Here is a 57,671-nt window from a genome sequence, read left to right as displayed (position 1 = left end):
TGTCGGGGCTCGGCACGGTCGCCCTGTACTGCCTGATCTACATCCCGCTGATGGTGATCGGCGCCCTCGCGCTGGCCCTGCTGCTCGACTCCGGTGTGGTCCGTCTGCGGTCGTGGGCACAGCTCGGTCTGTTCCTGCCGCACGCGGTGCCGGGCATCATCGCCGCGCTGATCTGGCTGTATCTGTACACCCCCGGCATCAGCCCGGTGATCGAACTGCTCGGCAAGGCCGACATCACCATCGACTTCCTCGGCGTGCACACCGTGCTGCCGTCCATCGTGAACATCGCGCTGTGGAGCAACCTCGGCTACAACATGGTGGTCTTCTACGCCGCGTTGCAGGCCGTCCCCCGCGAGGTCATCGAGGCCTCGGTGGTCGACGGCGCGGGCCCGGTCCGCACGGCGGTGCTGGTCAAGACGCCGCTGGTGCGCTCGTCGATCGTGATGGTCGCAATGTTCACCCTCATCTGGGCGCTGCAGCTGTTCACCGAGCCGATGCTGCTCAGCCAGTCCTCACCGATGATCAACTCGCGCTTCTCGCCGAGCATGTACATCTACGACGCCGCTTTCACACGCAACAACTACAGCCTGGCCGCGGCCGCCTCCGTCGTGCTCCTGATATGCACGATCGCGCTCTCCTACGGGGTCACCCGCTGGACCAACCGCGCAGGCTCTTCCGAGGAGGCCGCCCGATGAGCGCATCCCACACCACCGCGCTGCGCCCCCGCCTGCTGGGCCGCTCCACCGTCAACGTCGTGGTCGCCCTCTCCGTCCTCTACACACTCCTGCCAGTCCTCTGGCTGGTGCTGGCCGCATCCAAGAACCGCGACGCGCTCTTCGGCAGCGATCTGCTGTCGCTGAGCGACTTCTCCTTCGTGCAGAATCTGCGCGACCTGTTCGCGATGGACGGCGGGCTGTACGGGCGCTGGTACGTCAACAGCCTGCTGTACGCCGTCCTGGGTGCCGCGCTCGGCGCGCTGGTGAGCGTGGCCTGCGGCTACGCCTTCGACAAGTACCGCTTCCGGCACAAGGAGAAGCTGTTCGGGCTGGTCCTCGCCGCGGTGATGGTGCCGCAGACCGTGCTGGCGCTTCCGCTCTATCTGATGGCCTCGGGCACCGGCCTGGTGAACACCTTCTGGGCGGTCTTCATCCCCGTCCTGTTCAACCCCTTCGGCGTCTACCTCGGGCGGATCTTCAGCCAGGGCTACGTACCGGACGAGGTGCTGGAGGCCGCGCGCGTCGACGGCGCGGGCGAACTGACGACGTACCTGCGGGTGTCGCTGCGCATGCTTGGGCCCGGGCTGGTCACCGTCTTCCTCTTCCAGCTCACCGCCATCTGGAACAACTTCTTCCTGCCGATGGTGATGCTCTCCGACCAGGACCTGTATCCGGTGAGTCTGGGCCTCTACCAGTGGAACAGCTCAGCCTCCGTGTCGCCCGAGTACTACCCCGTCGTCATCATGGGCTCGCTGCTCGCCGTCGTGCCGCTGATCGTCGCCTTCGTCCTGCTCCAGCGGTACTGGCGGTCGGGGCTCACGGCGGGGTCCGTCAAATGACCGCAGAATGCGGTGAGTTCCGTACGGCAGTTCCAGGAGATGGGAGTTCCAGGAGTCAGATGCCCAACTCAAGCCCAGGCACAAGTGCCCGGCCGCGTCCGCGTGCCGCCCTCGCCATGTCGCAGGCCGCCGCGGCAGCTGTCCTCGATCCGCCGTCCCTGGCCGCGCTCGACGAGGTGTGCGACCTCGCTCCGCTGCCCGTACTCGACGACTTCACCACCGATCGCGCCCGTACCGTCCTTGCCGAGGTCGAGCTCCTCGTCACCGGCTGGGGCTGCCCGCGCCTCGACGAGACCGTGCTCGATGCCGCGCCCCGGCTGCGTGCCGTCGTGCACACCGCCGGTTCGGTCCGGCCGCACATCACCGATGCCTGCTGGGAGCGCGGCATCGAGGTGTCGTCGGCGGCCTCGGCCAACGCCCTCCCGGTGGCGGAGTACACGGTCGCGATGATCCTGCTGGCCGGAAAGCGGGTTCTGGAGCGGGCCCGCGACTTCCGCGCGACCCGGCGGCGCGACGACTGGCTGCGCACGCCCGCCGGCGTGGGCAACTACCAGAGCACCGTCGGCATCCTCTCCGCCTCGCTCGTCGGCCGCCGCGTGATCGACCTGCTGCGCCCGTACGATCTGCGGATCCTGCTGCACGACCCGTACGTCCCCGACGACGAGGTGACCGCGCTGGGCGCCCGTCCGGCCGGTCTGGACGAACTCTTCGCGCAGAGCGACGCCGTGAGCGTCCACACCCCACTGCTGCCCGCCACCCGAGGCCTCGTCAGCCGCGAGCTGCTCCACTCCATGCGACCTGAGAGCATTCTCATCAACACAGCCCGCGGCGCCGTCGTCGACCAGGACGCGCTCACGGACATCCTGCTGGAGGGCAGGATCCGTGCGGTCCTGGACGTCACCGACCCCGAGGTGCTGCCCCCGGACCACCCGCTGTGGGACTGCGAGAACGCTCTCATCACCCCGCACCTCGCCGGCTCGCAGGGCAACGAGTGGCGGCGGCTCGCCGAGCTGGCCGTCAGCGAGGCCAGCCGCTGGGCCGCGGGCGACGGCTTCGCCCATCCCGTACGACGCGAAAGGCTGGCGTTCCTGGCATGAGCTCGCCGCTGCAACTCCCGGAAGAAGACCGCGACCTGAGTCCGTACACCGGCTACACCCGGGCCCACTGGGAAGCCGCGGCCGACGGACTGCTGCGCGCCGCATGGCAGTGGGCCACGCCCGGCGGCGCCCTGCTCGACCTGCCGGGACGGCCGTCACGCTCCGGTGTGCGATCGGACGGCCTGGAGGGATACGCCCGCACCTTCCTCGCTGCCGCGTTCCGCGTGGCAGGCGCGGACGGCAAGGACCCGCACGGATGGCTCGACCGGTACGCGGACGGCATCTCCGCGGGAACACGCACGCCCGGCCGGGACGACGCCGAGTCCTGGCCGCTGATCCTCGACCACGACGTGCAGGGCCAGCCGATGGTCGAGTCCGCGTCCGTGGCCCTCGGGCTGCGGCTGACCCGGCCGTGGCTCTGGGACCGGCTCGAACCGGACGTACAGGACCGGGCCGAGGAGTGGCTGCGCGGCGCACTCCGCCACGTCCCCGCGCCGAACAACTGGTACCTGTTCCCCTTCACCGTGGCCGGTTTCCTCGAGTCGGTCGGCCGCGGCGACGCGGAGACGGCCCGCGCGCACGAGCGGGCCCTGGACCTGATGGAGACCTGGTACCGCGGCCAGGGCTGGTACGCGGACGGCGACGGCCGCGCCTTCGACCACTACAACGGGTGGGCGCTGCACCTTTATCCCGTGCTCCACGCGCACCTCGCGCAGGACACGGAGATGTCGCTGCTCTACGGCGGCCGGCTGCGCGAGCATCTGGAGGGTTTCGCGCTGTTCTTCGGCGGCGACGGCGCACCGCTCCACTTCGGGCGCTCCCTGTCGTACCGCTTCGCCGCCGGCGCGGCGGTGGCGCTGGGAGCGCTCACGGGCCACACCCCGCTCACACCAGGGACGTCGCGGCGACTGGTGAGCGGATCTCTGCGCTACTTCCTCGACCGCGGCGCGGTCGACGAGGACGGCCTGCTCAGCCTCGGCTGGCACGGCCCGCACGAGGCGACGCTGCAGACCTATTCGGGCCCCGCATCGCCGTACTGGGCGTCGAAGGCCTTCGTGTCGCTGCTCGCCCCCGCGGACCATCCGCTGTGGACGGCGACCGAAGAGAGCGCTCCCAGCGAGGACGCCGACCGCGTACTGGCACTGCCCGCTCCCGGCCTGCTCGTGCAGAGCACGCGCGCGGACGGAATCGTGCGGCTGCACAACCACGGCAGCGACCATGTCCGGCCGCACGAGGGCGAGTCGGCCGCCGAGGACGACCCTCACTACAGCCGCCAGACGTACTCGACACGGACCGGACCCACGGCGAAGGCCAACGTCCCCGACAACCACCTCTCCGTGGAGGTCGCCGGGGTCCGCAGCGTGCGCCGCCGCATCCGTCCGCTGGGCGCCGGAGACGGTGATGGCTGGGGCTGGGCGGCCTCCTGGCACCATCCCGTGTTCGTCTCGGGTCCGCCGATGGTGCCGGGGCTGCGGGTGGAGAGCGTCACGGTGGTGCGGGGACGGTACGAGCTACGGGTGCACCGCGTGGTCGGCGCCCCGCCGGGGGCCCGCGTCACACAGACGGGTTGGGCCACCGGGCCCGACGAGCCGCTCGTGTCCGCTCTCCACCCGCTGCACGGCTGGCGGGACCTGGACGAGGTCCGGGCGCCGCAGGGCACGGCCTTCACGCGCTGGGCGCGCGTTCCGCGCCTGACGGCCGGTGCGGAGGGCACGGGGCTGTACGCCGCGCTGGCCACGCTCTCGGCGGAGCCCGATCCGGCGCCGCTGTCCGCCGCCGTGACCGCGGTGACGGTGGAGATGGACAGGATCGAGGTGCGGTGGGCGGACGACGGGTCCCTCACCCGTATCTGCTTCGAGCCGCTGGAGGTCGACCACCGGGACGCCTAGCGTCTCTGATTGGCTTAGTGATCTTCCGTGTTGCTCAGGGATGTGAGCCAATCGCCTTCGTGCCCTGGTGCTGAACAGCTGGAGCCGTCGGCCCTCGTGGCACGTCCCTCCGGACGCTGGTCGGTGAGGTCTCGCGACCTCGCCGAGGAGGGTGCCCGACGTCGCCTGGGCGCCGGGCGTGTGCGTGACAGTCTGCCACAGGGTCGCTACGGATTGCTGATCCGACTAGTGAGCCTTCGGGTGGCATGGCGGGGGCGCGATGGGGCGGACGCGAGCGTGGGCGCGGGTAGGGGCGCAGGTGCCGGGCAATCCGTCTGCCTCGTCGCCTGTTGGCGGTACGTGCCGCCCAGAGCCCGTGTCGGCAGCGGCCCTGGAGCCGCTGCCGACCTCACCCGTGTCCTCGGCAACGCGGTCGGCCGCGGCCCTGAGTTCGTCGCGGACGCGAGCGGCGTCCCGGTCCTCGATGTCCGCGCTGCCGTGAAGCCGGGGCCTCGGGTGGGGCCGGCGGCGATGGCTGCGCTCCAGACCGCAGACGAGGAGCGCCAGCAGGGCGAGGGCGATGAGTACGTCGGTCATGACGGGCGTCCTGTTCCCGGGTTCACCGCGACGGCTTTGAAGAACGTGTAGTGGAACGTGCCGCCGTCGGCCGCGGTCCGGTGCAGGTCGGCGATGCCGCGGTCCCAGTCGGCCCGGGTGGTGAGACCCGCGGCGAGTGCCTCGTCACGGACGGATTCGATCATGGCGATGAAGGTGTTCCGGGTGAAGCCCTCGACCAGCGCGGGCCTGGTCCCGTCGACGTACATCGTCCGCGGGCCGACGACCACGTCCGCGTATCCGGCGCCGGTGAGCAGTGGCTGCAACTGGCGACCCAGCAGCGCGTTGCCGCCGGCGGTGGACTGCAGGCGCACCTGGTGGCCGATCGCGGCGTGGGCGTAGGAGCTGTCGGGGTGGAAGAGGGCCGAGCCGTGGTCGCCCTCGATCACGGTGACGGTGCCGCCGGGGCGCAGGACGCGCCGGAGCCCGGCCAGTGCCCGCGTCGGGTCCGGCAGGTGTTCCAGGACGAAGCACACGAATACGTGGTCGAATTCGGCGTCGGCGAACGGCAGGTCGTGCAAGTCCGTGCGCACCCAGTCCACCCGCGCCCACGGGGCCCGGGCCGCCAAGCGGGCGCGGGCCTGTGCCAGTGAGGCCTCGGAGACGTCGAGCGCGACGAAGTGCGCTTCCGGGCTGCCCGCCACCAGGTGCACCGTCTGGGCGCCCGTACCGCAGCCGGCCTCCAGTACCCGGCTGCCCGCCGGATACGCGGTGCCGTAATGGAGCAACTGCGCGAGCGTGTCCGCCTGATCGCCCAGGCGGCGCGTCTCGTGCGCCGAGTAACCGTGCACGTATCCGACTGTGGTCACCGTTCGCGCCCCGCTTTCGTCATCGCCGCCTGCGGCAGGCCGTCCGGTGCCAGGACGTCCAACTGCCACGGAATGCTCCGCCGTCGTGTTCATGCCTTCACCCTGCTGCCACAATGGCTCTGTGGACAGGTCCAAAGATGACGCTCTCAACGGGACCAAAATGTCGGGGGCCGACTTCCTGCAGCTGAACATCGGTGACGCTCCGGTGGGCGGGCGCTCCGAGTGGCTGGCCGGGCAGTTGCGGCACGCGATCGCGGACGGCCGTCTGCCGGTGGGCAGCAGGCTGCCCGCGACCCGGGTCCTCGCCGGCGATCTGCGTGTCTCGCGGGGCGTGGTCACGGAGGCCTACCAGCGGCTGGTCGAGGACGGGCACATCGCCGGGCGCGGACGCAACGGAACGGTCGTGGTGGCCGCCCCCGTCGGGACGACGACCCCCGCGCCGGCCTCGGCCCCCGCTCCTCCCCCGGCGCCAGGCACTCCGTTCGCCGCCGCACCCGGCCCCGACGTGTTCGAGGCACTGCGGGCGATGCCCGCCAGGATCGACCTGTCGCCGGGTGTCCCGGACCTCACCGCGTTCCCGCGGGCGGCGTGGCTGCGCGCCGAACGCGCCGTCCTGAAGGATCTGTCGGCGTCCGACTTCGGCTACGGCGACCCTCGCGGCACACCGGCGCTGCGGCTCGCCGTCGCCAACTGGCTCGCCCGCAACCGCGGTATCAAGGCCGACCCCGCCGAGGTGCTCGTCGTCGCCGGCACGTCCCAGGCGTTCGGGCTCGTCGCGCGCGTGCTCCGGCGCGACGGCATCGAGGCCGTGGCGGTGGAGGACCCGGGTTCGCTCGGCGCCCGCCAGCAGCTGGGCAGCGAGGGGATGCGCACTCCACCGGTACGGGTGGACTCCGCGGGCGTCCGCGTCGACGAACTCCGCGCCACGGGCGTACGCGCCGTACTGCTGACGCCGGCCCACCAGTTCCCGACCGGGGTGGTGCTCACCGGCGAACGACGACGCGAACTGATCGACTGGGCCAGGTCGGGCGGCCTCGTCCTCGAGGACGACTACGACTCCGAGCACCGCTACGACCGCCCTCCGGTCCCCGCACTGCAGCCCATGCTCCCCGAGCACGTCTGCTACGCCGGGAGCGTTTCCAAGCTGCTCGCTCCGGCCCTGCGTACGGGATGGGTGGTCGCGCCGGCCCGGTACCGGGAGGCCCTGGTGAGCGCCAAGCGCTTCACGGACCTCGGCAATGCGGCGCTGCCGCAGCTGGTCCTGGCGCGGCTGATGGAGTCGGGCGAGCTGGAGAGCCATCTCCGCCTGCTCCGCAAGCGCCACCGCAGGCGCCGTGACGCGATGATCGAGGCGATCGGGAGGCACCTCCCGCAGGCGATCGTGCACGGCGCCGCGGCGGGCCTGCATCTGACGGTCACGTTCGACACCGAGTTCGACGACACCGACCTCGCCGCGGCGTCCCTCGCGCGTGGCGTGAAGGTGCAACCGCTCTCATGGCACACCCAACTCCCCCATCAGCCCGGGCTCGTTCTCGGCTATGCCGCGACCACGACGACCCTCATCGGTGAGGGTGTGGCGGCCATCGGAGACGGGCTGCGCGGTCTGTCCGGATCCGGTCCTCGTATGCAGGCATGATCAGCCGGCCACCGGGAAGCCGCCCATGAGCCCCGCCGCGTTCCCCCCGTCGCGGCGGGGCCCTGCGGGGACCTTCCTCCGCCCCGGAACAAGAGGCAGCCGACCTCACGGGGCGCCGTGAAAGCGGCGGTGCAGTGCCCGTACCTCCTCCGCGAGGTCCGGAACCGGGCCCTCCACCGGCACACCAGGGGCGATGTCGCGGATCGGCAGCGTCCGCACGGGAGGCGCGGGTACTCCCAACTCGGCGAGCCACGAAGCAAGCTGCTCGGACGAGCTCACGTACACGATGCGGCCCAGCCCCACCCAGGCGTGCGCGGCCGCACACATCGGGCAGTGCTCGCCGGAGGTGTAGACGGTGGCGGCCGCGCGTTCGTCCGGCGTCATGTGCGCCGCCGCCCAACGGGCGAGCTCGAACTCCGGATGCCGCGTACGGTCGCCCGACGCGACGCGGTTGTGGTCCTCGCCGAGTACGGTTCCGTCCCCGCCGACCAGCACGGAACCGAAGGGTTCGTCGCCCTCGTCCAGAGCCTCGGCAGCCAGCTCCACACAGCGGCGCAGGTGCCGCACGTCGTCGTCTGTCACCATCACAGCCTCCCCTGTGCGTAGATCGGCAGAACATCGCGGATCCCGGCCGCAACCGGGGGCGAGGCCTCGGCCGCAGCACCGGCGGAACGGCGGCGATCCGTTCCTCTGCCTGGGAGTCCCAGCACCAGGATGCTCAACACCAGGAAAGGCAGGGAGTGGCTGCGGCGCGACCCCTGGCCGATCATCGCATTATGAGCAACCAAGCCCCACTCGAGACCATGAGGACGAAGGACGCGCAGGGCGAGCAGAACGCGAAAAGCAGAGTGACCCCCCTCCGCTCGCTCAACGGACGCCTCCACACACCGTTGGGCGACAGCCGCCGCCCTGGCGGCCCGGGGCGGAGCGACGCGGGCTGCGCGGGCTGACAACGACAGCGGATCGGCCGGCGGATACTCGGACGGCCGGATGTGCGGACGGGCCCGGGGACGCAGGTGGGCGGGGACGCGGAGGGATGCGGCGACGCGGGGGCGGACGTGACGTGCGCCCCCGGGCTCCATGGGCGCCTGGGGCGTGGGTGAGGGGCGGCGCCCATGGGCCGGGCCTCGTACTGTCTGAGGACTTCCCCTCGGGGCGGCGTTTCAGGCGCAAAGGTTCGGGTGCAGACCCTCCCCCGGGCGGTATGGCGTCGGTATGGTGTCGATATGGCGAAGAAGAAGGTGACCATCACCATCGACAGCGACCGCCTCGCCGCGATCGAGGAAATCGCCGGCAAGGGGCAGGTCTCGGGCTGGATCGACGAGGCCGTGAAGGCGAAGCTCGAACAGGCCGAGCGTGCCCAGCGCGCGATCGACTGGTTCGCCGGGCGCGCCCGCACCGAGCACCCCGGCCAGTGGGACACGGCCCTCGAGGCCGTGCGTGAGGCCGACGCCCGCCGCGGCTACCCCGCCGCCCAGGGGCAGAGCGCCGCGTGAGCACGGGATACGTTCTCGACCACACCGCGGTCAGCGCCCTCGCGCACGGCAGCATCTACATGGCCGCGCGCGTCCACCACTCCGCCGAGATCGCCCAGCCGCTGTATGTGCCGGCCGGTTCCTTCGCCCAGGGACTGGCTGAGAGCGCTCTCGGCGAGGTCGCCCAGATGTTGCAGGACGCGCTCGCCTCGCCCTGCTTCGTCTTCCGTCCCCTCGACGAGCCGTCCTGCTGGGCGGTGGCACAGATCGCCCGGGAGCGGGCCACGGACCTGCCGACCGCCCATGCCGCCCATCTCGCTCTCGGGCTCGGCCTGCCGGTGCTGACCCGGACCCCCGCCGCGTACAAGCAGATAGACGCCCGCATCGACACGGAGAACATCGAGTAGCCCGGACGGAGTCGAGCCGTGCGGCCAGGGTCCGCAAAACGCGGCCGCGCAGACGGTCGGCCGGAGCCGCGCTGGTGGCTTCGTCCCCAGACCCCCGTATCGCCCAACCTCCGGAGCGAAGCCACCAACGCGGCACTGTGCGGGGCCGTTCACGCAGGAGCGGCCGTACCGCCCGACGATTCGAGCTCCCTCACCGTGGTGTGCAGCGCTGCGCAGTACGCCTCGTCGGGGTCGAGTCGGCGCAGCTCCTCCGCGATCAGTTCCGCGGTCGTACGCACCTTCAGTGCGAGGACGCGGCTCGGCTGACCGGGAATGGACAACCGGGCCACTGGGCCTGCCGGGCGGTCGATGTGGATCTCGCCGTCGGCGGTCCGCAGCCGGACCGCGGTGATGACGGGGCCGTCGGTGACGACCTTCTCGACGGGTACGCCGAGCCGGTTCGCGAACCAGCGGGCCAGCAGTTCGGCGCTCGGGTTCTCCGCCTCGCTCTCCACCACGGCGGAGACGACCTCCGCACGCGCCTGGTCGAGCGCGGCGGCGAGCATGGAACGCCACGGGGTGAGCCTGGTCCACGCCAGGTCGGTGTCCCCGGGCGCGTATCCGGCGGAGCGCGCCTCCAGTTCCTGCAGCGGCCGCTCGACCGCGTACGCGTCGGTGATGCGCCGCTGCGCGAGCGCGCCGAGCGGGTCCTTGGCGGGCACGGCCGGGGCGTCCACGGGCCACCACACGACCACGGGCGCGTCGGGCAGCAGCAGGGGCAGGACCACCGAGTCCGCGCGGTCGGTGAGCTCGCCGTGCAGGCGCAGCAGGACCGTCTCGCCGGCGCCCGCGTCGGTGCCGACCCGCACGTCGGCGTCCAGGCGCGTGCCGTGGCGATCGCGGGCGGAGCGGGCGTGGCGCTTGATGACGACGAGGGTGCGCGAGGGGTGCTCGCGGGAGGCGTCGGTGGCGGCCTTCAGGGAGTCGTAGGCGTTCTCCTCGTCCGTGACGATGACGAGTGTGAGCACCATGCCCACAGCGGGGGTACCGATCGCGCGGCGGCCTTCGATCAGCGCCTTGTTGATCTTGCTGGCCGTGGTGTTCGTAAGGTCGATCTTCATGGCCTGCGCCAGCTCCGTCCGTCTCGTGCGAGCATCTCGTCCGCCTCCTTGGGGCCCCAGGTGCCTGCCGGGTACTGCGCGGGCTTGCCGTGTGCGGCCCAGTAGTCCTCGATCGGGTCGAGAATCCGCCACGACTCCTCGACCTCCTCCGTGCGCGGGAAGAGGTTGGCGTCGCCGAGCAGGACGTCGAGGATCAGCCGTTCGTACGCCTCCGGGCTGGATTCCGTGAACGACTCGCCGTATGCGAAGTCCATCGTCACGTCGCGGAGCTCCATCGAGGTGCCAGGCACCTTGGAGCCGAACCGCACGGTCACGCCCTCGTCCGGCTGCACCCGGATGACCAGCGCGTTCTCCCCGAGTTCCGCGGTGGCGGAGGAGTCGAAGGGCGAGTGCGGGGCGCGCTGGAAGACGACGGCGATCTCGGTGACGCGGCGGCCGAGGCGCTTGCCGGTGCGGAGGTAGAACGGCACCCCGGCCCAGCGGCGGTTGTTGACCTCCAGCTTGATCGCCGCGTAAGTGTCGGTCTTCGACCGCGAGTGGATGCCGTCCTCCTGCAGATAGCCGATGACCTTCTCGCCACCCTGCCAGCCCGCCGCGTACTGTCCGCGCACGGTGTACGCGGCCAGGTCCTCCGGCAGGTCCACAGCCTTGAACACCTTCATCTTCTCGGTGACGAGCGAGGAGGCGTCGAAGCCCGACGGTTCCTCCATCGCCGTCAGCGCGAGCAGCTGGAGCAGGTGGTTCTGGATGACGTCGCGGGCGGCTCCGATGCCGTCGTAGTAGCCGGCGCGGCCGCCGATGCCGATGTCCTCGGCCATGGTGATCTGGACATGGTCGACGTACGACCGGTTCCAGATCGGCTCGAACATGGTGTTGGCGAAGCGCAGCGCCAGGATGTTCTGGACGGTCTCCTTACCCAGGTAGTGGTCGATCCGGAAGACCTCGTCGGGCGCGAACACCTCGTGCACGATCGCGTTGAGCTCCTTGGCGGAGGCCAGATCGTGCCCGAACGGCTTCTCGATCACCGCACGGCGCCAGGAGCCCGCGGGAGCGTCCGACAGCCCGTGCTGCTTCAGCTGCTCGACGACCGTGGGGAAGAACTTCGGCGGTACGGAGAGGTAGAAGGCGAAGTTGCCGCCCGTCCCCTGCGCCTTGTCCAGCTCCTCGATCGTGGCGCGCAACCGTTCGAAGGCGGCGTCGTCGGAGAAGTCGCCGGGGATGAAGCGCATCCCTTCGGCCAGCTGCTGCCACACCTCCTCGCGGAACGGGGTACGGGAGTGCTCTTCGACCGCGTCGTGCACGATCTGGGCGAAGTCCTCGTCCGCCCAGTCCCGGCGGGCGAAGCCGACCAGGGAGAAGCCCGGGGGCAGCAGACCCCGGTTGGCAAGGTCGTAGATGGCGGGCATCAGCTTCTTGCGGGACAGATCGCCCGTGACACCGAAGATCACGAGGCCGGACGGTCCCGCGATGCGCGGAAGCCGCCGGTCCAGCGGATCGCGCAGAGGGTTCTCCCAGCCGCTGGTCTCTGACATGAGGTCAGGCCTCCTTGGGGCGAGATGTTCGAGTGCCGTGGCCGGCGCCGCCGTGTGCTCGTGCCGGTCGTGGCGGGGCGGGCCGCCACGGCCGGGATCGATCGCCGGGGCGTGCGTTCCCGACGTTCCTGACTTCCAGGTTGCGCCCCGGCGGAAGGATCGGCGTCACGTTCACCCTGATTACCCTCGCCGATCGTCTCGGGGATCGCCTGCGGACCCACTCTGGTGGGGTGGCCGGGTTCGGCTCCGGCACCCCCGGGGCCGGTCGTCCGGCCCGTACGTCTCCCATGAGGGATCCCCCATCCTCTGCTCGACCCTGTGCCGGGTCGGGCGGATCTCCGATGCCTCGGCCTCCGGGAAGGCGAACCATGGACTACACGTGACTGTTCCCGGTGAGACGCGGTGCGTCACGCTCTCACCGGTCAGCGGATCTTCCGTGTCACCGGATTCTTCCGTACTCGGGACGGCGCCGGTGTCATGCCGTGTCCCCGGAGCGGCAGGCCGCCACATAGCGGCGGGCGCGGTGGCGCAGTGCCCCGAGGTCGCCGCCGTGGGCGGCGTCACCGACGAGGGGCGGGCCCACGCCCACGGCGACGGCTCCTGCGGTGAAGTACTCCTCGGCGGCACCGACGTCGACTCCGCCGGCCGGGACGAACGGAACGTCCGGCAGCGGCTCGCGCACGGCGGCGAGGTAGTGGGGGCCGCCGAGCAGGGCAGGGAACAGCTGCACGGCGCCGGCGCCGAGCCGGATCGCATGGACGGCCTCCGTCGGGGTCAGCGCGCCCGCGACGACCGGCACTCCGGCCAGCGCGGACGCCGCCACCGCCTCGGTGACGGCCGGGGTGACCACCCAGCCGGCTCCGGCGTCCCGGGCACGGCTCATGTCGTCGGCCGTGAGGACCGCGCCCGCGCCGACCACGATGTCGGGGCCGAGGCGGGCGGCGGCACGCTCGATGACGTCGAGGGCGTCAGCGGTGTGGAGCGAGATCTCGATGAGCGCCACGCCCTCGTCGGCGAGGGCCAGCACGGTGTTCAGCGACGCCTCGGCGTCCCTGCCGCGCACGATCGCGACAAGGCGTTCGGCGAGCAGGACCGAGCGGAAGCGAGCGGTGTCCATGACGCTCCGGGGAGACGGTGGGGGGCGGGGGCGGTGGGCAGGTCTGCGGTGCCAGGCGGACGGCCCCGGGCTGGACCGCGGGGAACCGGCCCGGAGGAGTGCGCAGGCGGCAGGAGTGCGCGGGCAAGCTGAGCCGATCACGTCATACGCCACCGCCGTCGTGGCCCGCTGGAGCGAGCTCGCCGTCGGGCCACAGACCGACGTCGTGCCGCCGAGCACCGAGCCAGTCAACCCGTCAGCCGGCAGACGGGCCGGTCGGCACCCACGCGCGCGTGCCGATCGACACGTCCCTTCCCGTGCTGCCCAGGCCGGAGCAACGGGAGACGAACAGCCGCCCTCAGACCGCGAGGCGGCCGCCCACCCAGCGGATGACCGCGTGCACCGTCTCGTCGTCCAGGCCCGCCAGCACATGGATCGCGGCGGTGTCGCCCGCCTCGGGCGGAACGCCTGCCGCGGTGAGTGCCGTGTGGAGGTCCACCACGCGCTGGTCCTGCGCTGGGAGACGCTGATCCCTGGCCACTAGTCGCGGGTCCTCCGTCTCGAGAAGAGGATCCGTCTCGCGGGGAGGGTCCTCGATGGAAGAGGCGGCCTCCTCGAGTGGAGAGGCCGCCGCGCAACTGCACGGATCGGGCGCGGCGAGCAGGTATTCACTCGCCGCGCCCGCGCCCTCGGCGGGGGCAGGGCGGGAGTCGGCGTCGCCCGCGCACGCCTCCAGCGTCGTCGAGCGCGAATCGGCCAGCTGACCAAGAGACATGACGCCTCCAGAGGGGGAGGAAGGACTGCATCGGACTGTGCCGGGGAGGAGTGCCACATTAAATGTCCCGGTTGCGCATTCGGCGCCCAAGACACCCGAACACCCCAATAGACGTTTCGTCAGACCAATGCCGACTTAACGGAATCGGTCCACAGGTCGCGCGCATGGCCCTCGCGGGGCCCTCACGGAAGAGAAACCTTTCGGTAACCATTCGTGAGCGATGCGGGGTTAAGGTACTAATCCTCCAAAGGAGTTACAGCACTCGCGCACGCCAACATCGCCGTTGCGGCCGGTGCAGTTGCAGGCCCGACCGGGAGCTGAGCGGATGTCACGAGGTACGGCGTTCCGTGCCCTGTTCAGCGTGCTCGCGGGCGTCCTCTTCGCTCTTCAGCTGTTCACTCCCACGACGCCGGCGGCCACCGGTCACGAAAGGCACATCGCCTCCACCGACGCCGAAGTCGTCAGGGCCGCCAACTGCGGTGACGCCCACCCGGTGGAGACGGTCGCACATCCCGTGTACGCCCGCGACCGGCAGCGCGCCGAGCAGCCCTCGACGCAGGGCCCTCCGCACGGCGTGGAGTCGCGCGATCCCGCCGCCTCGGCCGTGTCGGCTTCCCGTGCCCCCGTCGGCGCCTCCCACCGTCTGCCGAGACCGGCGACGGACAGAACTCCCGCCGTACTCCAGGTCTTCCGCTGCTGACAGGGCCACGGTCAGGAGCGCGCCAGGGACGGTTCCCGCTGTACGTCCGGCACCACACCATGCCGCTCTCACCCCCGTGCGCCCATGTGCGTCGCGCGGGGGCATCCGCTCCTGCCCGCCGCCAGTGACACCCCGTACTCGTACGACGACGCGCCTTCGGGCGCGCTGGAGGCATACCACATGCAGCCCCTCATCGATCACGCACGCTCCTTCCGGCAGCGGTCCGCTGCCCGCTCGGAGGAGTTCGCGCGCCTGGCGCAAGGCCAGTCGCCGCAGGCACTGTTCATCACCTGCTCCGACTCCCGGGTCGTCCCGGCACTGATCACCGGGGCCCGCCCCGGCGAGCTCTTCGAGCTGCGCACCGCGGGCAACATCGTTCCCCCCTACGCGTCCGCGCAGCCGACCGGCGAGGCCGCCACCATCGAGTACGCCGTGGAGGTGCTCGGCGTCTCGGACGTGGTCGTGTGCGGTCACTCGCACTGCGGCGCCGTCGGCGCACTGGTGCGCGGCGACGACCTGACGTCCGTGCCCGCGGTGCGCGACTGGCTCACCCAGGCCGCACCCCGCCCGGACGGCACCCAGGACGACCCGGCCGTGGCACAGGCCGTGCAGAACCACGTGCTGGCCCAGATCCTCCGGCTGCGGGCCTACCCGGGCATCGCCCGGCGGCTGGAGGACGGCCGACTGCGGCTGCACGCCTGGTTCTACGAAGTCCACACCGGAACCGTGCTCGCACACGATCCGGACACCGACGCCTTCACGGCCCTGTGAGCGCGCCCATGGACTCCTCGCACAAGAACACCCCGCACACGGGCACCTCTCACACGGCATCCACCGGCCGCCTGCGGGGCCGCCTCGCCGCGCCCGGCTCCTCCTGGCGGCAGGACTTCACCGCCTCGCTCGTCGTGTTCCTGGTCGCGCTCCCGCTGTGCGTCGGCGTGGCCGTCGCCTCCGGTGTACCGGCCGAACTCGGCCTGGTCACCGGCATCGTGGGCGGCCTGGTCACCGGACTGTTGCCCGGTAGCAGCCTGCAGGTCAGCGGGCCGGCCGCCGGACTGACCGTGCTCGTCTACGAGGCGGTGCAGGCATACGGACTGCCCGTCCTCGGCGTCATCGTCCTCATCGCGGGACTGCTCCAGCTGCTCATGGGCGGCCTGCGGCTGGGCCGCTGGTTCCGGGCGATCTCCGTCTCCGTCGTCGAGGGCATGCTGGCGGGCATCGGCCTCGTCCTGATCGCCGGGCAGCTGTACTCGCTGGCGGACACCGAAGCCCCGTCGTCGGGCCTGGCGAAGATCACCGGGCTGCCGGGGATGTTCGCCGACGTGGTCGCGTCGCCGCAGGCGCGGACCGCGCTGTGCCTCGGCGCCGGCACCATCGCGGTGCTGGTGCTGTGGAAGAAGCTGCCCAAGCCGGTGCAGGTCGTCCCTGCGCCGCTGGCCGCCGTCGGGCTGGCCACGCTCGCCTCGGCGCTGTTCGGCCTGCCCGTCGCCAAGGTCGAGGTGCAGGGGCTGGTCGAGTCCGTTCAGCCACCCGGCCTCGGCGAGTTCGGGGAACTGGCGAGCATCGGCGTGATCGGCACGGTGCTCGCCTTCACCCTGATCGCCTCCGCCGAGAGCCTTTTCAGCGCCGCCGCAGTGGACCGCCTGCACGACGGTCCGCGCACCCAGTACGACAAGGAACTGATGGCGCAGGGCGCGGGCAACGCGCTGTGCGGCCTGCTCGGTGCGCTGCCCATGACGGCAGTCATCGTGCGCAGCGCGGCCAACGTCCAGGCGGGCGCGCGAACCAAGGCGTCCCGTGTGCTGCACGGCGTATGGCTGCTGCTGTTCGCCGCCCTGCTGCCGGCCGCGCTCGGCGTCATCCCCGTCGCGGCACTCGCCGGCGTCCTGATCCATGCGGGCTTCAAGCTGATTCCGGCCCGGGAACTGGCGGGTCTGTGGCGTGAGCACCGCGGCGAAGCGCTGATCCTTGTCGCCACTGCCGTGTCGATCGTCGCGGTCAGCATGTTCGAGGGCGTGCTCATCGGCCTTGCCCTTGCGATCGTCAAGACGGCCTGGGAGGCCTCTCACGTACGGCTCGAGGTCGTCGACAAGGGCGCCGGGCCCATCCAGGCGTACCTGACGGGCAACGCCACGTTCCTGCGGCTGCCCAGGATCCTGGACACCCTGGAGTCCCTGCCGCAGGACCGCCCGGTCGAGCTGCATCTGACCGGGCTGCACCACCTCGACCACGCCTGCCGCACGGCTCTGGAGAACTGGGCCGAACGGCACAGCGGGGCCGGCACGGAGCCGGTGAAGGTGACCTCACCGAGCTGACGCACGCATCGGGCCAACGGGCCGGGCGGTACGCAACTGCGCGTGCTGCCCGGCCCGTTGGGCGGCCAGAACTTCCTATGTGCCGCCCGGCCCGTCCGGTGCCGGACCGCGCGCGAGTTCCCGGGCATCGGCGATCTGCGTCGCATCGGTCCGGGCCCTTGGCCGTTCATCGGCGACGAGTTCCGACCCTCGGCGTACGCTTTGTGCGGCCCATGGAGGTCTCTGCCGGAGAAAGCGCTTTCGCACCCCTTCTCCAGCCGGGCCGCGGCTCGTACGGTGTGATCATCCCGCTCACCTAGCAGCAAAGGCGACCCGCATGGCCCTGTTCGACCTGCCCCTCGACGAGCTTCGCAGCTATCGCACCGCGTCGGTCGAACCCGACGACTTCGACGCCTTCTGGGCGAAGACCCTGGAAGAGGCACGTGTCCACGATCTGGACGCCCGCTTCGAGCCGGTCGAGACCGGTCTCAAGAACGTCGAGGTGTTCGATGTGACGTTCGCCGGGTTCGGCGGGCATCCCGTCAAGGGCTGGCTGACGCTGCCCGCCGGGACGACGGAGCCGCTGCCGGCGGTCGTCGAGTTCATCGGCTATGGCGGCGGCCGCGGGTTGCCCCACACGCATCTGCTGTGGGCCTCGGCCGGTTTCGCGCACTTCGTGATGGACACCCGGGGCCAGGGCAGCGGCTGGTCCGGCGGCGACACCCCCGATCCGGCGGGCAGCGGCCCCGCGCACCCGGGCTTCATGACGCGCGGTATCGAGGCCCCCGAGAGCTACTACTACCGGCGGGTGTTCACCGACGCCGTACGGGCGGTCGAGGCCGCGCGGTCCCATCCGCTCATCGACGCCTCCCGCACCGCGGCCGTGGGCGCCAGCCAGGGCGGCGGCATCACCCTGGCCGTCGGCGGACTGGTGCCGGACCTCGCCGCGATCGCTCCGGACGTGCCGTTCCTGTGCGACTTCCCCCGCGCGACGACGATCACCGACCGCGATCCGTACCGGGAAGTGGGCCGGTACCTCAAGGTCCACCGCGGCCGTACCGAGCAGGTGATGCGCACGCTCGCCTACTTCGACGGCGTCCACTTCGCCGCGCGGGGCCGGAGCCCTGCCCTGTTCTCCGTCGCCCTGGAGGACCAGACCTGCCCGCCGTCCACCGTGTTCGGGGCCTTCAACGCCTGGGCCCACTCCGACAAGGAGATAGCGGTGTACGACTTCAACGACCATGAAGGGGGCGGCCCGTTCCAGCAGGCGGAGCAGCTGCGGTGGCTGCCGGCGCGTCTCTGACACGATCTCCCGGCGCGGCGGGGTGCCGCGCCGGGGCCGCGACGCCACGGGGTGGAAAGCGGAGGAGTCAGGCATGGGCCGCGGGAGGCTGGGTACGCGACGGTCGCTCCCTGCACCGCGACACGCTGTGGTCGCCGCGACGATGAGGACAGAACGTGACCGACTTCCCTTCCCCGAACCCGGAACAAGCTCAGCAGGCCCTGAAGGTCCTGGTCCACAACACCGATGACGAGTCGCAGATACAGACCGCCATGGACACGCTGGCCGGTTCCGAGGTCCTCGTACCGGTGCCCGCCCCGGCCGACGACGAGCCGCAGGGGGACGACGGGCTGACCCTGACCTTGCCGGTCGTCGAGCAGTCCGACGGCGCGCAGGTCGTGCCCGTCTTCACCTCGGAGCCCCGGATGACCAGGACGCTGCCTGATATCCCGGCGTACCGCCGGGTGCCGCTCGGTGTGATCGCCGCGCGTTGGCCGGAGGAGGAGCTGTCGCTGGTCGTGGACGCCGGGGACCCTGATGCGTTGGCGCTCAACGCCGAGTCGGTCCGTACGCTGCTTGCCCGGCCCTGAGGAACCAGGCGCTGGAGGCGTCGACGAACTCGAAGCAGGACGGATCCGCGGCCGCGCGGTACTCGTTCCCGACGCCGCCGACCCCGACACCGACACCGGGGTCTGATCCGCCCGGCCTGGAAGACCCCGCGCGCCCGCCGGACCAGCTGCGCGCGGGGTTTCGCCACGTCACCTCCGAGAAACAACGTCGCAGCGGTTTTCAACCGCGCTATAGGGTCGGCACCGTGACGGTTCAACTGTGTGTGCTGTTGTGGGCCCGGGCGGGTGCCGCGGAGGCATTGGTCGCGTATGAGGACAAGGTCCTGGCTCTGCTCGGCGAGCACGGCGGCCGGGTACTGCAGCGGGCCCGTACCAACGGCGCGGAAGGTGCGCCCACCGAGGTCCAGTTGATCGAATTCGCCTCCCAGGCCGGATACGACGGCTTCATGGCCGACGAGCGTCGTACCGCCCTGGCCGGCGAGCGGGACGCGGCGATCGCCCGCACCGACATCCACCCCGTCGAGCTCGTCTGACGGAGGTGCCGGTACGCGGGTGGAGGGCCAGGACCGGCGTCGACGACCCCGCCTTCCTGCGTTGCGCGGAGTCGCCGAGCCCTTACGGGAGTTGTGACGGGAGCTGATCAGCTGGGGGTCGGGCAGGCGTCCGGGCCGCCCTTGGCGAACTGATCCTTGGTGCAGTAGGTGATGGTCGGGAGGTAGGGGCCCATGGTCGCGGCCGGGTCCGCGCCGAGCGGAACGTTCTGGACGGCGTTGGGGAAGTCCTCGGCCGGGAGCATGTTCCGGAAGAGCAGCATCCCCGTGACGTCGGTGGGACCCCAGGAGATCCAGGTCACCTTGTTGTCGGCGGTCGCGTTGGCGGGTCGGTCCTCCGGCGCCGAGACCACGAAGGTGTAGCGCCCGTCCTTGTCCAGGGCCGTCTGGAAGTCGGCGGCGCAGGAACTCACCGGGTAGGGCAGCTGCCACTGGTTCTGGCAGAGCGACCAGTACCGGAGCTGGGTCTTCGTGAGTACCGACTGGCCCTCGCTGGTGTTGGGGAACGTCGGCGCCTTGCCCCGGATCACTGCGACGCGGCCTGGCTCATAAGCGATCGGGGTGCAGAGGTACTTGTTGTACGGGTTGGGGAAGTATCCCGCGGCCTTGTTGGGCAGTGCGAAAGCGGGGGCGTTCGCGGTGGACTTGCCGCATCCCTCGAAGCCTCCGGGAGGCGCGTTCTCCTTCACCAGCTGCCTGAGAAACCCGGCCAGCGGGCCGGCCTGGCCCTGGGCTGAACCGGCGTCGGGACAGGTGTCGATGGTGCTGGTACTGCCGTCCTTGTCCTGCTTCGACAGCGCGGGAAGGGGGACCCCGCCCGTCGGGTCGGATGCGTTGTTCGGCACGTAGATCCTCAGTACGAGGAAACCTGAACCGGAAGCGGCGTTGCCCGTGGTGGCGGCGATGGTGTTGTTGCCGGAGCCGGCCGCCACGCCAGGCTTCAGCGTGACGCTGAACCGGTGCTGGGCGGGATCGGTACCGGCATCGGCCACGGCGAACGGGTTCTTGCTGCCGGAGCTCGCGGAGATCTGGTGGTCGGCGAGCGAGTCGATGGGAGCGGCCTTGATGTTGTACGACGTCAGGGACATGAACCGGGCGGACGGGTAGGTTCCCTGCGCCACCAGTTGCTCTCCCTCTCTGAGGTGGTAGGGCATGATCCAGTAGGTGGCGTTCGTCTCGGGGAAGGCGAAGTTCAGCCTGCCGGGCCGGACGACGGCGGGCCATCCGCAGGAGACCTCGGGAGGCTGAGCAGCCTGCCCGGTCCGTGCCGGGATCGCGGCACCGGTCGGAGCGGCCGCCGTGGCGAGGAAGCCCAGCATCGCCAGGGCGGATGCCCCCATTGTTCGCTTGAGGGAGTGCATGGAGCCGCTCCATCCGTGGACTAGGACAACAGATGACGGAGAGCGATGCGCCCATGGGACTGTGGATGCTCGGTTACGCGCCCCTTCACCGGGACGCCGGCGGGCGCGCCACCAGCAGTTTCACTCACCAGTAGTGTCACGCCGCCGCGGGTGTCCTGCAACGCGGGAGCGACTGGCCCGCCCGTCGCGGGCCGGGGCCTACGGAACCCGGGTGTTGTTCCTGCGGACGTACGGCCGAGCACCTCGCTGTACTGCGATCCCAGTATCCCGGCTCCATGCAGGAGCACGACGACGGGAGGGGAGCCGGCCGGAGAACCTGGTGCACGTCGGCGAGAGACCGACGTGTCCCCCTCCGGAAGGAAACCCCCATGACATCGCCGCTCGCCCCAGTGAAGACGTTCGTCGCCGACCTGCTGCTCTGGTCGTTCTTCGTGGGCGGCCTCGCCGCCGGCGGGGCCGCGGGCGCGGTCCTCGACGGCACGCAGAAGGACGTGGCCACCTACGCCGGCAGCGCCGTAGCGCTCCTCGCCGGCTCGCGTATCGCGAAGAAACCGAAGATCAAGGCGTTCCTGTCGAAGCCGTCCACGCTCTGGTTCCTGTTCCTGTTCAACGGCGCCACAGCCGCGGCCATTTACGTCACCATGGACGGCGTGAAGGGGATCATCACGTCCGCTGCCATGGGCCTGGTCTCGCTGGGCGCGGCCGGCGGCCTCATCCCGAGCCGCCGCAAGCATGCCGCGGACGTGACTCCGTGAGTTGCGCCCGGAGCGCGGTTCAGCCGCCCGTCGACTCCCGGATCACCACGGAGAAGGGGCTGACGAACTCTTCGCGGTCCGCCCCTGGTTCGTTCTGCTGGATCCGTCTGGCCAGGAGGTCGACCGCCCGCTGCGCCATCGTGTCGTGGTCCGGGTCGATGGTGGACAGCGAGGGGATGAGGAACTCGCTCTCCTGGACGTTGTCGAAGCCGATCACCTTGACCTGTTCCGGCACCCGTACCCCGGCGTCGGCCAGGCCACGCAGCACCCCCATGGCCACCGTGTCGGTCACGCAGAAGACGCCGTCGAAGTCGAGCCCGGTCTCCACCATCTCCCGGGCACGCCGCGCACCATCCTGCATGGTGAGCGTCTCCACGCTCTGCACGAGGGCGGGGTCCTCTGGCAGGCCGGCGCTCTGCAGCGCCTGACGGTAGCCCGCGAGGCGGAGGCTGGACACGTCGGTCTCCTCGCCCACCACACCGCACAGGATCGCGATGCGTCGGCAGCCCCGCTCGATCAGATGGCGGGTGGCGGCCTCCGACGCGTCGACATTCGGCATGGCGACGTGGTCGACGGGACCGCCGAAGATCCGCTCGCCCAGGATGACCACCGGGTAGTCCACCTTGAGCAGCTCGACGTCGGCCGGCCCCATACCGACGGTGCTGAGGATGAGCCCGTCGTAGAGCCGGTTGCGCGACAAGGACAGCGCGTCCAGCTCGTTCTCCCGCGACGCGCCGGTCTGCTCGATGCTCACCCGGAGGTTGTGCCGCTGGGCCGCGGTGATGATGGCGGCGCCCAAGCGACCGTAGTAGGGGCTGTTGACCTCGGGTACCGCGAGTCCGACGGTGCCGGTCCGGCCGGTGCGCAGATTGCGGGCAGCGACGTTGACGCGGTAGTCGAGCCGGGCCATCGCCTCGAGGACCTTCTCCCGCGTCGACCTGCGCACGTTGGGATGATCGTTGATGACGTTCGAGACGGTCATCGGTGAGACTCCGGCCGCCTTCGCCACGTCCTGGATCGTCGCCACGTTCACCCCCGGTCTGCGTCTTGGGACTCTCGCCCGCCGCCATGCTAGGCCTTCACCTGCGTCGTAGCCCTGCCGAGTCGCCGACGGACGCACCGTCCACCACCGGCCGCCGTGCCGTACCAGGCCGGTACGCCCGCGGACTACGGACGCACCGGCCTCGTACAGCTTGGGCGTCACCGGCCTGGTGAGCAGGGCTTCGCCGCTCTCAGGCGGTGCTGTCGGCCTCGGTGAGGCGGTAGAGAGCCGCTCCGTGGGCCGGCAGGTCCACGTGCAGGTGGCGGCCGTCGTGCGCGGTGTCGGTGTGGGTCCACAGCTCCCGGATCCGGTCGCCGGGGCGGGCGCCGATGGAGCCGAGCGGGACAGCGACGCGCTCGGGGGTGCCGGCCAGGGAGAACACGGCGGCGTAGCGGGTGCGCCCGTCGGTGTCGCCGGCCGTCCACAGGACGAGGTCGTTCTCGCGGAGAACCTCGCGGTTGTCCCTGCTGTGCCACAGGACTTCGAGTGCTTCGTCGTTGGTGAGCAGTTCGATCGTCTCCGGCGGGCTGCTGGGCAGGTCGCCGCCCATCATCAGCGGGGAGCGGGAGATCAGCCACAGCGTCAGCAGGCTGATCTGCTCGGGGCGGGTGAGGCCGCACAGGCGGTCGTCGCCCCGCTCGGCCCGGATACCGATACGGCCCAAAGGCAGCATGTCGGCGTCCGCCCAGCCGCGTTCGCTCTGCCACGGGGCCCACCGGGCCATGCGGCCGAACTGGGCCTCGACGTCCTCCCACCGGTCCCACAGGTCGTCGCAGACGCGCCACATGGTGGCGTTGTCCCGCAGATGGTCGAGGTGGGCGAGGGAGACGTCGGTGCCGGGCGACAGACTGAGCTCGATGGGCCGCCCGCTGCGGGCGATGGCCCGGGCGTAGGCGGCGATCTCCCGCTCGTGGTACGGGAAGAGCATGTCGTCGGCCTTGATGAAGTCCACACCCCACCGCGCGAACTGGGCGACCTGCGCGTCGTAGTACGCCTGGGCGCCCGGGTGGTCGTGGTTCAGGCCGTAGTTGTCGCTGTTCCAGGGGCAGACCGAGTCGGTGTCGGCGATCTCGTCGGCGGTCCAGGCGGTGCCCGCCACGGGCAGGCGGGCGGCGACGGCGCGGCGCGGGATGCCGCGCATGATGTGCAGGCCGAAACGCAGGCCGAGTTGGTGCACGCGGTCGGCCAGCGGCCCGAATCCCGCACCGTCCGCCGCCGAGGGGAACCGCTTCGGCACAGGCAGTTGGCGGCCGTGGTCGTCGAGGAGCAGTGGGGCGTCCGGGTTGTAGCCGTGGGCGCGGGCCGTGGGCTCGTACCACTGGATGTCCACGACCACGGTGTCCCAGCCGTGCTCGAGCATGTGGTCGTGCATGAAGGTCGCGTTGGCGAGGACCTCTTCCTCGGTGACGGTGGTGCCGTAGCAGTCCCAGCTGTTCCAGCCCATCGGCGGACGCAGGTGTCGTTCGGGGATCGGACGTGCGGGTCGAGTCATGGCTGATCGTTTCCTGGACGGGTGCGGAGACGGTGAAGTCACCTTGGCGGGCGGAGGACGGTGAAGGAGTGCGGCGGAATGTCGCAGACCGGCCCGGGCAGGCGGTCCTCGACGGGGGCGGCCGGGGCGAGCCCGAACCGGCTGGTGGCGTGTGGCGGTGCGGCGAGGACGGTCCGCACGAACCCGGCGTCGGCGTCCGCGCCAGCCACACGGAGACGAACGGCCACTGGCTCGGGCGTCGAGTTGGCGATCTTGACGATCACGTCACCGGCAGCGCTGTCGCGCACGGCCGAGACGGCGAAGGCCTCCGGGGTCGCGCGGGCGTCCTCGAAGTCGTGGACAAGCTCGCCGTCGCGGTAGCAGCGGATACGCCGGCCGTCCACTTCGACCCGCAGGTCGTACCAGCGGCCGGTCTCGATCGGGACGGCCACGGGGTCGTTGAGGTCGTGCTCCACACCGTCGTCCACGCGCTGGAGCCGCGTGAAGACATTGCGCCAGCCGCCGACCGTCCACTGGTACCAGTTGCCGGGCGAGGTCGCGGCGAAGCCGATGGTGAAGCCCTCGCCGCCGCCGGTCTTCCTGGCCCGCACCGAGAAGGCGTAGGACGGGCCGTCCACGGCGTCGGCCAGGACCAGGCTGGCGCCTGGTCCGTTGGCAGTCTGCCGGATGCGACCGTCACCGTCCGGCTCCCAACTGCCGGACTCGGCGACCCAGTCGGCGAAATCCGGGGCCGGTGCCGCTTCGACGCCCAGGGGGCCGAGGCGCGCATCGGTGAACTCGGCCCGGGTGTCGGAACTCGTACCGATGTGGACCCCGTGCCGGGTAGCCGCCGGAACGGGCCTGGCCTGGGGTGCTCCTACGACGGTGACGGGCAGGGCGGTGTCCCCCGAGTTCACCGAATGCATTCGCTGGACGTGGTAGTTGAGGGTGGGCCAGACGTTCGTGTTGTCGAAGTAGATCAGGTCCGGCAGCCACTGGGTGTGGCCGCGTTTGGCGAGCAGTGGGGCGTAGGAGGCCAGCCGGACGACGTCGCCGTCGCGCTCCATGGCGATCATGTAGGCCGCCTCGGCGATGGCGCTACGCATGTCGTTGTCCCGGGCCGCGTACTCGCCGATGTACAGGTGCGGGCCCTCGCGGTCCATCGCGTCGAAGCGGCGGGTGTTCTCCAGGAACCAGCGCGGGGACTTGTAGGAGTGCTCGTCGACGATGGGGACGCGCTGTTCGCGGGCGAACGCCCAGCCCTTCTCCCAGTCCTCGCCGCTTGGGGACGGGCCGACGGTGCCGACGACCGTGATCTCGGGATGGTGCTCGCGCAGGGCGTTGTGGATACGGGAGAACCGGTCGCGGAAGGTGTCGGTGATGGCGTCCTCGTTGCCGACCCCGAGGTATTCGAGGCCGAACGGCTCGGGGTGCCCGGCGGCAGCGCGCAGGGCGCCCCAGTGCGAGTCGGCGGGGCCGTTGGCCCACTCCACCAGGGCCAGTACCTCGGCGACGTAGGCGGACATCTCCTCCTGGGGGATGCCGACCTGGCCGGTCACGTCGGTGTTCTGGCAGCAGACTCCGGCCGGTACGACGGGCAGGGGCTTGGCGCCGATGTCCTCGCAGAACTGGAAGTACTCGTAGTAGCCCAGGCCCATCGACTGGTGGTAGCCCCACAGGTTGCGCTGCTGCCGGCGCTCGTGCAGCGGCCCGATGGTCTCGGGCCAGCGGTACATGTTGCCGAGCCCCAGCCCGTGCGCGAGGCAACCGCCCGGGAAACGCACGAACTTCGGCTTCAGATCCGCGATCGCCTGCGCCAGGTCGGCACGCAGGCCACCGGGCCGCTGGCGGAAGGTGGCCTGCGGGAAGAGCGAGACCAGGTCCAGATGGACGGTACCGACCCCGGTCGCCACCACGGCGAACCTGGCGTCCGGGTCCGTCGCCTCACACGTGATCACCGCTGAGTGCCGCTGCCAGGACCCGTGTACGGGACCCAGCTCCGCCTGGCCGTACACCCGGCTGCCGTCCCGGCTCTCTATCTGCGCCACCAGACGGTCCGCGCTGCCGTCGGCCAGGCGGGCGAAGAGGCTGACGTCGTAAGCCTCACCTGCCCGGACGGCGATACCGTCGAAGCCCTCGTTTCGCAGCCCCGCCCCACGGCCGGCCACACCAGCGGCGATGGTGCGCAGCACCGCGTAGTGCGGGTTGGCCGGGTGCAGCGGCGCCTCGGCGGACACCGCGACCGACCCGGCGGCGCCGTCCCTCTCCAGCAACTCCCACGCGGTCAGAGCGTGCCATTCCGGCCGGTGGGCGGGCGTGTACTCGAAGGACCGGTTCTGCACCAGCTCGGCGTAGAGACCGCCGTCCGCCGCGTGGTTGAGGTCCTCGAAGAACACCCCGAACAGATCGGGCGAGATGGCGGTGCCGGGTGCCGCCGTGTCCACCTCGACGACCGTCTCGAGGGGTCTCGCGGATTCGCTCATCGCGCTGGTCCTCTCTGGTCAGGCCAGCGGGGCCTGGACTGTGAGGAAGGAGTGGGGCGGCAGTGTCAGGGCCAGGCCCTGGTCGGTCGCCTTCAGCCCGTCGAAGGGGCGCGGGCTGACCGCTCCCGGGGTGTCCGCGGTGTTGTGGACCTGGAGCCCGTCGGCGGTCAGGATGCGGGCCGTCACCTCACCGAGGGAGCCGCCGCGCAGGTCGAGGGTCACCTCGGCGGGCTCCTCGGCGTCGAGGTTGGACAGTGAGATGAGGACCGTGCCGTCCTTGACGCTGGCCGAGGCCGACAGGGTGTCCAGCTCTGCCTCGCCGACCGTGCGGCGGGCATCGTCCGTGCGCAGATGGACGGCGAGCGAGGCGGCGTCCTGGTGGCCCTTGTTCATCTCGAACACGTGGTAGGTCGGGGTCAGGACCAGCGCGTCACCGTCCGTGAGGACCATCGCCTGCAGGACGTTGACGGTCTGGGCGATGTTGGCCATGTACAGGCGCTTGGCATGCTTGTGGAAGATGTCGAAGTGCGTGCTCGCCACCAGCGCGTCGCGCAGGGTGTTCTGCTGGAACAGGAACCCGGGGTTCGTGCCCGGCTCGACGTCCCACCATGTGCCCCACTCGTCCAGGACCAGGCCCACCTTCCGGCCGGGGTCGTAGCAGTCCATGACCGTCGAGTGACCGGTGAGGATACGGTCGATCTTCCTCGCGGAGACCATCGTCCGGTAGTAATCGTCCGTGTCGAAGCCGGTGGCGCTGCCCTTCGCCTCCCAGGGACCGGCCAGCGTGTAGTAGTGGACGGAGATGCCCTGGAAGAAGGTGCGCGGGGTCGCCTCGCAGCCGAAGCAGTTGATCTGCTGCATCAGCGTCTCGGTCCACTTGTAGTCCGCATCGGACGCGCCCGAGGCGATGCGGTAGAGCTTGTTGTCGCCGTGGTCACGGCAGTAGGTGGCGTACTGGCGGGCCAGGTCGGCGGAGTACTCGGCGCGCATGTTGCCGCCGCAGCCCCACGTCTCATTGCCGATGCCCCAGAACTTCACGCGCCACGGCTCCTCGCGGCCGTTGGCCTTGCGCAGCCGCACCATCGGGCTGTCGCCCTCGCGGGTCAGGTACTCGACCCACTCGCTCATCTCCTGGACGGTGCCGGAGCCCACGTTGCCGCTGATGTACGGCTCGGCGCCGAGCAGCTCGCACAGGGCCATGAACTCGTGGGTGCCGAAGTGGTTGTTCTCCTCGACATTGCCCCAGTGGGTGTTGACCATCCTGGGACGCTGGTCCCGGGGGCCGATGCCGTCCTTCCAGTGGTACTCGTCGGCGAAACATCCGCCCGGCCAGCGCAGGTTGGGGATGTTCAGGGCTCGCAGGGCCTGTACGACGTCCAGCCGGATGCCGCCCTCGTTGGGGATCGGCGAGTCCTCCCCCACCCAGAAGCCGCCGTAGATGCAGCGGCCGAGATGCTCGGCGAAGTGGCCGTAGAGATGGCGGCTGATCTTCGGACCCTCGAGGTCGAGGTTGATGATCGCGGTGGCGTTGGACACGGAGTACTCCAGGTCGGCGTGGTGCGTGCGTGAGCTGTACGGGCTTCGGGTTGCCGGCCGGCGGGACCAGCGATGAGAGATCGGTACCTGCGGTGACCAGGCGGAGGAGGGAAACCGGTTGCCTGGGTTGTTTGTATCGATAAAAAAGCTGCCATCGTTGTTGCGCGAGTGTCAAGAGAGGTGCGCGAACAGGTTGGTCCTGGGACCACGGATCACATGGCGCACGCTCGTCGACGGGGATTGTCCGCTGCGCGTTGCGAGCGTTAGAGTCGCACGCGGTGACGAGTGTCAGCGTCAAGCCCTGGCTGGCTGACCGGCAACCCTCTGTCGCGGCGGGGTGCTCCAGGTGACGACCCGACAGGACCGAGTGTCCTGTAAGCGTGAGGCCCCACAGGGGCGGAACCGACGAGGTGGCGGGATGGACACAGGAGCGAGGCCCGGGCTGCATGCCGGTCCCGGTGTCCTGGAGTGCCCGCTGCATGTGTACCGCCGTCACGTCGATCTGGCCCGGGTGAGCAGCGCACTGTGTTGCCGCACCCGGTCGACGCGGCCGTAGCCGTAGCCGTAGCTGACGCCGTCGTCTGCCGGGGGATCCGTCCCCGTCCGACCTTCTCCGCTCGGCCCTGAGCATCCGCGCCCCCGCCCTCGCCCTGCATGCCCTTCTGACCATCCGTGTCCGACCATCCGTGTCCGACCATCCGTGTCCGACCATCCGTGCCCCATTCCGCAGGAGTACACATGACCGTCCAGGACTCCCCCACCGACATCGACACCTTCGCCGCCGAGTGGGAGGCATGGCACCACCGGCAGGAGTCGGCCCTCGCCCACGAGCACGGATTCCTCGCCATCACCGGCCTGCACTGGCTGGCCACCGACCCCCAGAGCTTCCCGGATGCGCCCGGCACCTGGTCGACGGGCGACGACGGCGTCACGGTCGTACTCGGCGAGGGCGAGGAACTCGTCGTCGACGGCACCGCGGTACACGGACGACACGCTTTCGGCGTCATCCCGGAACGCGGCGGCGTCAACGCCGTCTGGGGAGACGCGGTGATCGAGATCGCCAAGCGCGGCGGCCAGGACCTGATCCGGCCGCGGCACCCGCACCATCCACTGCGCACCGCGTTCACCGGGACCCCCGCGTATGCGCCGGACCCTCGCTGGGTGGTCACCGGCCGCTACACGCCCTTCGCCGAGCCGCGGCCGACCACCGTGGGCGCCGCAGTCGAAGGGCTGCAGCACGTCTACGACGCTCCCGGCCGGATCGACTTCCAGCTCGACGGCCGTGCGCTGAGCCTGACCGCGTTCAACGGGCGGACACCGGGCAGCCTCATGGTGCTGTTCACCGACGCGACCTCCGGCGTGACCACCTACGCGGCCAACCGCGCCCTGCAGATCGACGCCCCCGGCCCCGACGGCACCGTGGTGCTGGACTTCAACCGCGCCGCCAACCTGCCGTGCGCCTACACCGACTTCGCGACCTGCCCGCTGCCGCCCGCCGAGAACCGGCTCCCGGTCGCGATCGAGGCAGGCGAGAAGATTCCCCACGAGCGGCAGCCGATCGCGCAGTGAGCACCTCGCCCCTGCCCGGATCCGCTCGCTGTCGTTTCTGACCCGGGCACCGCGACCACCCTCCGTAGGGGACCGTTACCCTCGGTCCCCTCGGATCACCCCACGAGCCGGGCTTCAGCTCAGCTGTCGGCGAACCTCGGCGCCGCCATAGACTCGAAGGACAGGTTCGGGGACGCGGGCGCTGGGCGCTCGATGGCCGAAAGCTCGGGATCCGGAGCGGGGAGCGGGGGGATGGCCACCCCAGGAGGACGCGATGTTGCGGCAGACCAGACTGGCCGGGGTATCAGAGGACTACCTCGCCGCCCGCGAAGAGCTGCGCCAGGCCGAGATCGAGCTCATGCGCCACCGCGAGAAGGTCGCGGCCCAGCGACGGGCGCTGCCGCAGGGGCCGCCCGTCGACGACTATGTCTTCGCCGAGGGCCCCGCCGATCTCGACGCCGGCGACACACCGGTCCGCGAGGTCACCCTGAGCGGCCTGTTCACCGCGCCGGACCGCCCGCTGATCGTGTACCACCTCATGTACGGCAAGCTGCAGACCGAACCCTGCCCGATGTGCACGATGTGGATCGACGGCTACAACGGCATCGCTCACCACATCGCCCGCAATGTCGACTTCGCCATCGCAGCGGCCGCCGACCTGCCCACCCTGCGGCAGCACGCCCGCAACCGCGGCTGGGACCGGCTACGACTCCTGAGCTGCGGCGACAGCACGTTCAAGTACGACCTGGGCAGCGAGGACAAGGACGGCGAACAGGACTCCACCATCTCCGTCTTCACCCGCGACGGCGACGGCACGGTCCGCCATTCCTACTCCGCCCACCCACGGATGGCCGACGACATCAAGGAGCGCGGCATCGACCTCCTGGCCCCCGTCTGGCACCTCCTCGACCTGACCCCGCAGGGCCGCGGCGACTGGTACCCGAACCTCGACTATTGACCCCCGACATGGCAACAGTCCGCCGGCCCCGGAGGGCCGGCGGACGGGTGTCACACCGGTGCTGCGTCGGTGTGCCTCAGTTCGACGAACGGCGGCGCAGCGCGGAGTCGGTGAGCGAGGGCGGGGTGTAACCGGAGTCGCGGGACGAGAGGTTGGTTCCAGGCGGGACGATCTCGTCGATCCGGTCGAGTACGTCCCGGCTCAGCCGTACCTTGTCGGCGCCCAGCTGGCTCTCCAGTTGTTCGAAGGTACGCGGCCCGATGATCGCCGAGGTGATCCCGGGGTGTTCCAGGACGAAGGCCAGGGCCAGTTGCACGAGGGTGAGGCCGGCCCCCTCGGCCAGCCGGGCGAGGGCCTCGGCAGCCTCCAGCTTGGCGGCGTTCTCCGGTGAGGTGATGTCGAAGCGGGCCGCCTGGCGTTCGGCGCGGCTTGAGGCGGGCTGCTCGGCGCCCTTCCGGTAGCGCCCGGAGAGCCAGCCGCCCGCGAGGGGGCTCCATGAGAGCACGCCGAGACCGTACCGCTGCGCCACCGGCAGGACCTCGCGTTCGATGCCGCGCGCCAGGAGGGAGTACGGGGGCTGCTCGGCCACGACGCGTTCCCGGCCGCGGCGCTCCGCGATCCACTGGCCCTCGACGATGGCGGAGGGTTCGAAGGTGGAGGTGCCGATGTAGCGGATCTTGCCCTGCTGCACCAGGTGGGTGAGCGCGCCGAGCGTCTCGTCGAAGTCGGTGTCCGGCTCGGGGCGGTGCACCTGGTAGAGGTCGATCCAGTCGGTGCCGAGCCGCCGCAGGCTGTTCTCCACCTCGCGGATGATCCAACGGCGGCTGTTTCCCTGCTCGTTGGGGTCGCTGCCGAGGCTTCCGTGGAACTTGGTGGCGAGCACGACGTTGTCGCGCCGCCCGCCGGACAGGGCCTTGCCGACGATGGTCTCGGACTCACCCGCGGAGTACACATCCGCGGTGTCGACGAAGTTGATGCCCGAGTCCAGGGCGTGGTGGATGATCCGGACGCTGTCGGCATGGTCCGAGTTGCCCCGGCCTCCGAACATCATGGTGCCCAGGCACAGCGGGCTGACCTTGACGCCGGTACGTCCGAGATTGCGGTACTCCGTCATCGTGCACTCTCCTTGACGAGTTGATTGATCTTCAGGTGGTCCACCGCCGAGGCCGGTCGGCCGCCTTGTTCGAAGGCCTGCCGCAGACGGTGGTACGGGACCCGCGCGGCGAGGAGTTCGGCATGGGTGCCGGTTTCCGCGACGGTTCCCGCGTCGAGGACCACCACCCGGTCGGCGCGGGCGGCGGTGGTCAGGCGGTGGGCGACGACGACGGTCGTACGCCGACGGGCCAGGGCCTCGGTCGCCGCGGCGACCCGGCGTTCCGTGGCCAGGTCGAGCGAGGCGGTCGCCTCGTCGAGCAGCAGGATGTCCGGGCCGACGAGTTCGGCCCTGGCCGCTGGGCGCGCGGCCGTGAGTCCCGGAAGGCCCAGGCCCGTCGGGCAAAGTCGCGGGCTTGCGCTCCTCGGGGGCAGTACGGCGGAGGCGACGGCGGCACCGAAGGCGAGCAGGAGGTCGGTGCGGTGGCGCAGGCAGAACCCCAGCAGCCGCCGGGCCCACCGGGCCGACGGCTCCTGGGGCGCACTGGTTTCCTGGGAAGGCGGACAGTCCGTCACCGGGCTGCCGCAAGGGCGATGCCGGTGTGGCCCTCGCCGGCGTCGACGGTGTCGAACAGCCGGTTAGCGGGGCGCGGGAGCCCGTAGTGCTCGCGCAGCGTGGAGCCGGTGTACTCGGTGCGGAACAGGCCGCGTTCCTGGAGGATCGGCACCACCCGGTCCACGAAGAGCTCCAGGCCTGAGGGGAGCACGGCGGGCATGATGTTGAAGCCGTCGGCCGCGCCGCTGTCGTACCAGTGCTCGATGGTGTCGGCGACCTGCTCCGCCGTACCGGCGAAGGTGCGGTGTCCGCGGCCGCCGCCGAGCCGCCCGATGAGCTGACGCACCGTCAGCCGCTCACGCCTGGCCAGCTCCACGATGAGCGTGTAGCGACTCTTCGCGCCCTCGATCTCGTCCTCGGTGGGGAGGTTCTCGGGGAGCTCCGCATCAAGGTCCAGCTCGTCGGGGGAGATCTTCAACGTCTTGGCGAGCTGCCGCTTGGCGTACTCGGGGACGATCAGCCGGTCGAGCTCGGCGTCCAGCTCCAGCGCCTCCGTCTCCGTGTCGCCGATCACGGGGACGATGCCGGGCAGGATCTTGAGGCCGTCCGGGTTGCGGCCGAACAGCTGGGCCCGCTGCTTGACGTCCTTGTAGAAGGCGATGCTCTCCTCCAGGGTCTGCTGCGCGGTGAACACCGCCTCCGCGTACCGGGCGGCGAAGTCCTTGCCATCCTCGCTGGAACCTGCCTGGACGAGCAACGGGTAGCCCTGGGGCGGACGTTGTACGTTCAGCGGTCCGTCGACCCGGAAGAACTCACCGACGTGGTCGATGCGGCGAACCCGCTCGGCCAGGGCGTGGACGCCGCCCCCCTTGTCGGCGATCACCGCGTCGTCCGCCCAGCTGTCCCACAGCTTGGTGGAGACCTCGACGAACTCCGCGGCCCGCCGGTAGCGGTCCTTGTGCAGCGGTGTGTCGTCGAGGCCGAAGTTGCGGGCCGCGTCGGCGCCCGCGGTGGTGACGACGTTCCAGCCGGCCCGGCCGCCGGAGACATGGTCCAGCGAGGCGAACCGGCGGGCCAAGTTGTACGGCTCGTTGTAGCTGGTGGATGCGGTGGCGATGAGGCCGATGTGGTGCGTGGCCCCGGCCAGCGCGGTCAGCAGGACGGTGGGCTCCAGCTTGGCCGCCGGCCGACGGCCGGGATCACCCATCAGGACGGGGCTGTCGGCGAGGAACAGCGAGTCCAGCTTGCCGCGTTCGGCGATCCGGGCCAGGTTCTTGTAGTGCTCGATGTCCGCGTTCGCCTCTGCCGGGCTCTCGGGGAGCCGCCAGGAGGCCTCGTGGTGACCGGTGGACATGAGGAACGCGTTCAGGTGCAGCGGCTTGCGGCCGGCGTTGCGTTCCGTGTGCGTCTCGGCTTCCGTCTGCGCTTCGGTGCGGTCTTCGGTCTTGCGTGACATGAGCTGTCGTCTCCTCAAGGGGCGGTGGGGTGGTGCTGCGCCACACCGAGGGCGGCGAGCAGCGTGTCGCGGTGTTCCTGGGTGCGCGGGTCGCGCGGGAAACTGCTGTGCAGAGTGATCAGATGGAGTGATAGGCGCCGTCGTGGAACAGCAGCGGGCTGCGCCCCTCGTCGAGCCAGGAGTCCACGACCCGGGCAATGACGATCCGGTGGTCGCCCGCCGGGACGAGCTGCTCGATGTCCAGCCGCAGCCAGCCGGCCACGTCGTCGAGTACCGTCTCGCCCTCCGGCAGTCGCCGCCAGCTGGTCGGCGCCGCGAAACGGTCGATGCCGCTGGTGGCAAACGTGGTGGCCAGTGCCTGTTGCTCGGCACCGAGGAAGTTGACCACTGCGGTGGCGGCCCGCTCGATATGAGGCCAGGAGGAGGTGGTCGTTCCGACGGCGAAGGAGACCAGCGGCGGTTCGAGCGACAGGGATGTGAGCGAGGTGGCGGTGAACCCGACCGGCCCGAGGCCGGCGTCCGCGGTGACGACCACGACGCCGGCGGGATACCTGCGGAATACCTGTTTGAAACGCTTCGGCGCGATACCCGTGGCGGAGGATGCCGCGGAAAACGAGGACGCAGTGACAGTCAACTTCTCTCCTGGGATGGAGTATTTCGAAAGGCAGAGTCGGCGCGCGAACGACAACTCAGAACGGGCAGGCCGAGGAGACGAGGCGCGCAGGCGTAGAGATGTACGCACTCAGGTGCGGCGCACTCGGCTAAATCAGTCGCTGGTTTACCGGCGGCCAGGACAGGAGCGACAACAGAAACGCCGGGCGAAGACGCCGACCTGCACAGACACCCGGCAGCGGACTGCCACTGAGGGCAGGTGCTGGGGATTCGTCTGTCGACCGGTCATGAATCCATTTTCCCGCTCCGGCCGGGAGCCGGTCAACAAAGCAACTCCCTGAATTGCGTCGAGATCGGAAATACCCCTCTGGAGACGGCGGGCAGCGCGGGCCAGGGACCCAGCGGGTCCCCGTACAGCGCCTCCAACGCCACCGCACCACCGGCGGTGGCCAACACCGATCCGGTGAAACTGCTCGGCACCACGGCTCGTTCGGGGTCGTCGCAGACCCAGGAGCGCTCGGCCACTTCCGCCCGCAGATCGGCGAGGCACTGCGGCAACCGGCCCGCACCAGGCTCGACGACCACCAGGACCTCGGGGTCGAACATGTCCAGGAGCAGTGCCGCTGCCCTACCGACAAGCCGCGCCCGACGGCGGAAGAGCGCCACCGCCCGCGCCTCACCGGCCAGCGCCTGCTCCAGCAGCGCGGTGAACGACCCGACCGACAGGCCCCGTTCGGCCGCTTGCCGCACCATGGCGTGCTCCGACACCTCGGACTGCAGGCACCCGGACCGCCCGCACGAGCACGGCTCGGCGCCACTGGAACCGGCCGACCCGAGCGGCAGATGAGCCACGCTGCCCGCCCCGGAGCGCGGTCCGAGGTGCATGGCCCCCGCGATGGCGAACGCCGCGTCCACGACCGCACCGACGAACAGGAGCACCGTGCTGGCCCGGGTGGTGGCCTCGCCCAGCATCTGCTCGGCGCGCGCCAACGCCCGTGCGTGACTGTCGACTTGGACCTCCAGCCCGGTCGCCGCAGCGAGGACGTCGCGTACCGGCACATCGCGCCAGCCGAGTTGCTGGTGCTCGATGACCACTCCGGCCTCCGGGTCCACCCGGTGTCCGGTGGCCACGCCCAGGGCGAGCACGGCCCGCTCAGCCGCGTGGGCCGCCACCAGCCGGGGAAGACGAGTCACCAGGTCACCGAGTATCCGCTGCGCATCGGTGTCCCGGTGCGGCCGACGGTCCACCGCCAGAAGCCCACCGCGCAGGTCCATGAGGAAGACGGTCGAGTGGGCGACAGCGATATGTGCGCCGGCCACCACATAGTGGCTAGTGTCGATCTCCAACGGTATGTGGGGCCGCCCCAGTCCCTTCGGCCCGGTGGTCTCCGCACTCTCGCGGACGAGGCCGCGGGCCAGGAGCCAGCCGGTGTGTCCGGTCACGGACGCGGGTGAGAGGCCGGTGAGCCGGGCGACGGTGGAGCGGGCGACGGGGCCGTGGTCGAGCATGGCGCTCAGGACGGATCCCGCGGAGGAGACACGGCGGGCGGGCCCGGCGGCAGGGATGTCCGAGCGACGCAACGGGGTGGGACCACGACGCGCAGGCGCAGTGAGACTCATCAGCGGAAGTCTTCCAGGCTCGGTGGCAGCGGGCGACGCGGTGCGTGCTCCTCTACGAAGCGTCTCTAATCAGCCTAGCGATCCCATGTCAGACGTGGTGTCTGGTATGGGTTGTGCCCACCGTGGAGGGGTGGCGTGGGCGTGCAGGTGGAAGCCCGCGCCTCGTGCTGCTCCTCGTGGCCGGTGTCGGCCGGGATGGGGTCTCCCCTGCTCGAGCGGAGCCGAGAGCTTGGGGAAGGGTGTGCTGATCGTCGTCACGCCCTGGTGCCGGTGGGCTGCGCGGGGCAGCCGCATCCGGCCCGTGTGAGCGTGTCCCTCCGGACGCTTGCCCGCCGGGCCGCATGGGCCGGTGGGGGAGGGTGCCCTGCGTCGCCTGGGCGCGGGGCGTGTGGATCGTGGCCGGGTGGGTCCGGTCTTGGACCGGTCCCGGCTGGTCTTCTTGGTGGTCGGGGTGATGACGGCTGTGGCTTCGAGTGTGTCGACCACCGTACGGATCACCATGGTGCTGGTGGTGCGGTCGACGATGGTCTTGGCCTGGTGGGTGAGGCCGCGTGCGGCGATGCGTTTCCATGCGCCCGCATCGCGGTCGCCCTGATAGCCGCAGGAGCGGCAGATGGCCCATTTCCAGCCGGGTGTGGTGGGCCGGTCGGGGGCCTTGCGGTGCCGCAGCGGCACCAGGCAGTGGGGGCAGTGCCGGGAGGTGTTCCTTGCCGGGACCGTCACGACGGCGATTGCTACCTCGGCGGCGAGGTGCCGTATGCGGTCGAGGATCTGCCCGCGCACCTGCTGGGACAGGCGTGTGTTGATGGTGCGGCCCATGCCGCGTGCTTCCATGGAGCGCAAGTCTTCGACGTAGATCACGCTCGCGCCGGCGGCGATGGCCTGATCGACGGCCCAGCGGGCGGCGGACCAGGCCAGAGAGTGGTTGAGGTTGGACCGGCGGGTGGAGATGTGCCGGATCTCGTCGGTGAGGAGCTGGTGCCTGGCGGCCAGCGGGTGCTGCTCGTTTCCGGTCATGAGCCGCTGGTGTTGGTCGGTCTTGGCGTGCAGGAGCTCGGACAGGCGGCGCAGGCGGTGCTGTTTTGCCAGGACGCCGGCGGCGCGGAGCATGCCCCCGCTGCCGAGGGCAGTGATACGCCCGTTGTCGTGGAGTCGGGCAGCCCCGGCGGACAACAGTGTGTTGAGGCCCCAGTCCACGCCGAGTGCGACCGAGTGTCCGGTTCGCTGCGCCTTCACGACAGCGTGGGTGTAGGCGAGGTCGGCCCGCACTTGGCCCTGGTGGATGCGCAGGGTGGGCAGGTGCAGGTGCAGGAGCGCGTTCGCGGGGATGGTGGGCGGCAGCGTGACGGGGCAGGCCACCCATGTCCAGTCCCGGTAGGAGTGCGGGTCGGGGCGGGTGGGCAGTTGCAGGCGCAGCAGCGCCCGGCCCGGCTCGTCGCCGCGTGCGAGCGTGGCCTGCTGCCGGTCGCACGCCGACAGCAGCAGCATCCGGGCGGTCCGGGGTGCGCTCTCCAGCTCGAACACGTCGACCGGCAGGCGGCCGTGCTGCCTGTGGAAGGCGGAGGCCTGCCGGGTGCGGGAGGTGATCACAGTGGAGGGCAGGAACTGCCCGTCGGGCACCGCCACGCGGACGGCATCCCATTCCTCACCGGTGCGTTTGGCCGGATCAGCGGGCCAGGTCGCGAGAACTCCGGCAGTGAGGTCGGCGCGCCACTTCGCCGCCCGCAGCGTGCGTCCGGCCTGTTCCTGCGCCATGCGCACGATGCGGTCGTTGACCGTCACACCCGCAGGCGCAGCGGTGGTCCAGCCCAGACGCCGCAGGGCCATCCAGGCGTTCGACGGCAGCTTGCGACCGCCCGCGTCCTCCCCAGAGGCGAGCAGGTCCACGTCGGAGGTGTTCCAGTGCTCGGCGAGCAGCGCACCGGCCATGCCGGACACCAGACCGGCAACCCAGCCGACCCGCTCCGCCAGCACCCGTGGGGGCAGTAGCTCGCCGGTCTTCTCGTCAACTGCGGTGCGCAGGACGGCACGGGCACATGCGGTGCGGGCAGTCTCGCCCTCGGCGAGCGCCAGTTTCCGGCTCATCGATGCCCCCCTGCCCGCCGGTGATGCTGTCATCCGATCAACGACTCCCCCACGAAAAGGTCACGTATTCGATCCACGCACTCAGATACGACGCCGACGCTGGCGCCGGACACACGGCATGACTCCGACCGGTGACACATCACTACGGATACCAAAGGGAAAAGCGTGACCCTCAGGACAGGTGCAGAACGCACGGTCGGCGGTCGGAAGAATGTCGCTTCTCCCGTGGGAAAGGGCGCCCCGCGAAGAGGCCAAGCGGGAGATGTCCCGGTGCGAGAGCTGTCCCGGTGGCAGGCCTGCGCGGGCAGGTATGTTCAGGCCCGGTAACACGCCGCGGAGCACACACGCTTCAGGTCGACATGACCTCGAGTCGTCAGGTGTGCGGATCGCTGCATGGGCCGCAAAGCATCCGAACCGCCGTTACCGGTCAAACCGCTGACCGCATCATGGACAGAGCAGGCAATTGTCAGGCGATCTGACGGTCACGACCGCGATGAGGCCGGCTGCGAGCTGCGGCAGCATCAGCAGGGCCATGAGGACGAGCGGAGCCTGCCAGCCGCCGCTGTGCTCGTAGAGAACGCCCACCAGGATGAGACCGGGGATCGACAGCAGGTATCCGGTGCTCTGCGCGAAGGCTGACAGCCGGATCACGGTCGCGCTGTCACGGCCCCGCATTCCGATCAACGTGAGCGCCAGCGGGAAGGAGCAGTTGGCGACGCCGAGCAGGCAGGCCCACAGCAACGGTGCCGCGGCCTGGGCGGCCCACAGCCCGGCGTATCCGGCAAGGCGGAACAGCCCGATCGCGACGGCGACGCCGCTCTGGTTGCGTAGGCGTCCGGCGACGGCGGCCAGCGCGAAGGACAGGGGTGGGTAACTGCTCGGGGCTGAGTGGTGTCCCGAAGATCCCGAACGCCGGCATCACGCCGCGTGCTCCGGACGGTCGACCGACTTCGCAGGATTGCCGTACGCCCGTAACGGAACGCCGTTGACCGCCGCGGGCCGTCTTGCGAGCATCTGCGCATGCTCTCTCCGCTTCCGCTCCCGCGCTGTACGGGCTCCCGCCGCCGCTGAGCCGCCTCGCCCGGCGGCCCTCCGCCGTCCTTCTGTTGAGCGAGGGAGCCGATGACCGCCGTCTTCGATCACGCCCGGCCGCCGCTGCTCGTCGCACTGCCTGCGGGGCCCGAACCGCTGTCCGTCGAGGGCGGCGGCCCGGGCGCCCTGCTGCGCACGCTGCTGCGCGACGGGCCCACGGCCCGCACGGAACTCGTGGCCAGAACCGGGCTCAGTCCGGCCGCGGTGTCGCGGCACACGGCGGAGCTGATCGGGCTCGGGCTGCTGCGCGAACTGTCGCCACGCGTCGGCTCGCCGCGTGCCGGGCGGCCGCAGGTGCCGGTGGACATCGACCCCGGCCACCACGTCGCCTGCGGGGTGCACATCGCCCTGGAACACGTGACCTTCGCTGTGGTGGATCTGCGCGGCAGGGTCACGGCGCAGCAGCGGTTGCCGCATCCGGGCGGGCCGCGGCAGGTGCTGGAAGAGATCGGCAGGCGCCTGCCGGGCTTCCTCGGCCGGCACGCGGCGGGGCGTTCGGTGCTCGGCCTCGGCGTCGTCACCGGTGGCTGGGTCGACGCCGAGCAGGGCACGGTGATCGAGCATGTACCGCTCGGCTGGCGGGATGTGCCGGTTCGGCGCGTGCTGAGCACCGCGACCAGGCTGCCGGTGCATGTGGACGGGCACGCGCGGGCGCTGGCGCACGCGGAGCTGCTCTTCGGCGCCGAGGCGGGGCGCTCGGACCTGGTGCAGCTCTTCGTCGGCAACGTCGTGGACGCGGCGATCGCGGCGGGTGGCAGCGTGCTGCGCGGCCGCCGGTCGGGGGCGGGCGATGTGGCCCATCTGCCGCTGGGCGACATCGGTGAGGCCTGCGGGTGCGGCCGTACCGGCTGCCTTCAGACCGCGGTCTCGGAAGGTGCCGTGGCGAAGCGCGCCTTCGAGTCGGGGACCATCCCCGCACCGGACTTCCCTCTGCTCATCGACCGGGCCCGCCAAGGCGACCACGAAGCGCTGCGGGTACTGCGCGAGAGGCTGCGGACCGTCGGTCGCGCGGCAGCGCTGCTGCTCGACGTCCTCAATCCGGAGGTACTGGTCGTCGTCGAGCGCACGGCGCTGACCTTCCCCGAGCTTCTGCCGGACCTGTACGAGGAGGTTGCCGCGCACTCGCATCTGTGCGTCGATCCCGAACAGGCCGTCGTCCCCAGCAGTTTCGGGCCGCACGTGCTGGCGGTCGCGGCCGGATCGGTCGTGCTCGACGCGGTGTACCGGCGTCCGATGGAGCTGCGTACGGCGCGTTCCGCGTAGCGCCGGGGCGGGGTCGCCGTCGTGCCGACGCCACAGTGCCGACGCGCGCTCGCACCGAAGTGCGGGAGTGCCGTCGCCGCAATGCCGGAGCGCAGTCGCCACAAGCCGCCCGCCGCCCACGGACTTTGCCGAAGCCATAGCACGCTAAGCCCGACCGACGCCGCCCGGTGCACCCCGGGCTTCCATTTCTTCCACGGCGTCGCAAATCATTGTCGGCCCGTCAGGCAGCCCAGAGAATCGCCCTATGGATACGACGTGGAGGGCCGCGGCGCGTGACGCCGCCGGGCGGGAGGCGGTCAACGCCTTCCGCGCCCACCATTTCGCCGGTCTGGGCTGTCGTCGCCCCGCCGCCAGCCGCGCGCGCTGAGTCGAGCGCCGCCCGCGCGTTGTCCGTCTCCTGGTTGCTGTTTTCTTTTCCGGCGTTTGCGGCCCAGTAGAGGGCCGCTGTCTCCGTACGCCTCCGTACACCTTCACCCGTCAGCGCATCCGCGTATGCGCGCATTGGAGCTGCCCTGCCATGTCTGCACCCACCCAGACCGTCCTCGACGTCGTCAAGGTCGCCGGGAACATCGGCGCCGAGATAGGCGGCGTCGATCTCGCCTCCGACCTGTCGGACGACGCCGTCGCGGCGATCCGTGCCGCCCTGCTTGAGCACAAGGTCGTCTTCTTCCGCGGCCAGGACCTCGACGAGGCGAGCCATGAGCGCTTCGCCCGTCGCTTCGGCACCCCGACCACCGCCCACCCGACCGTCCCCGCCCTCGATGGTGCGCCGGCCGTTCTCGACCTGGACTACGGCAAGACGACGTCCCGGGCCAACCACTGGCACACGGATGTCACGTTCGTGCAGCGCCCGCCGCTGGGATCCATCCTGCGCGCGGTGACGATCCCGCCTTACGGCGGCGACACCGTGTGGGCCAACACGGCCACGGCGTACACGAATCTGCCGGAGGAGCTGCGGGCGCTCGCCGACCAGCTGTGGGTGGTGCACTCCAACCAGTACGACTACGCGGCCTACAAGCCGGCGGACGACACCGAGGCGGCCCGGCGCCACCGTGCCGTCTTCACGTCGGTCGAGTACGAGACCGAGCACCCGGTCGTGCGTGTGCACCCGGAGAGCGGTGAACGCGTACTGGTGCTGGGCGGGTTCGCGCGCCGCTTCGTCGGCTGGTCCGCGGAGGACTCGCGTGAGCTGCTGCGACTGTTCCAGTCGTACGTGACCCAGCTGGAGAACACCGTACGGTGGCGCTGGGCCCCCGGCGACGTCGCCTTCTGGGACAACCGCTCCACGCAGCACTACGCGGTCGCCGACTACGGCACTCTCCCTCGCCGCGTGCAGCGGATCACGCTGGCCGGCGATGTCCCGGTGTCGGTGGACGGCACCCACAGCAGGGCCGTCACCGGAGACGACACCACGTACAACACCGCCCTCGCCCTGCCCGGTGACGGGGGGCGGTAATGCGAAGGCGTATCAGAGCGCTGGTCGCTCCGCTGCTGCTCGCGCTGTTGCTGCCGGTCGCCACGGCCTGCGGTGGGGACTCCAGCGCGGCCACGTCGTCGGACGGCGCCGGCAGCCAGGGCACGGTGACGCTGCGGATCGGCGACCAGGGGCAGAGTCTGCTGACCACTCTCAAGGTGTCGGGGCAGCTGAAGAACCTGCCGTACAAGGTGCAGTTCAACCAGTTCGACAGCGGGCCGCTGGTCAACCAGGGGCTCCAGGCCGGGGCGATCGACTTCGGCGTCATGGGTGACACTCCGGCGGTGTTCGCGCAGGCGAGCGGGATTCCGGTGAAGGTCATCGCGGTGTCGAAGACCGTCGGCCCCGGCTACACGCTGGTCGCGCGGGCGGGCACCGGGATCAAGACGATCGCGGAACTCAAGGGCAAGAAGATCGCGATCTCCAAGAACACCGCGAATCACGGCTTCCTGCTGCGGGTCCTGGACAAGGCGGGGCTGAAGCAGAAGGACGTCACCGTCGTCGACGTTCCGCTGCAGAACATCGGCAACGTCCTGGAGTCCGGGACGGTCGACGCCGCCACGGCCTCCGAGGAGACCCGCGCCAAGTACCTGCAGGACCATCCCGACGCCGTCCAGGTCATCAACGGCCGTTCCGTAACGCCCGGTTACGCCTTCCGGCTGGCCACCGAGAAGGCGCTGGCCGACCCGGCCAAGCGCAAGGCGCTGCTGGACTTCACCGCACGTCTGGTGAAGGCCAACGCGTGGATCCGCGCCCATCCGGATGCCTGGGTCGACGCCTACTACGTCAAGATCCGCAAGCAGACGGCCGCCCTGGGCAAGCAGGTCTTCCAGGCCACGGGCGAGACCAGCTATGTCCCCATCGACGACGCCGTCGTCCGGTCCCAGCAAGAGCAGGCCGACCTCTTCACGGAGAACGGCCAGATACCGCAGAAGGTCGACCTCTCCCAGCAGTTCGACCCGTCCGTCACCAAGGACTTCAACGCGGCTCTCGCCGCTGCACAGAAGGGCTGACCACCATGACCTCGACCATCTCGTCGAACCCGACGACCTCCACCGCGACCGCACGCCCCGCCTCCGGCCACACCGGCGCCGACATCTCCGGCGTCGACCTCTCCAAGCCCCTCTCCGACGGCGACCTGGCCGTCATCAAGGAGGTGCTGCACCGCTGGAAGGTCGTCTTCTTCCGCGGCCAGGACCTCGACCACGCCTCGCAGATCGCCTTCGCCCGGCAGTTCGGCGAGCTGACCTATGCCCACCCGCACGACGACACCCCGCCGGAGGACCACCCGGAGATCTTCACCATCGACCCGCGCCGCTACGAGGAGCGCTACGGCCAGGGGTTCCGCGAGGCAGCGAAGAAGCGCCGCTACAGCTACTTCTCCGGCTGGCACACCGATGTCACCGCGGCCGTCAACCCGCCCGCCGGATCGATCCTGCGCGCCGAGACCGTCCCCGAGTTCGGCGGCGACACCCAGTGGACCAACCTGGTCGCCGCCTACGAGGGTCTGTCCGCCCCCGTGCGCGCCTTCGTCGACACGCTGCGCGCCGAGCACCGCTACGGCGGCGCCGACAAGCCCACCGGCGACAGCGCCTACGCCCGCCGCATCAACGACAACCTGCTGGTTTCCGTCCACCCGGTGGTCCGCGTCCACCCCGAGACCGGAGAGCGCGCGCTCTTCGTCAATCCCGGCTTCACCAGCCACATCGTGGACGTGACCCCGAGCGAGAGCCGCGCCATCCTCAATCTGCTCTACGAGGAGATCACGCGCCCCGAGTACACCGTCCGCTTCCGCTGGGAGCCGGGCAGTGTCGCCTTCTGGGACAACCGGGCCACCGCCCACCTCGCCCCGCGCGACATCGAGCACCTGAACGTCGAGCGCCGGCTGCATCGCGTCACGCTGATCGGTGAGCTGCCGGTCGGCCCGGACGGACAGGAGTCCGAGCTGGTCTCGGGCAAGCCGTTCACCGCCGACCACCGGGTGGTCGTCGGTGCCTGAGGCGCTGACGACCGAGGTCGCCGCGCCGTCCTCCGCAGAGGGCGGCGCGGCGCCGCAGCCGCATCCGTCGGGCCTGGTCGACGCGGCCGCGCTGAGCAAGCCGCGCCGCACCCTGGTCCCCCTCCCCCGCCCGGTACGCCGCCTGGCGGGGCCCGTGTCCGTCCTCATCGTCTGGCAACTCCTCGGCACCCTCGGCATCCTCAGCGACCGTGTGCTGGCCCCGCCCAGCGCCGTACTCTCCGCGGGCTGGGAGCTGACTCGAACCGGCGAACTCGGCAACCACCTGCTCGCATCGCTCACCCGGGTCTACTCGGGGCTCGCGATCGGGGTCTCGGCCGGTGTCGTGCTGGCCGTCGTCGCCGGGCTCTTCCGGCTCGGCGACGAACTCCTCGACTCCACTCTGCAGGTGCTGCGCGCGCTGCCCGTACTCGGCCTGCTGCCGCTGGTCATCATCTGGTTCGGGGTGGGCGAGGCACCGAAGATCGCGCTGGTCTCCTTCGCGACGCTGTTCCCCGTGTACGTGAACACGTACGCGGCCATCCGCGGCGTCGAGAGCCGCCTCGTGGAGGCGGGCCGGGTCTTCGGCCTCGGCCGGCTCGGTCTCGTACGCCATGTGATCCTGCCCGGCGCCGTCCCCGGGTTCCTCGTGGGACTGCGCTTCGCCCTCACCGGCGCATGGCTGGTGATGATCATCGCCGAGCAGCTCAACGCCACCGACGGCATCGGCTATCTGATGAACCAGGCCCAGAGCTGGTACCGCACCGACATCATCGTGCTCGGCCTGCTGATCTACGGGGCGCTCGGGCTGGCCGCCGACGGCATCGTACGGCTGCTGGAGCGACGTCTGCTGTCCTGGCGGCGCGGCTTCGAAGGAGGTCAGTGATGACCGTCGCCCAAGGGGTACGCCGTGCCTTCGACGGCCGCGAGGTCCTGGCCGGAGTCGATCTCACCATCCGGGAGGGCGAGTTCGTCGCCCTGCTCGGCCGCAGCGGCTCCGGCAAGTCCACGCTGCTGCGCGCCATGGCGGGGCTCGACCCGGAGATCGGCGGGCAGCTGCTGGTGCCGCGGCGCCGCTCCGTCGCCTTCCAGGACCCACGCCTCCAGCCCTGGAAGCGGGTACTCGACAACGTCGTGATCGGGCTCCCCCGGCAGGGCGCCCGCGAGCGCGGCCGCGCCGCACTCGCCGAGGTCGGCCTCGCCGCGCATGAACGCGCCTGGCCCGCCACCCTCTCCGGAGGCGAAGCCCAGCGTGCCGCGCTCGCCCGCGCCCTCGTCCGCGAGCCCGAACTCCTCCTCCTCGATGAGCCCTTCGGGGCCCTGGACGCGCTGACCCGTATCCGTATGCACGCGCTTCTGCGCGAGTTGTGCGCGAAACACCGGCCTGCCGTCCTCCTGGTCACCCATGACGTCGACGAGGCGATCCTCCTCGCCGACCGCGTGCTGGTCCTGACGGACGGCCACATCGGACTGGCCCGCGAGGTGCGGCTCGAGGGCGCCCGGCTGCGTACGGACCCCGCCTTCGCGGAGCTGCGCGCGGATCTGCTCGCCGAGCTGGGGGTGGCGGACGGCAGCTGACATCCGGCCGGGCCGGCATGCCACGGCGCGACCACCGGTCGCGGCGCCCGCGCCCTGGACACCGGCCAGGCCCAGGGCCGCGGCACCGACCGTCAGTCCGAGCCGGCCTGCTCGAGCCCCTCACGGAGCGGTACCGCCAGGACCCGACGCCGTCCCGCATCGGCTCCCGTACGGCGGAGGGCCCGGAACCCCGCCCGCCTGAGATGCGGGATCGGGACCTGGCGTCCAACCTGGACCGAGACGCGAAGGTGCTTGCACCCCGATTCCGAACGACGGCTGGCATTACGACGCCGTGCTGTGCTGGTTCGATCAGCTGGTGGCGCAGTTCGGCTGGAGCTGGCTGGAGCAGCTCCTCACCCACCCCGCCCGGGAGGACGTGCCCCTGAGGCAGAGCCCTGGGATCAGGTCGCTGCCGCCCGCGACTTCCCCGGACTGCCGGCCAGGCACCAGGACCAGCGGGCGGTCAGCTGTGCGGTGTGGCGATCTCTGGTGGGTGGACCTCCAGGATGGTTGCGGTGCCGGCCGCCGTTCGGTATTCGTGCATGGTGATCTCGTCATTCGTGCATGGTGATCTCGTCGGCCCTTTCCCCACGCCCCCATTGCGGGCCCACCGGGAAGGGACCTGCACGCTCCAACCCAGACGATGCAGAAGCAAGTCCACCCCGGCCAGGGTTCACTCGGCCCGGAGGCATCGGAGACGCGGTCCGGTTCACCGCCACCGATGACCAGAAGGTGACTGTCACGGCACCGGCCGAGATCCTGGTAGGGAAACACCCGCCACCGTCGCGGCCCGAACCGGACCCCCACTCCGGTAGCAGCCAGCACACCTCACCTCCACCGAGGAGAACGATGACCAAGACACACAGGGATGCAGAGCCGGACCGGTCGGCCCTTGAGGCGGAGCGGCAGCGCATCCGAGACCAGTACCTGCAGCCGAGCGGTCGCCGACCCGCCTCGTCCGCCCGGGGCCTGCACCACACCGCGCTGATCAGCAGCGACGTTGAGCGGACGATCCGCTTCTACCAGGACGTGCTGGAGTTTCCGCTGACGGAGCTGATCGAGAACCGCGACTACCCCGGCTCCTCGCATTTCTTCTTCGACATCGGCAACGGCAACCTGCTCGCCTTCTTCGACTTTCCCGGACTCGACGTGGGCCCGTACGCCGAGGTGCTGGGGGGCCTGCACCACGTGGCGATCTCAGTGGAGCCCGACCGCTGGCGCCACCTGGTCGGCAACCTCGCTCAGGCCGGCGTCGACCATGCGGTGCACAGCGAGGTGTCGGTGTACTTCCGGGACCCCGATGGCGCCCGCATCGAACTCATCGCCGATCCGCTCGGCGAGATGTACGGAAACGAGGTGCTGTGATGAGCGGTCCGGTCGGCGCGTCCGGCTGACTCCCGCTCTGTCCGACGCAGGTCACCCAAGGCGCAGCCCGGCATTTCCCCGGGAGAGAAAGAGCTGGGCCGCCGCCGGAGTCGGATCTTCGTGCATGCGCTGCATCTTGCGCATCCGCCGATCCGCTCCTGGTACGGCGGCCCCTCAACCTTGCTTACTTGCCCGTATTTCCGGACCGCTCAGTCCGGACCGCTCAGTGGACCGGGGCAGTCGGCGGCTTGTTCTCCTCGGCGAGGCGCTCCAGACCGCTCTGGGTCTTGAGCGGCTTCTCCTTGATGAAGAGCACGGCGATGAACGCGAGGAAGGCGAACGGCAGTCCGACCAGGAACACATCGGCGGTGGCCACGCCGTAGGCGTTCTCAACCACCTGGCGGGCCGGTTCGGGGAGGGTCGAGAGGTCGGGAACTGCACCGTCACCGGCGGCAGCACCGCCGCCCGCCGCGCCGCCGAAGCCCTTCTCCATCTCACTCGTGACCCGGTGGCCGAGCACGGCGCCCAGAGCGCTCGTGCCGATCGCGCCGCCGAGGCTGCGGAAGAAGGAGAGGACAGAGGTCGCTGCACCCAACTCGGAGGCCGGAACATCGTTCTGGGCCGCGAGTACGAGATTTTGCATCAGCATGCCGACGCCGATCCCGAGGACTGCCATATAGATGCTGAGCAGCAGGAAGGACGAGTCGGCGCTGATCGTGGACAGCAGGCCCATGCCTGCCGTCATGACGACACCGCCCGCGATGAGGAAGGCCTTCCACTTGCCCTTGGCGGTGATGATCTGTCCGGCGATGGTGGTGGAGAGCATCAGGCCGATGATCATCGGCAGGCTCATCAGGCCCGCGACCGTCGGGGACTTGCCGAGGGAGATCTGGAAGTACTGGGACAGGAAGACCGTGCCGCCGAACATGGCCACACCGACAAGCATGCTCGCCACGGTGGCCAGGGTCACCGTCCGGTTGCGGAAGATGTCCAGCGGGATCATCGGTTCCTGGACCTTGGACTCGACCAGGACCGCAATTGCCAGCAGCGCCACACCGGCTGACACGAGGGCCGCGGTCTGCCAGGAGGCCCAGTCGAACTCGTTGCCGGCGAGGGTGATCCACAGCAGCAGGGCGCTCACCCCGGCCATGATGAGGACAGCGCCGAGATAGTCGATCTTGACTTGCCTGCGGACCGTCGGCAGCTTCAGCGTGAGCTGGAGAAGCACGATCGCGAGCAGGGCGAAGGGCACGCCGATGAAGAAGCACCAGCGCCAGCCGAGCCAGGACGTGTCGACGAGTACGCCGCCGATGAGCGGGCCCGCGACCGTACCGACGGCGAAGACCGCGCCGAAGATGCCGGAGTAGCGGCCGAGTTCACGCGGCGGGATGATCGCAGCCATCACCACCTGGGCGAGTGCGGTCAGTCCGCCTGCGCCGATGCCCTGGACGACGCGGCTCACGATCAGGATGCCGACACTGTTGGAGAACCCGGCGACGAGCGAGCCGACGACGAACATCGACAGCGACAGCTGGATCAGCAGCTTCTGGTCGTAGAGGTCGGACAGTTTGCCCCAGATCGGGACGGTCGCGGTCATCGCCAGGAGTTCTGCGGTGACGACCCAGGTGTACGACGACTGGCTGCCGTGCAGATCGGCGATGATCCGGGGCAGCGCGTTGGCGACCACGGTCGAGGCCAGGATGGCGACGAACATGCCGGCCATCAGGCCGGACATGGCCTGGAGTATGTGACGTTGCGTCATGGATGTTGTGGGCGCCTGGGTTTCAGGCGTGACGGCAGCGGTCATCGGCTGTCGTTCCTCATTCTCTGATGATTATTGTGATGAAGCCTGCGGGTGCTTCAGGCGTTCAGTCCGGCGGCCAGTGAGGTGAATGCCTCGTGGTAGACGCTCTGGAAGGTGCGCGTCCGGCCGGTGGAGGCCCAGTGCTCGACGGCGGCGCGGACAGCGGCGATCGCCACGTGCACCAGGAGCCTGGGATAGAGGTCGGAGTCGGCGTTCTGCTGGAGGCGCTCGGCTACTGCGGTGATCAGAGCGCGTTCATCGGCGCCCCGTGCGGCGAGGAGGCGGGGCATCAGCGAAGGCGTGTTCTGCAGCACCGTGCACTGCAGTTCCCAGCGCTCGTGGTCCTCCTCGATGTCCGCGAGCTCCTGGCTGATGGCCTCCCGCACCGCGTCGAGGGCGGTGGCCTCCTCGGGTGCGTCGAGTACCGCTTGGCGAACCCTCTCGGTGCTCTCCGGGTCAGGCCGGATGATCGCGTCCTCGAGGCGCGGGAAGTAGTTGAAGAACGTCCGCACAGAGACGTCGACCGAGGCGGCCACGGCTTCCGCGGTCACGTTCTCCAGTCCGCGTTCCGCGGCCATGCGCAATGCAGAGTCCGCGAGCGCACTACGCGTTGCCCGCTTCTTGCGTTCGCGCAGCCCCGGACGCGGGTCCCCTCCACTCATGATTGTGCATGCTATGCAAGATTTCATGGCATGCAAAATTTCTGGCTGCGGAGCGTGCGCGGATGGGCTTACGAGGTCAGTCCGGCGTCATCGCAAGCCGGCTTGACCTCCGGAGTGCAGATCTGATCGATCGTGTACAGACCGTCCTTGACGATGGTGTCCTTGATGTTGTCCCGGGTCACGGAAACCGGAGCGAGCACGACGGCAGGGATGTCACGGGTGGTCGGGCTCCTGACCGTGTCGTTCGTGATGTGGCCCAGTCCTTCGCCGCGGCCCAGGGCGACGGCCATCTCTGCCGCAGCGTCGGCCTGAAGCTTGTAGGATTTGTAGACGGTCATGTACTGATCACCGGTGACGATGCGCTGCACGGCCGAGAGAAGAGCGTCCTGCCCTACGACCGGCGGCATCGGCTTGATGCGAGCGGCCTTGAGGGCCGAGATGACGCCGGAGGCGAGCCAGTCGTTGGCGGCGTAGACACCGCCGATCCTGTCCGCGCCCAGGTCGGCGATGGCGCCGACCATGTTGTTGTGGGCGGCGTCCATGCTCCACCCGGGCGTGTCGTAGATCTTGCCGATCTTCACCTTGCCCTCGAGGACGGAGAGCGCACCGGCCTTGAACTCTTTCGCGTCGGGGTTGATGGGGTCGCCGTTCATCATGACGATCTGGCTGCCCTGAGCCTCGTCGCCGAGGGCCTTGAGAAGTGCCTCGCCCTGGAGCTCGCCGATGCGGCGGGCGTCGAAGCCGACGTATGCCGAGATCGGCCCCTCCGCGAGGTGGTCGTAGGCGACGACCGGGATGTGCGCCTCGTACGCCTTGCTGATCGTGGAGCGGATCGACTCGGAGTTGACGGAAGCGAGGATCAGGACGTCGACTCCCTTGATGATCATCACCTCGGCTTGCTGCTGCTGGGTGGCCGCGCTCAGCCCGGCGTCGCGGTATTCCACCGTGCAGTCGCCGCACAGGTCTTTGATCTTCTTCTCGACCAGAGGCTTGTCGAACTGCGCCCAGCGGGTGGCTCCCCCGTAGCCCGGGAGCAGGAGCCCTATCTTCAGGTGCTTGCCGGAGGGGTTGCCGCTGGACTCGCCGGACGTCCCACAGGCGCCGAGGCCGACGGCCAACGACACGGCAGCCACGACGCCGACAGCACCCCGTAGACGCGTCTGCATGTCACAGACCTCCCCTACCAGTGCACCGCGCGAGTGGCTGCGACGCCAGCGCGCGCCTGCACCGGCACCGGACGGCCGGCCTGTCTGCCCGCAGCGTGCTGGTGGGTCCGGATGCAGAGGAGTGGGGACCAGATCGACAGCAGCCCGTCACATCGCCCCCATCAGGGCACGGTGGACGCGCGACGAGCGTCCGATGGGTCCGTCCCGACGGTCGGTGCCGCCTCGAGCACGAGGATGGCGACGTCGTCCTCGATCGGCTCGGCGCTGAAGTCGTGAGTCGCTCGCCTGACCCGTTCGGCGACGGCCTGGGCGCCGAGGCCGATACAGCCATGCAGGATGTCGGCCAGGCCGTCGTCGTCGTCCAACTGCCGCTTGCCACAGCGTCGTTCGGTCACGCCATCGGTGACGCACAGCAGCGTCTCACCGGGCGCGAGGACAAAGGTGTCCGCGTGGAACTCGTAGTCCTGGTCTATGCCGAGCAGGATCTGAGGGGAAGCCGCAGGAACCACGGAACCGTCGGTGGTCAGCCGAAGCGGTGGCGGGTGCCCTGCGCTGGCCACCCTGCAGCGCGCGCCGCCCGTGGCCGATTCGGGCTCCAACTCTCCGTACAGCAGGCTCAGGAAGCGCGGCATGGCCTGCTCGCCATCGACCTCCGCCGCCTCGACGTCCTCCTCCACCAGCGCCTCGTTGAGCCGGGTGAGCACCGACTCCACACCATGGCCCTCGCGGGCCAGCAACCTGACCAGATGGCGGGCCAGACCGGTGATCGACATCGCCTCCGGGTCACTGCCGCACACATCGCCGAGCAGGAAACACCAGCCTCTCTCGCGCATCGGGAACAGATCGTAGAAGTCACCGCCGACAGTCAGGCCCTCGCCGTGCGGCTCGTAGACGATCGCGGTGTCGACGCCGGGTATCCGGGCCAGGGACGGCGGCAACTGCCGGCGCTGGAGCGCCAGGCTGATGGCCGCCTGCCGGGTGTACTGCCGCGCTGTGGCCATGGCCTGGGCCACTCGCCGCGCCACGTCCTCCAGGAGCCGCACCACGCCGTCGGTCAGTTGCGCCACATCCGTACGCCCGAGCAGCAGCACCCCATGATCGCGGCCATGGGCGATGAGCGGGAAGGCCAGCGCGGGGCCGGCGGCTGTTTGGATATCCCGGAGGCCAGGCCAGGGCCAGGGGGTGCCGGCGCGGCCGAACTCCGATGGCAGGGGGCGGCTCTCCAGTGCGGCGCGCAGTGCGTCGATCCGGCGTTCGTCGGTGTGCCAGACGCGGGACAGCCGCAGCCTGCCGCTCTCGGTTCTCAGCCACACAGCGCACCAGTCGGCGAGCCGGGGCACCAGCAGCTGGCCCGCGAGGGCGGCGACCATGTGCTCGTCGAGCTGTCCGGCGAGGAGTTCGCTGACTTCCGCGAGGAACGAGGCACCGCCCCGGTCGACCCACTCGGCAGTCCGGTGGCGGCGGTCCCGCGGCGGGGCCGGGGCGAGGACCTCGGCGAAGCGCAGCTCGCCGCCCAGCGTGCTGGTGGGGACGGGTTCTTCCTCGGGCCGGTATGCGGCAGCGTTCAGCCGGAGCCAGACGATCTTGCGGGTGCGCTGGTACGTCACGCCCCACGATTCGGCGAGCACGCCGATCAACTGGAGCCCGCGACCGCGACGCGGCATGTCCGGGACGGTGTACACCGCGCTGGCCGGATGGAGGTCCGCCACCTCGATGACGACGCCTGGATCGTCGGCCACCGTGCGGCACGTGACCTCAACGGGCGTGCCGGCATGCAGGACGGCGTTGGTGACCAGCTCGCTCACCAGGAGCATGGCGTCCTCGACCAGCCGGTCACCTGCCGTACGGGGTCCGAGAACCGCCGTCGCGCCCGGTGTGGAAAGCGCTGTGCGGATGAAATCGCGTGCCGCGGCGGGAGAGTGCACGCTTCCGGGCAGCGTGATGCGCGAGGCGGACTCTTCCGACTCATCCGAGATCGGCGACGGCGCTCCCACGAATAAATCCTTACGCTTTAGGTATATCGGTCTTTTCGGTGCAATATTATGACAAGCCTGAGTGCGTAAATGATCACGTAAGAGACGATGCAATGACGTTTGATCCCACTCAAACTGAACCCGCCCTCGTCGAGCAGAGAGAAAAGACACTCGACTCCTCCGAGGTCCGGCGATCCCCCGAATACGGCCCCCGGCCCGATTTCCCGGCGGGCGAGGAAAAGGTGAGCGCGGTCGGCCTGCGCTCCTTGCTCGCGGCGATGCATGCGCTGTGCGACGGCGATTTCACCGTACGTGCGGACACCGCGAGCGAAGGTCTCGTCGGTGAAATGGCCGGGGTCTTCAATCAGCTCGTGACACGGAACGCGCATCTGACCACGGAATTGCAGCGGGTACGCCGCGAGGTGCTACGGCACGGCAGGCTGGACGAGCGGCTCGCGGCGAGCCCTGGCCAAGGGGCGTGGACCACGAGTGTGGACGCGGCGAACCAGCTGGTGGACGCGTTGGCGGGCCCGATCTCCAACGCCACACGGGTGCTGGAGGCGATAGCGGCGGGGGATCTGACGCAGCGCGTCGACCTGCATGACGGCAGCCGTGAGCTGCGCGGTGATCTGCGCCGGCTGGGGAGCGGTGTGAACCGCACCGTGGACCAGCTGTCGCTGTTCACCGGAGAGCTGACCAGGGTCGCCCGCGAGGTCGGCACCGAGGGCCGCCTCGGCGGCCGGGCGAAGGTGCAAGGGCTGTCCGGCGACTGGCGCGATGTGACCGAGGCCGTCAACACCATGGCGTCACGGCTGACGGCTCAGGTGCGGGACATCGCCGTGGTGACCACCGCGGTCGCCCGCGGGGACCTCACCCAGCAGGTGACGGTCGAGGCCACGGGCGAGCTGCTGGAGCTGAAGCTGACCGTGAACACCATGGTCGACCAGCTGCGCGCGTTCGCCGACGAGGTCACGCGAGTGGCCCGCGAGGTCGGCACCGAAGGCGAGCTGGGCGGCCGGGCCCAGGTCCGCGGGGTGTCCGGGGTGTGGAAGGACCTGACGGACAACGTCAACTTCATGGCGTCCAATCTGACCTCCCAGGTGCGCAACATCGCCCAGGTGACCACGGCAGTGGCCAACGGCGACCTCTCGCAGAAGATCACGGTGGACGCCCGCGGCGAGATCCTGCAGCTGAAGAGCACCGTCAACACCATGGTCGACCAGCTGTCCGCGTTCGCCGACGAGGTCACGCGAGTGGCCCGCGAGGTCGGCACCGAAGGCGAGCTGGGCGGCCGGGCGCACGTCCGCGGGGTGTCCGGGGTGTGGAAGGACCTGACGGACAACGTCAACTTCATGGCGGACAACCTGACCTCCCAGGTGCGCAACATCGCCCAGGTGGCCACCGCCGTCGCCCAGGGCGACCTGTCCAAGAAGATCGACGTGGAGGCCAAGGGCGAGATCCTGGAGCTGAAGTCGACGATCAACACGATGGTGGACCGGCTGTCGGCGTTCGCCGACGAGGTGACCCGGGTCGCCCGTGAGGTCGGCACGGAGGGGAACCTGGGCGGCCAGGCGCAGGTCCGCGGCGTGTCGGGGGTCTGGAAGGACCTGACGGAGAACGTCAACTTCATGGCCCTGAACCTGACTTCGCAGGTCCGCAACATCGCCCAGGTCACCACCGCGGTGGCCAACGGCGATCTGTCGAAGAAGATCACGGTGGACGCCCGCGGCGAGATCCTGCAGCTGAAGGACACCGTCAACACCATGGTCGAGCAGCTGCGGGCGTTCGCCGACGAGGTCACGCGGGTGGCGCGCGAGGTCGGTACCGAGGGACAGCTGGGCGGCCGGGCTCAGGTGCCGGGCGTCTCGGGCGTGTGGAAGGACCTGACGGAGAACGTCAACTTCATGGCGGACAACCTGACCTCCCAGGTGCGCAACATCGCCCAGGTCGCCACCGCCGTCGCCCAGGGCGACCTGTCCAAGAAGATCGACGTGGACGCCCGCGGCGAGATCCTGGAGCTGAAGACCACCATCAACACGATGGTCGACACGCTGTCCTCGTTCTCCGCCGAGGTGACCCGCGTCGCCCGCGAGGTCGGCAGCGAGGGACAGCTCGGCGGTCAGGCCCGGGTGGAGGGCGTGTACGGCACGTGGAAGCGGCTGACCACCAGCGTCAACGAACTCGCCCTGAACCTGACCACCCAGGTGCGGGCCATCGCCGAGGTGGCGTCCGCCGTCACCCAGGGTGACCTGACCGGTTCGGTCTCGGTCGAGGCGCAGGGCGAGGTCGCCGAGCTGAAGAACAACGTCAACCTCATGGTGGCCAACCTGCGGGAGACCACGCGCGCAAAGGACTGGCTGGAGTCCAACCTGGCGCGCATCGCCTCCCTCATGCAGGGACACCGTGACCTGGTCGAGGTCGCCGATCTGATCCTGCGCGAGCTCACTCCGCTGGTCAACGCCCAGTTCGGTGCCTTCTTCCTGGCCGCTCCCGGCGCCCGGGCGGGCGAGGGCCTCAAGCTCATCGCGGGATACGGCGCCGACCAGGCGGGCACCCAGCCGCTGCCGGGGTCGGGGACGTGCGGCAGCGGCCTGGTAGCGCAGGCGGCCCTGGAGAAGAAACGCATCCTCATCAACAACGTCCCGCGGGACTACATCACCATCAACTCCGGGCTGGGCGCCGCTGCTCCGGCAAGCGTCGTCATCCTGCCGATCCTCTACGAGGACCAGGTACTCGGAGTGATCGAACTGGCCTCCTTCAGCGGGTTCAACGAGGTTCACCTGGCCTTCGTCGACCAGTTCGTCAACACCATCGGTGTCTCGATCAACACCATCATCGCGAACGCCCGTACCGAGTCGTTGCTGTCCGAATCCCAGCGGCTCACCACCGAGCTGCGCAAGCGCTCGAACGAACTCCAGCGCTCCAACGCGGAGCTGGAGGACAAGGCCGCCCTGCTCGCGACCGCGTCGCAGTACAAGTCGGAATTCCTGGCCAACATGTCGCACGAGCTGCGCACGCCGCTCAATTCGCTGCTCATCCTGGCCCGGCTGCTCGCCGACAATCCGGACGGCCGGCTGTCCGCCCAGGAGGTGCACTTCGCCACCACCATCCACCGCTCCGGCTCCGACCTGCTCCAGCTGATCAACGACATCCTGGACCTGTCGAAGATCGAGGCGGGCCGGATGGACGTCCGGCCGCGGACGCTGCCGATGATGAAGCTGCTGGACTACGTCCACGCGACCTTCCGGCCGCTCGCCCTGGACCGCGGTCTGTCCTTCGAGATAGCCGTCGACGAGGACGCGCCACGAGAGCTGTTCTCCGACGAGCAGCGCGTCCAGCAGATCCTGCGCAATCTGCTTTCCAACGCGCTCAAGTTCACCTCGTCGGGCGGTGTGAAGCTGCGGGTCGAGCAGGCGTCCGGAGCAGAGTTCGCCGAGGAGACGCTGCGCGAGGCGGACGCGGTGATCGCCTTCTCCGTGACGGACACCGGCATCGGCATCCCGCCCGAGAAACTGTCCGTCATCTTCGAGGCGTTCCAGCAGTCCGACGGCACCACCAGCCGCAAGTACGGCGGCACCGGGCTGGGCCTGTCCATCAGCCGGGAGATCGCCGGAATGCTCGGCGGCCGGATCGTCGCCGAGAGCGAAGTCGGTGTCGGCTCCTGCTTCACCTTCTACCTCCCCTCGCGCTACCAGGGTGTCGTCCCCACGCCCGACTCATCCGACCCCGAGTCCGCCGAAGCCGTCGTGCCGGCCGCACTCCCCATCCCGGACGGGCCGTTGCCCGAGACCACCGACGACGCGCCGAGCAGCGTGTTCGGCGACGGGGACGATCTGATCAGGGCTGCGCGCTGGGACAGCTTCGAGGGCCGCGACGACGGCTGGCCGGAGCTCTCGCGGCTGGACGAGTGGCAGTCGGGACGGGCCCGCCGCGTGCTGGCCGGGCGCCGCATCCTCATCGTCGACGACGACATACGCAACGTCTTCGCGCTCACCCATGTACTGGGCCGGGTCGGCATGACTGTCAAGTACGCGGAGAACGGCCGAGAAGGTCTGGACGCCCTCCACCGCAATCCCGACGTGTCGCTGGTCCTGATGGACGTGATGATGCCGGAGATGGACGGCTACGAGACCATCCGGGCCATCAGGAACACACCACGCCTCGCCACCCTGCCCATCATCGCGCTGACCGCCAAGGCCATGCCGGGCGACCGCGAGAAGGCGCTCGACAGCGGTGCCGACGACTACGTACCCAAGCCCGTGGACGTCGACAATCTGCTGTCCTCCATCTGCGACCTGCTCGATCTGCCCGGACAGGCGGACACCACCGCGGGAGACACGCAGAGCGAAGGCGAGGGCGCTGACACCGCTGGGAGCGATGAGGACACAGGCTCGTCAGGGCAGTCAGGGTAGGAGACGGCATGAGCTCCAGCGCATCCGACAAAGGCGGCATCTTGATCGTCGACGACATGGAGGAGAGCCTGATCGCGCTGGAGGCCGTCCTCAGCCCGCTCGACCAGCAGATCACCTGTGCCCGCTCCGGCGAAGAGGCGCTCAAGGCGATGCTGCGGCAGGACTTCGCCGTCGTCCTGCTCGATGTCCTGATGCCGGGCATGGACGGCTTCGAGACCGCAGCCAACATCAAGCGCCTCGACCAGACCAAGGACGTCCCCATCATCCTGCTGACGGGAACCGACGCCGACTCCGACTTCGCCTACCGGGGATACGCGATCGGCGCCGCCGACTTCCTGACCAAGCCCATCGACCCCTGGGTGCTGCGCACGAAGGTCGGCGTCTTCCTGGAGCTGCACCGCAAGAACCGCCAGCTCGCCGACCAGGCAGCGGAGTTGCGGCGCCTGTGGACCGATTCGGCACCGTCCGAAGACCGCCTCGGGGAGGTCGCTGAGCTGCTCACCAGAACCGGAGCCCTGCTACGTGGCTGCGCGGATACCGATGCGGCCCTGCTCGCCGTCCGTATCGCCGAGATCGAGCGCGCTGTCCGGAGCCTGCGGGGCCGGTGACCTCAGGAGTCCGCCCGACAGGCGCGCGCCGATAAGTGACATACGGCCTCAGCGACAGCCGACTCCGTTCAGTTTTAAGGCAATTACTCTAGGGCACCATGCAGAAACGTGGCTGCCAGCGGATGAAGGCGATTCCGCAACGCTACTGGATCAATCCTGAATATCGGCTCGTCATGACATCAGCAAGGAGTGCCAGGTGAGCCGAGCGGAAACATGCCGCCGGAACAAGCGGCAGGGCCGGGCGGGGATCAGGGATGTCGCCGCCGCCGCCGGTGTCTCCATCACGACCGTCTCCGATGCGCTGAACGGCAAGGGCCGGCTACCGGACGCCACACGGCGCCA

48 protein-coding genes, 2 pseudogenes and 1 riboswitch (1 of these 51 running past the window's edge) are annotated in these 57,671 nt (G+C 70.1%); of the genes and pseudogenes, 26 read left to right on the top strand and 24 right to left on the bottom strand.

The features are described 5' to 3' along the window. The 4 genes in view from ABT009_RS35035 to ABT009_RS35020 are tightly spaced (at most 59 nt apart) and all read left to right on the top strand, a layout consistent with a single transcriptional unit that may run on beyond the window. Positions 1–695 carry the 3' portion of a carbohydrate ABC transporter permease gene (locus tag ABT009_RS35035; RefSeq protein ID WP_351304419.1) on the top strand. 292 nt of this gene lie to the left of the window's left edge, so 695 of the gene's 987 nt are visible here — the last part of the coding sequence; the start codon falls outside the window, past its left edge; it ends in the stop codon at positions 693–695. After that, positions 692–1,555: a carbohydrate ABC transporter permease gene (locus ABT009_RS35030; RefSeq protein ID WP_351304416.1), complete on the top strand. Its 864-nt coding sequence runs from the start codon at positions 692–694 to the stop codon at positions 1,553–1,555. The genes ABT009_RS35035 and ABT009_RS35030 overlap by 4 nt, the downstream gene beginning before the upstream one ends. Before the next feature lie 59 nt (positions 1,556–1,614). Next, on the top strand, positions 1,615–2,652 hold the full coding sequence (locus ABT009_RS35025; RefSeq protein ID WP_351304413.1) for a hydroxyacid dehydrogenase: 1,038 nt from the start codon (positions 1,615–1,617) through the stop codon (positions 2,650–2,652). Continuing rightward, positions 2,649–4,541: a DUF2264 domain-containing protein gene (locus ABT009_RS35020; protein ID WP_351304410.1), complete on the top strand. Its 1,893-nt coding sequence runs from the start codon at positions 2,649–2,651 to the stop codon at positions 4,539–4,541. Before ABT009_RS35025 ends, ABT009_RS35020 begins: the two co-directional genes overlap by 4 nt. A 225-nt stretch (positions 4,542–4,766) precedes the next feature. Here ABT009_RS35020 and ABT009_RS35015 read toward each other — a convergent pair whose 3' ends face one another. Both ABT009_RS35015 and ABT009_RS35010 read right to left on the bottom strand, forming a co-directional pair. Next, entirely contained in the window at positions 4,767–5,117 is a 351-nt protein-coding gene (locus tag ABT009_RS35015) for a hypothetical protein (RefSeq protein WP_351304407.1), read from the bottom strand. Continuing rightward, positions 5,114–5,944, bottom strand: a complete 831-nt coding sequence (locus tag ABT009_RS35010; RefSeq protein ID WP_351304404.1) for an L-histidine N(alpha)-methyltransferase — start codon at positions 5,942–5,944, stop codon at positions 5,114–5,116. The genes ABT009_RS35015 and ABT009_RS35010 overlap by 4 nt, the downstream gene beginning before the upstream one ends. A 160-nt stretch (positions 5,945–6,104) precedes the next feature. On the opposite strand from ABT009_RS35010, the gene pdxR reads away from it, so the two are divergent. Continuing rightward, on the top strand, positions 6,105–7,580 hold the full coding sequence (gene pdxR, locus ABT009_RS35005) for a MocR-like pyridoxine biosynthesis transcription factor PdxR (RefSeq protein ID WP_351304564.1): 1,476 nt from the start codon (positions 6,105–6,107) through the stop codon (positions 7,578–7,580). A 105-nt stretch (positions 7,581–7,685) separates the two neighbouring features. On the opposite strand, the gene ABT009_RS35000 is transcribed toward pdxR, so the two are convergent. After that, positions 7,686–8,165: a nucleoside deaminase gene (locus ABT009_RS35000; RefSeq protein WP_502990022.1), complete on the bottom strand. Its 480-nt coding sequence runs from the start codon at positions 8,163–8,165 to the stop codon at positions 7,686–7,688. 641 nt (positions 8,166–8,806) lie between these two features. Here ABT009_RS35000 and ABT009_RS34995 point away from each other — a divergent pair. Together ABT009_RS34995 and ABT009_RS34990 are read left to right on the top strand one after the other, a co-directional pair. Then, entirely contained in the window at positions 8,807–9,076 is a 270-nt protein-coding gene (locus tag ABT009_RS34995; RefSeq protein ID WP_181862832.1) for a hypothetical protein, read from the top strand. Continuing rightward, complete coding sequence (locus ABT009_RS34990) at positions 9,073–9,462, top strand: hypothetical protein (protein ID WP_351304398.1); 390 nt, start codon at positions 9,073–9,075, stop codon at positions 9,460–9,462. Before ABT009_RS34995 ends, ABT009_RS34990 begins: the two co-directional genes overlap by 4 nt. Before the next feature lie 149 nt (positions 9,463–9,611). Here the strand turns inward: ABT009_RS34990 and opcA are convergent, their stop codons facing one another. From opcA to ABT009_RS34970, 4 genes are all read right to left on the bottom strand, one after another. Continuing rightward, positions 9,612–10,562, bottom strand: a complete 951-nt coding sequence (gene opcA, locus ABT009_RS34985; RefSeq protein WP_351304395.1) for a glucose-6-phosphate dehydrogenase assembly protein OpcA — start codon at positions 10,560–10,562, stop codon at positions 9,612–9,614. Further along, entirely contained in the window at positions 10,559–12,094 is a 1,536-nt protein-coding gene (zwf, locus tag ABT009_RS34980; RefSeq protein ID WP_351304392.1) for a glucose-6-phosphate dehydrogenase, read from the bottom strand. Before zwf ends, opcA begins: the two co-directional genes overlap by 4 nt. Positions 12,095–12,569: 475 nt before the next feature. Beyond that, the gene (locus ABT009_RS34975) at positions 12,570–13,211 is read right to left on the bottom strand and encodes a bifunctional 4-hydroxy-2-oxoglutarate aldolase/2-dehydro-3-deoxy-phosphogluconate aldolase (protein WP_351304389.1); all 642 of its coding nucleotides are present in this window, start codon (positions 13,209–13,211) and stop codon (positions 12,570–12,572) included. 337 nt (positions 13,212–13,548) lie between these two features. After that, complete coding sequence (locus ABT009_RS34970) at positions 13,549–13,965, bottom strand: hypothetical protein (protein ID WP_351304386.1); 417 nt, start codon at positions 13,963–13,965, stop codon at positions 13,549–13,551. Positions 13,966–14,290: 325 nt separating this feature from the next. On the opposite strand from ABT009_RS34970, the gene ABT009_RS34965 reads away from it, so the two are divergent. From ABT009_RS34965 to ABT009_RS34940, 6 genes are all read left to right on the top strand, one after another. After that, positions 14,291–14,665, top strand: a complete 375-nt coding sequence (locus ABT009_RS34965) for a hypothetical protein (RefSeq protein WP_351304384.1) — start codon at positions 14,291–14,293, stop codon at positions 14,663–14,665. 180 nt (positions 14,666–14,845) lie between these two features. Then, positions 14,846–15,436 carry a carbonic anhydrase gene (locus tag ABT009_RS34960; RefSeq protein WP_351304562.1) on the top strand — a complete coding sequence of 197 codons (591 nt, stop codon included), beginning with the start codon at positions 14,846–14,848 and terminating at the stop codon, positions 15,434–15,436. 8 nt (positions 15,437–15,444) lie between these two features. Next, positions 15,445–16,980, top strand: a complete 1,536-nt coding sequence (locus tag ABT009_RS34955) for a SulP family inorganic anion transporter (protein ID WP_351304381.1) — start codon at positions 15,445–15,447, stop codon at positions 16,978–16,980. Between the two features lie 316 nt (positions 16,981–17,296). Further along, positions 17,297–18,262 carry an acetylxylan esterase gene (locus tag ABT009_RS34950; protein ID WP_351304379.1) on the top strand — a complete coding sequence of 322 codons (966 nt, stop codon included), beginning with the start codon at positions 17,297–17,299 and terminating at the stop codon, positions 18,260–18,262. A 155-nt stretch (positions 18,263–18,417) separates the two neighbouring features. Beyond that, a complete protein-coding gene (locus ABT009_RS34945; RefSeq protein ID WP_351304376.1) occupies positions 18,418–18,831 on the top strand; it encodes an SseB family protein in 414 nt (137 codons plus the stop codon). A gap of 224 nt (positions 18,832–19,055) precedes the next feature. Beyond that, entirely contained in the window at positions 19,056–19,343 is a 288-nt protein-coding gene (locus ABT009_RS34940; RefSeq protein ID WP_351304373.1) for a DUF1330 domain-containing protein, read from the top strand. 107 nt (positions 19,344–19,450) lie between these two features. On the opposite strand, the gene ABT009_RS34935 is transcribed toward ABT009_RS34940, so the two are convergent. Then, positions 19,451–20,722 carry a hypothetical protein gene (locus ABT009_RS34935; protein WP_351304370.1) on the bottom strand — a complete coding sequence of 424 codons (1,272 nt, stop codon included), beginning with the start codon at positions 20,720–20,722 and terminating at the stop codon, positions 19,451–19,453. 368 nt (positions 20,723–21,090) lie between these two features. Between ABT009_RS34935 and ABT009_RS34930 the strand changes: the two genes are divergently transcribed. Then, entirely contained in the window at positions 21,091–21,477 is a 387-nt protein-coding gene (locus tag ABT009_RS34930; protein ID WP_351304367.1) for a hypothetical protein, read from the top strand. Positions 21,478–21,496: 19 nt separating this feature from the next. Here ABT009_RS34930 and ABT009_RS34925 read toward each other — a convergent pair whose 3' ends face one another. The 4 genes from ABT009_RS34925 to ABT009_RS34910 form a co-directional block, all read right to left on the bottom strand. Continuing rightward, on the bottom strand, positions 21,497–22,504 hold the full coding sequence (locus ABT009_RS34925; protein WP_351304364.1) for a LacI family DNA-binding transcriptional regulator: 1,008 nt from the start codon (positions 22,502–22,504) through the stop codon (positions 21,497–21,499). A gap of 205 nt (positions 22,505–22,709) precedes the next feature. Beyond that, positions 22,710–24,011: a glycoside hydrolase family 27 protein gene (locus tag ABT009_RS34920; RefSeq protein ID WP_351304362.1), complete on the bottom strand. Its 1,302-nt coding sequence runs from the start codon at positions 24,009–24,011 to the stop codon at positions 22,710–22,712. Between the two features lie 38 nt (positions 24,012–24,049). After that, complete coding sequence (locus ABT009_RS34915; RefSeq protein WP_351304360.1) at positions 24,050–26,473, bottom strand: alpha-L-arabinofuranosidase family protein; 2,424 nt, start codon at positions 26,471–26,473, stop codon at positions 24,050–24,052. Positions 26,474–26,491: 18 nt separating this feature from the next. Then, positions 26,492–28,009, bottom strand: coding sequence for an alpha-N-arabinofuranosidase (locus ABT009_RS34910; RefSeq protein ID WP_351304357.1), 1,518 nt, complete (start codon positions 28,007–28,009; stop codon positions 26,492–26,494). A gap of 277 nt (positions 28,010–28,286) precedes the next feature. Further along, a riboswitch (SAM riboswitch) is annotated at positions 28,287–28,396 on the top strand. 351 nt (positions 28,397–28,747) lie between these two features. Here ABT009_RS34910 and ABT009_RS34905 point away from each other — a divergent pair. Together ABT009_RS34905 and ABT009_RS34900 are read left to right on the top strand one after the other, a co-directional pair. Next, a complete protein-coding gene (locus ABT009_RS34905; RefSeq protein WP_351304354.1) occupies positions 28,748–29,578 on the top strand; it encodes a DUF1684 domain-containing protein in 831 nt (276 codons plus the stop codon). 253 nt (positions 29,579–29,831) lie between these two features. Then, on the top strand, positions 29,832–30,515 hold the full coding sequence (locus ABT009_RS34900; RefSeq protein WP_351304351.1) for a DUF899 family protein: 684 nt from the start codon (positions 29,832–29,834) through the stop codon (positions 30,513–30,515). A gap of 76 nt (positions 30,516–30,591) precedes the next feature. Here ABT009_RS34900 and ABT009_RS34895 read toward each other — a convergent pair whose 3' ends face one another. From ABT009_RS34895 to ABT009_RS34865, 7 genes and pseudogenes are all read right to left on the bottom strand, one after another. Then, a complete protein-coding gene (locus ABT009_RS34895; RefSeq protein WP_351304348.1) occupies positions 30,592–31,629 on the bottom strand; it encodes an aldo/keto reductase in 1,038 nt (345 codons plus the stop codon). Beyond that, positions 31,626–31,964, bottom strand: a pseudogene (locus ABT009_RS34890) (hypothetical protein); the annotation flags it as partial. The gene ABT009_RS34895 and the pseudogene ABT009_RS34890, both read right to left, overlap by 4 nt. A 215-nt stretch (positions 31,965–32,179) precedes the next feature. After that, positions 32,180–33,619 (bottom strand): LLM class flavin-dependent oxidoreductase, encoded by a 1,440-nt coding sequence (locus tag ABT009_RS34885; RefSeq protein ID WP_351304346.1) that lies wholly within the window; start codon positions 33,617–33,619, stop codon positions 32,180–32,182. A 118-nt stretch (positions 33,620–33,737) separates the two neighbouring features. Further along, the gene (locus tag ABT009_RS34880; RefSeq protein ID WP_351304344.1) at positions 33,738–34,253 is read right to left on the bottom strand and encodes a flavin reductase family protein; all 516 of its coding nucleotides are present in this window, start codon (positions 34,251–34,253) and stop codon (positions 33,738–33,740) included. Positions 34,254–34,552: 299 nt separating this feature from the next. Then, positions 34,553–35,854 carry an ROK family protein gene (locus tag ABT009_RS34875; RefSeq protein WP_351304559.1) on the bottom strand — a complete coding sequence of 434 codons (1,302 nt, stop codon included), beginning with the start codon at positions 35,852–35,854 and terminating at the stop codon, positions 34,553–34,555. Positions 35,855–35,920: 66 nt separating this feature from the next. Continuing rightward, positions 35,921–37,936, bottom strand: coding sequence for a zinc ribbon domain-containing protein (locus ABT009_RS34870; protein WP_351304341.1), 2,016 nt, complete (start codon positions 37,934–37,936; stop codon positions 35,921–35,923). 444 nt (positions 37,937–38,380) lie between these two features. Beyond that, positions 38,381–38,677, bottom strand: a complete 297-nt coding sequence (locus ABT009_RS34865) for an MFS transporter (protein ID WP_351304338.1) — start codon at positions 38,675–38,677, stop codon at positions 38,381–38,383. 381 nt (positions 38,678–39,058) lie between these two features. Between ABT009_RS34865 and ABT009_RS34860 the strand changes: the two genes are divergently transcribed. From ABT009_RS34860 to ABT009_RS34835, 6 genes are all read left to right on the top strand, one after another. Continuing rightward, positions 39,059–40,291, top strand: a complete 1,233-nt coding sequence (locus ABT009_RS34860; RefSeq protein ID WP_351304335.1) for an ROK family transcriptional regulator — start codon at positions 39,059–39,061, stop codon at positions 40,289–40,291. A 517-nt stretch (positions 40,292–40,808) separates the two neighbouring features. After that, positions 40,809–41,747: a TauD/TfdA dioxygenase family protein gene (locus ABT009_RS34855; RefSeq protein ID WP_351304332.1), complete on the top strand. Its 939-nt coding sequence runs from the start codon at positions 40,809–40,811 to the stop codon at positions 41,745–41,747. Beyond that, on the top strand, positions 41,747–42,778 hold the full coding sequence (locus ABT009_RS34850) for an aliphatic sulfonate ABC transporter substrate-binding protein (protein WP_351304329.1): 1,032 nt from the start codon (positions 41,747–41,749) through the stop codon (positions 42,776–42,778). Before ABT009_RS34855 ends, ABT009_RS34850 begins: the two co-directional genes overlap by 1 nt. Before the next feature lie 5 nt (positions 42,779–42,783). Further along, entirely contained in the window at positions 42,784–43,764 is a 981-nt protein-coding gene (locus ABT009_RS34845) for a TauD/TfdA dioxygenase family protein (protein WP_351304327.1), read from the top strand. Next, positions 43,757–44,647, top strand: a complete 891-nt coding sequence (locus tag ABT009_RS34840; protein WP_351304324.1) for an ABC transporter permease — start codon at positions 43,757–43,759, stop codon at positions 44,645–44,647. The genes ABT009_RS34845 and ABT009_RS34840 overlap by 8 nt, the downstream gene beginning before the upstream one ends. Beyond that, positions 44,647–45,339: an ABC transporter ATP-binding protein gene (locus tag ABT009_RS34835; RefSeq protein ID WP_351304322.1), complete on the top strand. Its 693-nt coding sequence runs from the start codon at positions 44,647–44,649 to the stop codon at positions 45,337–45,339. Before ABT009_RS34840 ends, ABT009_RS34835 begins: the two co-directional genes overlap by 1 nt. Before the next feature lie 604 nt (positions 45,340–45,943). On the opposite strand, the pseudogene ABT009_RS47530 reads toward ABT009_RS34835, so the two are convergent. Continuing rightward, positions 45,944–46,012 (bottom strand): annotated as a pseudogene (locus ABT009_RS47530) (winged helix-turn-helix domain-containing protein); the annotation flags it as partial. A 176-nt stretch (positions 46,013–46,188) separates the two neighbouring features. Between ABT009_RS47530 and ABT009_RS34830 the strand changes: the two are divergent. Then, positions 46,189–46,704, top strand: coding sequence for a VOC family protein (locus tag ABT009_RS34830; protein ID WP_351304319.1), 516 nt, complete (start codon positions 46,189–46,191; stop codon positions 46,702–46,704). A gap of 223 nt (positions 46,705–46,927) precedes the next feature. On the opposite strand, the gene ABT009_RS34825 is transcribed toward ABT009_RS34830, so the two are convergent. The 4 genes from ABT009_RS34825 to ABT009_RS34810 form a co-directional block, all read right to left on the bottom strand. Beyond that, the gene (locus ABT009_RS34825) at positions 46,928–48,466 is read right to left on the bottom strand and encodes an MDR family MFS transporter (protein WP_502990021.1); all 1,539 of its coding nucleotides are present in this window, start codon (positions 48,464–48,466) and stop codon (positions 46,928–46,930) included. A 98-nt stretch (positions 48,467–48,564) separates the two neighbouring features. Then, positions 48,565–49,170, bottom strand: coding sequence for an acyl-CoA-like ligand-binding transcription factor (locus tag ABT009_RS34820; protein WP_351304313.1), 606 nt, complete (start codon positions 49,168–49,170; stop codon positions 48,565–48,567). Between the two features lie 68 nt (positions 49,171–49,238). Then, on the bottom strand, positions 49,239–50,336 hold the full coding sequence (locus ABT009_RS34815; RefSeq protein WP_351304310.1) for a substrate-binding domain-containing protein: 1,098 nt from the start codon (positions 50,334–50,336) through the stop codon (positions 49,239–49,241). Positions 50,337–50,497: 161 nt separating this feature from the next. Next, positions 50,498–52,330, bottom strand: coding sequence for a SpoIIE family protein phosphatase (locus ABT009_RS34810; RefSeq protein WP_351304308.1), 1,833 nt, complete (start codon positions 52,328–52,330; stop codon positions 50,498–50,500). A gap of 257 nt (positions 52,331–52,587) precedes the next feature. Between ABT009_RS34810 and ABT009_RS34805 the strand changes: the two genes are divergently transcribed. The 3 genes from ABT009_RS34805 to ABT009_RS34795 form a co-directional block, all read left to right on the top strand. Next, positions 52,588–56,721 (top strand): HAMP domain-containing protein, encoded by a 4,134-nt coding sequence (locus tag ABT009_RS34805; protein WP_351304556.1) that lies wholly within the window; start codon positions 52,588–52,590, stop codon positions 56,719–56,721. Between the two features lie 8 nt (positions 56,722–56,729). Beyond that, complete coding sequence (locus ABT009_RS34800) at positions 56,730–57,329, top strand: response regulator (protein ID WP_351304305.1); 600 nt, start codon at positions 56,730–56,732, stop codon at positions 57,327–57,329. A 178-nt stretch (positions 57,330–57,507) separates the two neighbouring features. Then, positions 57,508–57,671, top strand: a 164-nt coding sequence (locus ABT009_RS34795; protein WP_351304553.1) for a LacI family DNA-binding transcriptional regulator, incomplete at its 3' end; no start/stop codon positions are given.

Source organism: Streptomyces sp. NPDC002896, from assembly GCF_040295225.1.
In the GTDB taxonomy this organism is placed as follows: domain Bacteria; phylum Actinomycetota; class Actinomycetes; order Streptomycetales; family Streptomycetaceae; genus Streptomyces.
The sequence above is the reverse complement of the archived record's forward strand: the minus strand, read 5'-3'. Positions and strand labels throughout refer to the sequence as shown.

Excerpts from the sequence above, each read along its gene's own strand:
- ABT009_RS34820 (WP_351304313.1), bottom strand. The coding sequence starts at position 49,170 with ATGAGTGGAGGGGACCCGCGTCCGGGGCTGCGCGAACGCAAGAAGCGG.
- opcA (WP_351304395.1), bottom strand. The coding sequence starts at position 10,562 with ATGAAGATCGACCTTACGAACACCACGGCCAGCAAGATCAACAAGGCG.
- ABT009_RS35015 (WP_351304407.1), bottom strand. The coding sequence starts at position 5,117 with ATGACCGACGTACTCATCGCCCTCGCCCTGCTGGCGCTCCTCGTCTGC.
- zwf (WP_351304392.1), bottom strand. The coding sequence starts at position 12,094 with ATGTCAGAGACCAGCGGCTGGGAGAACCCTCTGCGCGATCCGCTGGAC.
- ABT009_RS34900 (WP_351304351.1), top strand. The coding sequence starts at position 29,832 with ATGTTGCGGCAGACCAGACTGGCCGGGGTATCAGAGGACTACCTCGCC.
- ABT009_RS34850 (WP_351304329.1), top strand. The coding sequence starts at position 41,747 with ATGCGAAGGCGTATCAGAGCGCTGGTCGCTCCGCTGCTGCTCGCGCTG.
- ABT009_RS34935 (WP_351304370.1), bottom strand. The coding sequence starts at position 20,722 with ATGCACTCCCTCAAGCGAACAATGGGGGCATCCGCCCTGGCGATGCTG.
- ABT009_RS34825 (WP_502990021.1), bottom strand. The coding sequence starts at position 48,466 with ATGACGCAACGTCACATACTCCAGGCCATGTCCGGCCTGATGGCCGGC.
- ABT009_RS35025 (WP_351304413.1), top strand. The coding sequence starts at position 1,615 with ATGCCCAACTCAAGCCCAGGCACAAGTGCCCGGCCGCGTCCGCGTGCC.
- ABT009_RS34905 (WP_351304354.1), top strand. The coding sequence starts at position 28,748 with ATGACCGTCCAGGACTCCCCCACCGACATCGACACCTTCGCCGCCGAG.
- ABT009_RS34845 (WP_351304327.1), top strand. The coding sequence starts at position 42,784 with ATGACCTCGACCATCTCGTCGAACCCGACGACCTCCACCGCGACCGCA.
- ABT009_RS35020 (WP_351304410.1), top strand. The coding sequence starts at position 2,649 with ATGAGCTCGCCGCTGCAACTCCCGGAAGAAGACCGCGACCTGAGTCCG.
- ABT009_RS34995 (WP_181862832.1), top strand. The coding sequence starts at position 8,807 with ATGGCGAAGAAGAAGGTGACCATCACCATCGACAGCGACCGCCTCGCC.
- ABT009_RS34920 (WP_351304362.1), bottom strand. The coding sequence starts at position 24,011 with ATGACTCGACCCGCACGTCCGATCCCCGAACGACACCTGCGTCCGCCG.
- ABT009_RS34915 (WP_351304360.1), bottom strand. The coding sequence starts at position 26,473 with ATGAGCGAATCCGCGAGACCCCTCGAGACGGTCGTCGAGGTGGACACG.
- ABT009_RS34955 (WP_351304381.1), top strand. The coding sequence starts at position 15,445 with ATGGACTCCTCGCACAAGAACACCCCGCACACGGGCACCTCTCACACG.
- ABT009_RS34870 (WP_351304341.1), bottom strand. The coding sequence starts at position 37,936 with ATGAGCCGGAAACTGGCGCTCGCCGAGGGCGAGACTGCCCGCACCGCA.
- ABT009_RS34930 (WP_351304367.1), top strand. The coding sequence starts at position 21,091 with ATGACATCGCCGCTCGCCCCAGTGAAGACGTTCGTCGCCGACCTGCTG.
- ABT009_RS34830 (WP_351304319.1), top strand. The coding sequence starts at position 46,189 with ATGACCAAGACACACAGGGATGCAGAGCCGGACCGGTCGGCCCTTGAG.
- ABT009_RS34860 (WP_351304335.1), top strand. The coding sequence starts at position 39,059 with ATGACCGCCGTCTTCGATCACGCCCGGCCGCCGCTGCTCGTCGCACTG.
- ABT009_RS34970 (WP_351304386.1), bottom strand. The coding sequence starts at position 13,965 with ATGTCTCTTGGTCAGCTGGCCGATTCGCGCTCGACGACGCTGGAGGCG.
- ABT009_RS34895 (WP_351304348.1), bottom strand. The coding sequence starts at position 31,629 with ATGACGGAGTACCGCAATCTCGGACGTACCGGCGTCAAGGTCAGCCCG.
- ABT009_RS34950 (WP_351304379.1), top strand. The coding sequence starts at position 17,297 with ATGGCCCTGTTCGACCTGCCCCTCGACGAGCTTCGCAGCTATCGCACC.
- ABT009_RS34975 (WP_351304389.1), bottom strand. The coding sequence starts at position 13,211 with ATGGACACCGCTCGCTTCCGCTCGGTCCTGCTCGCCGAACGCCTTGTC.
- ABT009_RS34885 (WP_351304346.1), bottom strand. The coding sequence starts at position 33,619 with ATGTCACGCAAGACCGAAGACCGCACCGAAGCGCAGACGGAAGCCGAG.
- ABT009_RS34805 (WP_351304556.1), top strand. The coding sequence starts at position 52,588 with ATGCATGCGCTGTGCGACGGCGATTTCACCGTACGTGCGGACACCGCG.
- ABT009_RS35030 (WP_351304416.1), top strand. The coding sequence starts at position 692 with ATGAGCGCATCCCACACCACCGCGCTGCGCCCCCGCCTGCTGGGCCGC.
- pdxR (WP_351304564.1), top strand. The coding sequence starts at position 6,105 with ATGTCGGGGGCCGACTTCCTGCAGCTGAACATCGGTGACGCTCCGGTG.
- ABT009_RS34965 (WP_351304384.1), top strand. The coding sequence starts at position 14,291 with ATGTCACGAGGTACGGCGTTCCGTGCCCTGTTCAGCGTGCTCGCGGGC.
- ABT009_RS34835 (WP_351304322.1), top strand. The coding sequence starts at position 44,647 with ATGACCGTCGCCCAAGGGGTACGCCGTGCCTTCGACGGCCGCGAGGTC.
- ABT009_RS34960 (WP_351304562.1), top strand. The coding sequence starts at position 14,846 with ATGCAGCCCCTCATCGATCACGCACGCTCCTTCCGGCAGCGGTCCGCT.
- ABT009_RS34855 (WP_351304332.1), top strand. The coding sequence starts at position 40,809 with ATGTCTGCACCCACCCAGACCGTCCTCGACGTCGTCAAGGTCGCCGGG.
- ABT009_RS34815 (WP_351304310.1), bottom strand. The coding sequence starts at position 50,336 with ATGCAGACGCGTCTACGGGGTGCTGTCGGCGTCGTGGCTGCCGTGTCG.
- ABT009_RS35000 (WP_502990022.1), bottom strand. The coding sequence starts at position 8,165 with ATGGTGACAGACGACGACGTGCGGCACCTGCGCCGCTGTGTGGAGCTG.
- ABT009_RS34800 (WP_351304305.1), top strand. The coding sequence starts at position 56,730 with ATGAGCTCCAGCGCATCCGACAAAGGCGGCATCTTGATCGTCGACGAC.